Origin of the sequence: Cupriavidus gilardii, from assembly GCF_013347325.1 — a bacterium.
Classification (GTDB): domain Bacteria; phylum Pseudomonadota; class Gammaproteobacteria; order Burkholderiales; family Burkholderiaceae; genus Cupriavidus; species Cupriavidus gilardii.
This window is the reverse complement of the sequence record NZ_CP054626.1, coordinates 2,695,408-2,750,642: the sequence shown is the minus strand read 5'-3', so window position 1 is coordinate 2,750,642 and position 55,235 is coordinate 2,695,408. Positions and strand designations below refer to the sequence as shown.

Annotated in this window: 55 protein-coding genes and 2 pseudogenes (1 of these 57 running past the window's edge); 41 read left to right on the top strand and 16 right to left on the bottom strand. The window is 66.9% G+C overall.

From position 1 onward, the window contains the following. The 4 genes from FOB47_RS22560 to FOB47_RS22545 form a co-directional block, all read right to left on the bottom strand. On the bottom strand, nt 1-1,792 hold the 5' portion of the coding sequence (locus tag FOB47_RS22560) for an efflux RND transporter permease subunit (RefSeq protein ID WP_008786735.1). The gene continues 1,385 nt to the left of window position 1, outside the view; only the first 1,792 of its 3,177 coding nucleotides appear in the window; its start codon is at nt 1,790-1,792; its stop codon lies off the left edge, out of view. Next, entirely contained in the window at nt 1,789-3,027 is a 1,239-nt protein-coding gene (locus FOB47_RS22555; RefSeq protein ID WP_008786736.1) for an efflux RND transporter periplasmic adaptor subunit, read from the bottom strand. Before FOB47_RS22555 ends, FOB47_RS22560 begins: the two co-directional genes overlap by 4 nt. A 424-nt stretch (nt 3,028-3,451) precedes the next feature. Then, complete coding sequence (locus tag FOB47_RS22550; RefSeq protein WP_008786737.1) at nt 3,452-3,829, bottom strand: ArsR/SmtB family transcription factor; 378 nt, start codon at nt 3,827-3,829, stop codon at nt 3,452-3,454. Nucleotides 3,830-3,872: 43 nt separating this feature from the next. After that, nucleotides 3,873-4,970, bottom strand: a complete 1,098-nt coding sequence (locus FOB47_RS22545) for a cation diffusion facilitator family transporter (protein ID WP_174782160.1) — start codon at nt 4,968-4,970, stop codon at nt 3,873-3,875. Nucleotides 4,971-5,194: 224 nt separating this feature from the next. Between FOB47_RS22545 and FOB47_RS22540 the strand changes: the two genes are divergently transcribed. Beyond that, complete coding sequence (locus FOB47_RS22540; RefSeq protein ID WP_019396551.1) at nt 5,195-5,452, top strand: metal-sensing transcriptional repressor; 258 nt, start codon at nt 5,195-5,197, stop codon at nt 5,450-5,452. A gap of 9 nt (nt 5,453-5,461) precedes the next feature. Then, entirely contained in the window at nt 5,462-6,772 is a 1,311-nt protein-coding gene (locus tag FOB47_RS22535) for an MFS transporter (RefSeq protein WP_021162751.1), read from the top strand. Nucleotides 6,773-6,810: 38 nt separating this feature from the next. Here the strand turns inward: FOB47_RS22535 and FOB47_RS22530 are convergent, their stop codons facing one another. Further along, nucleotides 6,811-7,167, bottom strand: coding sequence for an ArsR/SmtB family transcription factor (locus tag FOB47_RS22530; RefSeq protein WP_008786741.1), 357 nt, complete (start codon nt 7,165-7,167; stop codon nt 6,811-6,813). A gap of 244 nt (nt 7,168-7,411) precedes the next feature. On the opposite strand from FOB47_RS22530, the gene FOB47_RS22525 reads away from it, so the two are divergent. From FOB47_RS22525 to FOB47_RS22510, 4 genes are all read left to right on the top strand, one after another. Continuing rightward, the gene (locus FOB47_RS22525; RefSeq protein WP_426331919.1) at nt 7,412-9,901 is read left to right on the top strand and encodes a heavy metal translocating P-type ATPase; all 2,490 of its coding nucleotides are present in this window, start codon (nt 7,412-7,414) and stop codon (nt 9,899-9,901) included. Between the two features lie 15 nt (nt 9,902-9,916). Next, a complete protein-coding gene (gene cueR / locus FOB47_RS22520; RefSeq protein ID WP_033946779.1) occupies nt 9,917-10,396 on the top strand; it encodes a Cu(I)-responsive transcriptional regulator in 480 nt (159 codons plus the stop codon). 16 nt (nt 10,397-10,412) lie between these two features. Continuing rightward, nucleotides 10,413-10,751 carry an ISC system 2Fe-2S type ferredoxin gene (gene fdx / locus FOB47_RS22515; protein ID WP_008786744.1) on the top strand — a complete coding sequence of 113 codons (339 nt, stop codon included), beginning with the start codon at nt 10,413-10,415 and terminating at the stop codon, nt 10,749-10,751. 217 nt (nt 10,752-10,968) lie between these two features. Continuing rightward, nucleotides 10,969-11,727, top strand: a complete 759-nt coding sequence (locus FOB47_RS22510) for a MauE/DoxX family redox-associated membrane protein (protein ID WP_008786745.1) — start codon at nt 10,969-10,971, stop codon at nt 11,725-11,727. Between the two features lie 74 nt (nt 11,728-11,801). Here the strand turns inward: FOB47_RS22510 and FOB47_RS22505 are convergent, their stop codons facing one another. Both FOB47_RS22505 and FOB47_RS22500 read right to left on the bottom strand, forming a co-directional pair. Beyond that, nucleotides 11,802-11,996, bottom strand: coding sequence for a heavy-metal-associated domain-containing protein (locus FOB47_RS22505; RefSeq protein ID WP_003821167.1), 195 nt, complete (start codon nt 11,994-11,996; stop codon nt 11,802-11,804). Nucleotides 11,997-12,053: 57 nt separating this feature from the next. Continuing rightward, nucleotides 12,054-12,392 (bottom strand): annotated as a pseudogene (locus FOB47_RS22500) (Lrp/AsnC family transcriptional regulator); the annotation flags it as partial. Here FOB47_RS22500 and FOB47_RS22495 point away from each other — a divergent pair. The 3 genes and pseudogenes from FOB47_RS22495 to FOB47_RS22485 form a co-directional block, all read left to right on the top strand. Next, nucleotides 12,385-12,543, top strand: a pseudogene (locus FOB47_RS22495) (4-hydroxyphenylpyruvate dioxygenase); the annotation flags it as partial. The pseudogenes FOB47_RS22500 and FOB47_RS22495 sit on opposite strands and share 8 nt — an antisense overlap. Before the next feature lie 286 nt (nt 12,544-12,829). Next, nucleotides 12,830-13,774, top strand: a complete 945-nt coding sequence (locus FOB47_RS22490; RefSeq protein ID WP_008786747.1) for a LysR family transcriptional regulator — start codon at nt 12,830-12,832, stop codon at nt 13,772-13,774. Continuing rightward, nucleotides 13,771-14,049 (top strand): EexN family lipoprotein, encoded by a 279-nt coding sequence (locus FOB47_RS22485; protein ID WP_008786748.1) that lies wholly within the window; start codon nt 13,771-13,773, stop codon nt 14,047-14,049. Before FOB47_RS22490 ends, FOB47_RS22485 begins: the two co-directional genes overlap by 4 nt. Here the strand turns inward: FOB47_RS22485 and FOB47_RS22480 are convergent. Beyond that, complete coding sequence (locus FOB47_RS22480) at nt 14,039-14,290, bottom strand: hypothetical protein (protein WP_124014400.1); 252 nt, start codon at nt 14,288-14,290, stop codon at nt 14,039-14,041. The two genes, FOB47_RS22485 and FOB47_RS22480, sit on opposite strands and share 11 nt — an antisense overlap. Between FOB47_RS22480 and FOB47_RS22475 the strand changes: the two genes are divergently transcribed. From FOB47_RS22475 to FOB47_RS22415, 13 genes are read left to right on the top strand one after another with little or no spacing between them, the layout of a single operon-like run. After that, the gene (locus FOB47_RS22475; protein WP_019396555.1) at nt 14,285-16,288 is read left to right on the top strand and encodes a conjugal transfer protein TraG; all 2,004 of its coding nucleotides are present in this window, start codon (nt 14,285-14,287) and stop codon (nt 16,286-16,288) included. The genes FOB47_RS22480 and FOB47_RS22475 overlap by 6 nt on opposite strands. Beyond that, a complete protein-coding gene (locus tag FOB47_RS22470; protein WP_008786751.1) occupies nt 16,285-16,749 on the top strand; it encodes a CopG family transcriptional regulator in 465 nt (154 codons plus the stop codon). The genes FOB47_RS22475 and FOB47_RS22470 overlap by 4 nt, the downstream gene beginning before the upstream one ends. Beyond that, nucleotides 16,746-17,798, top strand: a complete 1,053-nt coding sequence (gene trbB / locus FOB47_RS22465; RefSeq protein ID WP_019396556.1) for a P-type conjugative transfer ATPase TrbB — start codon at nt 16,746-16,748, stop codon at nt 17,796-17,798. The genes FOB47_RS22470 and trbB overlap by 4 nt, the downstream gene beginning before the upstream one ends. Next, nucleotides 17,795-18,178, top strand: a complete 384-nt coding sequence (locus FOB47_RS22460; RefSeq protein ID WP_008786753.1) for a TrbC/VirB2 family type IV secretion system protein — start codon at nt 17,795-17,797, stop codon at nt 18,176-18,178. The genes trbB and FOB47_RS22460 overlap by 4 nt, the downstream gene beginning before the upstream one ends. Further along, a complete protein-coding gene (locus FOB47_RS22455; protein WP_008786754.1) occupies nt 18,175-18,447 on the top strand; it encodes a VirB3 family type IV secretion system protein in 273 nt (90 codons plus the stop codon). The genes FOB47_RS22460 and FOB47_RS22455 overlap by 4 nt, the downstream gene beginning before the upstream one ends. A gap of 12 nt (nt 18,448-18,459) precedes the next feature. Then, a complete protein-coding gene (trbE, locus tag FOB47_RS22450) occupies nt 18,460-20,913 on the top strand; it encodes a conjugal transfer protein TrbE (RefSeq protein ID WP_033946784.1) in 2,454 nt (817 codons plus the stop codon). After that, nucleotides 20,910-21,635 carry a P-type conjugative transfer protein TrbJ gene (gene trbJ / locus FOB47_RS22445; protein ID WP_008786756.1) on the top strand — a complete coding sequence of 242 codons (726 nt, stop codon included), beginning with the start codon at nt 20,910-20,912 and terminating at the stop codon, nt 21,633-21,635. Before trbE ends, trbJ begins: the two co-directional genes overlap by 4 nt. Nucleotides 21,636-21,647: 12 nt before the next feature. Beyond that, nucleotides 21,648-21,932, top strand: a complete 285-nt coding sequence (locus FOB47_RS22440) for a hypothetical protein (RefSeq protein WP_008786757.1) — start codon at nt 21,648-21,650, stop codon at nt 21,930-21,932. Then, complete coding sequence (trbL, locus tag FOB47_RS22435; RefSeq protein WP_021221531.1) at nt 21,929-23,299, top strand: P-type conjugative transfer protein TrbL; 1,371 nt, start codon at nt 21,929-21,931, stop codon at nt 23,297-23,299. Before FOB47_RS22440 ends, trbL begins: the two co-directional genes overlap by 4 nt. 24 nt (nt 23,300-23,323) lie before the next feature. Next, a complete protein-coding gene (gene trbF / locus FOB47_RS22430) occupies nt 23,324-24,028 on the top strand; it encodes a conjugal transfer protein TrbF (RefSeq protein WP_008786883.1) in 705 nt (234 codons plus the stop codon). Beyond that, complete coding sequence (gene trbG, locus FOB47_RS22425) at nt 24,025-25,023, top strand: P-type conjugative transfer protein TrbG (protein ID WP_008786882.1); 999 nt, start codon at nt 24,025-24,027, stop codon at nt 25,021-25,023. Before trbF ends, trbG begins: the two co-directional genes overlap by 4 nt. Nucleotides 25,024-25,025: 2 nt before the next feature. After that, nucleotides 25,026-26,300: a TraB/TrbI/VirB10 family type IV secretion system protein gene (locus tag FOB47_RS22420; RefSeq protein ID WP_008786881.1), complete on the top strand. Its 1,275-nt coding sequence runs from the start codon at nt 25,026-25,028 to the stop codon at nt 26,298-26,300. After that, nucleotides 26,297-26,539, top strand: a complete 243-nt coding sequence (locus FOB47_RS22415; RefSeq protein ID WP_008786880.1) for a DUF2274 domain-containing protein — start codon at nt 26,297-26,299, stop codon at nt 26,537-26,539. Before FOB47_RS22420 ends, FOB47_RS22415 begins: the two co-directional genes overlap by 4 nt. A gap of 337 nt (nt 26,540-26,876) precedes the next feature. Here the strand turns inward: FOB47_RS22415 and fur are convergent, their stop codons facing one another. Next, a complete protein-coding gene (gene fur, locus FOB47_RS22410; RefSeq protein WP_023263964.1) occupies nt 26,877-27,308 on the bottom strand; it encodes a ferric iron uptake transcriptional regulator in 432 nt (143 codons plus the stop codon). Between the two features lie 197 nt (nt 27,309-27,505). On the opposite strand from fur, the gene FOB47_RS22405 reads away from it, so the two are divergent. The 9 genes from FOB47_RS22405 to FOB47_RS22365 all read left to right on the top strand — a co-directional run bounded on the left by FOB47_RS22405 (nt 27,506) and on the right by FOB47_RS22365 (nt 37,600). Further along, the gene (locus FOB47_RS22405) at nt 27,506-28,174 is read left to right on the top strand and encodes an outer membrane protein assembly factor BamE (protein WP_053822508.1); all 669 of its coding nucleotides are present in this window, start codon (nt 27,506-27,508) and stop codon (nt 28,172-28,174) included. 171 nt (nt 28,175-28,345) lie between these two features. Next, nucleotides 28,346-29,143, top strand: coding sequence for a 4-hydroxy-tetrahydrodipicolinate reductase (dapB, locus tag FOB47_RS22400; RefSeq protein WP_174782159.1), 798 nt, complete (start codon nt 28,346-28,348; stop codon nt 29,141-29,143). A 236-nt stretch (nt 29,144-29,379) separates the two neighbouring features. Then, on the top strand, nt 29,380-32,004 hold the full coding sequence (leuS, locus tag FOB47_RS22395) for a leucine--tRNA ligase (RefSeq protein ID WP_174782158.1): 2,625 nt from the start codon (nt 29,380-29,382) through the stop codon (nt 32,002-32,004). Nucleotides 32,005-32,066: 62 nt separating this feature from the next. Beyond that, the gene (locus FOB47_RS22390) at nt 32,067-32,573 is read left to right on the top strand and encodes an LPS-assembly lipoprotein LptE (protein WP_006579735.1); all 507 of its coding nucleotides are present in this window, start codon (nt 32,067-32,069) and stop codon (nt 32,571-32,573) included. Between the two features lie 70 nt (nt 32,574-32,643). Continuing rightward, on the top strand, nt 32,644-33,699 hold the full coding sequence (holA, locus tag FOB47_RS22385) for a DNA polymerase III subunit delta (RefSeq protein ID WP_053822505.1): 1,056 nt from the start codon (nt 32,644-32,646) through the stop codon (nt 33,697-33,699). A 118-nt stretch (nt 33,700-33,817) separates the two neighbouring features. Continuing rightward, on the top strand, nt 33,818-35,098 hold the full coding sequence (locus FOB47_RS22380; RefSeq protein ID WP_174782157.1) for a glutamate-5-semialdehyde dehydrogenase: 1,281 nt from the start codon (nt 33,818-33,820) through the stop codon (nt 35,096-35,098). Nucleotides 35,099-35,122: 24 nt separating this feature from the next. After that, nucleotides 35,123-35,545, top strand: coding sequence for a CopD family protein (locus FOB47_RS22375; RefSeq protein WP_023263385.1), 423 nt, complete (start codon nt 35,123-35,125; stop codon nt 35,543-35,545). Nucleotides 35,546-35,584: 39 nt separating this feature from the next. Continuing rightward, complete coding sequence (locus FOB47_RS22370; RefSeq protein WP_053822502.1) at nt 35,585-36,190, top strand: 2-hydroxychromene-2-carboxylate isomerase; 606 nt, start codon at nt 35,585-35,587, stop codon at nt 36,188-36,190. Between the two features lie 144 nt (nt 36,191-36,334). Further along, entirely contained in the window at nt 36,335-37,600 is a 1,266-nt protein-coding gene (locus FOB47_RS22365) for a THUMP domain-containing class I SAM-dependent RNA methyltransferase (protein ID WP_174782156.1), read from the top strand. 27 nt (nt 37,601-37,627) lie between these two features. On the opposite strand, the gene FOB47_RS22360 is transcribed toward FOB47_RS22365, so the two are convergent. From FOB47_RS22360 to FOB47_RS22335, 6 genes are all read right to left on the bottom strand, one after another. Continuing rightward, nucleotides 37,628-38,665: a response regulator gene (locus tag FOB47_RS22360; protein ID WP_174782155.1), complete on the bottom strand. Its 1,038-nt coding sequence runs from the start codon at nt 38,663-38,665 to the stop codon at nt 37,628-37,630. Nucleotides 38,666-38,855: 190 nt separating this feature from the next. Further along, the gene (locus FOB47_RS22355; RefSeq protein ID WP_174782154.1) at nt 38,856-40,319 is read right to left on the bottom strand and encodes an NAD(P)(+) transhydrogenase (Re/Si-specific) subunit beta; all 1,464 of its coding nucleotides are present in this window, start codon (nt 40,317-40,319) and stop codon (nt 38,856-38,858) included. Beyond that, entirely contained in the window at nt 40,316-40,648 is a 333-nt protein-coding gene (locus FOB47_RS22350; protein WP_053822498.1) for an NAD(P) transhydrogenase subunit alpha part 2, read from the bottom strand. Before FOB47_RS22350 ends, FOB47_RS22355 begins: the two co-directional genes overlap by 4 nt. A gap of 68 nt (nt 40,649-40,716) precedes the next feature. Next, the gene (locus FOB47_RS22345; protein ID WP_244959365.1) at nt 40,717-41,772 is read right to left on the bottom strand and encodes a haloacid dehalogenase-like hydrolase; all 1,056 of its coding nucleotides are present in this window, start codon (nt 41,770-41,772) and stop codon (nt 40,717-40,719) included. A gap of 121 nt (nt 41,773-41,893) precedes the next feature. Further along, entirely contained in the window at nt 41,894-42,256 is a 363-nt protein-coding gene (panD, locus tag FOB47_RS22340; RefSeq protein WP_006577190.1) for an aspartate 1-decarboxylase, read from the bottom strand. Nucleotides 42,257-42,416: 160 nt separating this feature from the next. Further along, a complete protein-coding gene (locus FOB47_RS22335; RefSeq protein ID WP_053822496.1) occupies nt 42,417-43,538 on the bottom strand; it encodes a Re/Si-specific NAD(P)(+) transhydrogenase subunit alpha in 1,122 nt (373 codons plus the stop codon). Nucleotides 43,539-43,805: 267 nt separating this feature from the next. On the opposite strand from FOB47_RS22335, the gene FOB47_RS22330 reads away from it, so the two are divergent. From FOB47_RS22330 to FOB47_RS22320, 3 genes are all read left to right on the top strand, one after another. Next, on the top strand, nt 43,806-44,309 hold the full coding sequence (locus tag FOB47_RS22330) for an NUDIX hydrolase (RefSeq protein WP_170265882.1): 504 nt from the start codon (nt 43,806-43,808) through the stop codon (nt 44,307-44,309). A gap of 92 nt (nt 44,310-44,401) precedes the next feature. After that, nucleotides 44,402-45,454: a tRNA 2-thiouridine(34) synthase MnmA gene (mnmA, locus tag FOB47_RS22325; protein WP_053823200.1), complete on the top strand. Its 1,053-nt coding sequence runs from the start codon at nt 44,402-44,404 to the stop codon at nt 45,452-45,454. A 234-nt stretch (nt 45,455-45,688) separates the two neighbouring features. Next, nucleotides 45,689-47,656: a hypothetical protein gene (locus FOB47_RS22320; protein WP_144425833.1), complete on the top strand. Its 1,968-nt coding sequence runs from the start codon at nt 45,689-45,691 to the stop codon at nt 47,654-47,656. Between the two features lie 19 nt (nt 47,657-47,675). Here the strand turns inward: FOB47_RS22320 and FOB47_RS22315 are convergent, their stop codons facing one another. Next, a complete protein-coding gene (locus FOB47_RS22315) occupies nt 47,676-48,290 on the bottom strand; it encodes a glutathione S-transferase family protein (protein ID WP_053822493.1) in 615 nt (204 codons plus the stop codon). A gap of 417 nt (nt 48,291-48,707) precedes the next feature. On the opposite strand from FOB47_RS22315, the gene purB reads away from it, so the two are divergent. The 7 genes from purB (at nt 48,708) to tnpC (ending at nt 55,203) form a co-directional block, all read left to right on the top strand. Next, nucleotides 48,708-50,099, top strand: coding sequence for an adenylosuccinate lyase (purB, locus tag FOB47_RS22310; RefSeq protein WP_053822492.1), 1,392 nt, complete (start codon nt 48,708-48,710; stop codon nt 50,097-50,099). A 593-nt stretch (nt 50,100-50,692) separates the two neighbouring features. After that, entirely contained in the window at nt 50,693-51,241 is a 549-nt protein-coding gene (locus tag FOB47_RS22305; protein WP_174782152.1) for a cytochrome b, read from the top strand. A 65-nt stretch (nt 51,242-51,306) separates the two neighbouring features. Further along, entirely contained in the window at nt 51,307-51,879 is a 573-nt protein-coding gene (locus FOB47_RS22300) for a YceI family protein (protein WP_053822490.1), read from the top strand. Nucleotides 51,880-51,977: 98 nt separating this feature from the next. After that, nucleotides 51,978-52,568 carry a YceI family protein gene (locus tag FOB47_RS22295; protein ID WP_174782151.1) on the top strand — a complete coding sequence of 197 codons (591 nt, stop codon included), beginning with the start codon at nt 51,978-51,980 and terminating at the stop codon, nt 52,566-52,568. Nucleotides 52,569-52,767: 199 nt separating this feature from the next. Then, nucleotides 52,768-53,232: an IS66-like element accessory protein TnpA gene (tnpA, locus tag FOB47_RS22290; RefSeq protein ID WP_017514071.1), complete on the top strand. Its 465-nt coding sequence runs from the start codon at nt 52,768-52,770 to the stop codon at nt 53,230-53,232. Continuing rightward, entirely contained in the window at nt 53,232-53,582 is a 351-nt protein-coding gene (tnpB, locus tag FOB47_RS22285; RefSeq protein WP_017514072.1) for an IS66 family insertion sequence element accessory protein TnpB, read from the top strand. Before tnpA ends, tnpB begins: the two co-directional genes overlap by 1 nt. A gap of 31 nt (nt 53,583-53,613) precedes the next feature. Next, the gene (tnpC, locus tag FOB47_RS22280; RefSeq protein WP_034021473.1) at nt 53,614-55,203 is read left to right on the top strand and encodes an IS66 family transposase; all 1,590 of its coding nucleotides are present in this window, start codon (nt 53,614-53,616) and stop codon (nt 55,201-55,203) included. Nucleotides 55,204-55,235 lie beyond the last annotated feature (32 nt).

Below are 55,235 nucleotides of genomic sequence, written 5' to 3'. Positions count from 1 at the left end.
CCTCGGTGCGATCCAGCGAGGCGCCGGTCGGAAGCTGGGCGATGCCCACGAGGTAGTACTTGTCCTGGGCGGGCACGAAGCCCGCAGGCACCTTGTGGAAGCCCAGCCAGGTCAGGCCCAGGAAGCCGACGTAGAGCAGCAGCACGATGGCGCTGCCGCGCACCGCGCGGCGCACGCCCCCGACGTAGGAATTCGAGGCGCGGTCGAAGAAGCGGTTGAAGCGGCGGAAGAAGCCGCCGAACACGCCGTCGATGATGCGCGTGACGCGATCGGGCTTGGCCGCGCCGTGGTGCGGCTTGAGCAGGATGGCGGCCAGCGCTGGCGACAGCGTAAGCGAGTTGATCGCCGACAGGATGGTCGAGAACGCGATGGTTAGCGCGAACTGGCGATAGAACTCGCCCTGCAGCCCCGACAGGAACGCCGAGGGGATGAAGACCGCTGCCAGCACCGAGGTGATGGCCAGGATCGGGCCAGTCACTTCATCCATCGCCTTGCGCGCCGCGTCCTTGGGTGATTCGCCCAGCGCTATGTGGCGCTCCACGTTCTCCACCACCACGATGGCGTCATCCACCACGATGCCGATGGACAGCACCAGTCCGAACAGCGACAGTGTGTTCAGCGAGAAACCGAACATGTGCATCACCGCGAACGTGCCGACCAGCGAGACCGGCACGGCGATCAGCGGGATGATCGACGCGCGCCAGGATTGCAGGAACAGCACCACCACGATCACCACCAGGAAGATGGCCTCCAGCAGCGTGACGGCGACGGACTGGAGCGAGGCGCGCACGAAGACCGTGGGGTCGTAGGCGATCCTATACTCAATGCCGTCGGGGAACTTAGCTTGAAGTCGGTCCATTGCCGCGCGCACCGCGCTAGACACATCCAGCGCGTTCGCGCCCGGGCTCTGGATGATCTGTATCCCCACCGCCGGCTCGCCATTGAGCAGGCTGCGCAAAGAGTAGGAATCGGCCCCCATCGAGATGCGGGCGACATCCCGCAGGCGAGTTACCTGGCCGTCGGCGCCCGTCTTCACGACGATCTCGCCGAATTGCTCCTCGCTCGACAGTCGGCCCAGAGTGTTGACCGTGACCTGGAACGCCGCCGAGGCATCCGGCTGCTGACCAACCGAACCAGCGGCAACCTGTATGTTCTGCTCGCGGATGGCGGCAACCACGTCGCTCGCGATCAGCCCACGAGCAGCGACCTTGGCGGGTTCGAGCCAGACCCGCATCGAATACTCCCCGGCGCCCCAGACTAGGACATCGCCGACGCCTGGCGTACGAGCCAGCTCATCCTTCACATGAAGTGTGGCGTAGTTGGAGACGTACAGCGGATCATATCGACCTCCAGGCGAAAGCAAATGCACCACCATGAGAACGTCCGGCGACGTTTTCTCGGTGACAACACCGATGCGCTGAACTTCAGGCGGTAGGCGCGGCAACGCCCGCGAGACCCGGTTTTGCACCTGGATCTGCGCAATGTCGGCGTTGATATGCTGCTCGAAGGAGACGGTGAGCACCATTTTCCCGTCGGTGGACATCTGAGACTGCATGTACATCATGCCTTCTACGCCGTTGATCGCCTGCTCCAGCGGTGATGCCACGGTATCGGCGATCACTTGCGGGTTGGCACCGGGATAGCTAGCGGTGACCTGCACCGTGGGAGGCGTGACCTGCGGGTATTCGCTCAGCGGCAGCTGGAAGTAGCTGATCGCGCCCGCGATCAGCATCAGCACCGACAGGACGATGGCGAAGATGGGCCGGTTGATGAAGAAGCGGGGGAAATTCATTTGCGGGCCTCCGCCGAGCCGGCCGCGCCGTCAGCCTTGGCGGGGTCCGCGCCGGCGGCCGGTGCCGCGGGCGGCTGCATGGGCACCATGCGCGGCGTGACCGCCATGCCGGGGCGCACGAGGCCCTTGATGATGATCTTCTCACCGGCCTGCAGGCTGCCGTTGATGACGCGCAGCCCGTCCACCACCGGCCCCAGTTCGATGGGCCGGTACTGGGCCTGGTTGTTCTCGCCCACGACCAGCACGTAGTTGCGCCCTTGGTCGGTGCCCACGGCCTGATCGTCGATCAGGACGGCCTCGCGCGCCGCGCCGGTGGACAGCTTGGCCCGGGCGAACATGCCGGGTGCCATGCGCCCATCCGGGTTGGGCACAACGGCGCGCGCGCGGATCGTGCCGGTGCTTCGGTCAATGGTGTTGCCCACGAAGTCGAGCGCGCCCCTGTGCGGGAAACCCTTGTCCGTGGTCAGCCCGACCTGCACGGGCAGCGAGGCCTTGCCGCCGGCGCCCGCAGCGGGCCGCGAGCGGCTCACGACGTTGAGGTACGTGGCTTCGTCGATGTCGAAGTACACGTGCAGCGGGTCGATGGACACGATCGTGGTCAGCAGCGTGGCCGCGCCGGCGACACCGCCGCTGACCAGGTTGCCCTCGGTCACGAGCACGCGGTCAACGCGCCCGGCGATGGGCGCCGTGACGCGGGCGTAGGACAGATCCAGCCGCGCCGCAGCGACGGCGGCCTTGGCCGCTTGCACCTGGGCCTGGCGCGCACTGCGCGCGGAGACGGCATCGTCGTAGGTCTTGCGCGCGACAGCGCCGGTCGCCACCAGGCGCTCGGCGCGGTCGAAGTCGGCCTGGGCCTGACTGGCCAGCACCTCGGCCTGTTGCAGTTGCGCCGCAGCCGTGTCGAGCGTGACCTGGAACGGTCGGGGGTCGATCTGGAACAGCAGTTGTCCCTTGCGCACCAGGCTGCCCTCGGGGACGCTCACAGCATCGACGGCGCCGCCGACCCGCGAGCGCAGCTCGACGGTCTTGGGCGCGGCCAGGAAGCCGGTGTACTCGGCCGATGGCGCGACCGTGCGGGTGATGACCTCGGCCACGGGCACCTGCGGCGCCATCGGCGCGCCCGCCGGGGGCGCCGCGGCCTTGCCCTCGTCCTTGGCGTCGCGGGCGGCAATCGCTATGCCCCCGACGGCTGCGATGACGCCTGCCACCACAACGATTCTGATTTTTTTACGCATGGAAGTGCCCCTTTCTTGGATGCAGGACTCCGGCCCTTCCGAAGCGCTCTGCAGAAATTTGTGTGGAGGCTAGGCGTTACAACGAAGGCAAGGTCAAGCCCTTTGGGTTGCCCTAGCGGGCAGGCTGCATGGACAAGGTGGTGGGAAAACCCCGCGTCGTCGCTGTGGCCACTCCGACATCCAGCTCACGAGTGCCGTTGTGCGGTTGAACCGGTCGGTCTTGTGGGTGATTGCGAGCGCGGGAGGCTCAGGCGTCCAAGCTGCCGCCGCCCATTGCTGTGCCTGCGCGGCATCCCGGCGCCCAGGCAGGGCCCGCGATTCAGGGTGTTGCGCCCAGGCCGCATCGAGGACGTCCTTGAGGCTAACCGGCGGCGTGGGTACCGGCGCCTCGCAACCTGCCATTCGCCTGGGTGCTTGGGCCTGGTCAGTCGTCGGCTTTGTCCTCGGAAATGTGGACCGCCATGTCCTGCAGCACCTGGCTGACGTGCTGGTCCGCGATGCTGTAGAAGATGTGCTTGGCTTGGCGTTCGCCGCGCACGAGGCGCGCACCGCGCAGCAGCCGCAGGTGATGGCTGACCAGAGACTGCGACAGGTCGAGCGCTTCGGCGATGTCCCCCACGGCGACCGAGCCATGCATGCACTGCAGCAGGATCTTCAATCGCGATTGGTCGCCCAGCAGGCGGAAGGTCTCGGCCAGAACAGCGACGTCACTTTGCGACATTGCGAGGGCATCGGTCGCCGCGTCGTGGCTGGTGGTCGAGCATTGCGCGGTGTCGGCGCTGGTGGTTTTGCGGGACGTCATGGATGCAAATCCTCAAGTGGAGTGCGAGCCGGCTCGCGCGGCCTCAATGCCTGTGACCAGGAGCGGAATGGTCGTGGTCATGGCCGTGGCTGTGCCCGCCGCCATGCTTGTGATTGCCATGATCATGGCCGCTGTGGTCGTGCCCGCTGTGGTCATGACCGCTGTGATCGTGGCCGCTGTGGTCCTGACGCTCCGACGTGGGCTGCAAGCTGCAGACGTTCTCGTCGGTGCCCGAGTTCCAGTCGATCCCGACCGTGGCGTGTTCGATGCTGAATTGCTCTCGAAGCACCGCTTCGACGCGCTTGACCACGGCGCGTGCTTCCTCGTCCACGTTGGGGCGAACGTGCAGCGTGGCCATCGTGCGCCCGGAGGTGAGCTGCCACACGTGAACGTGGCTGACGGCCGCCAGGCCCGGCACGGCGCCCATCAGGCCTTGCTCCACCTTCTCCGGCGAAGCATCCTCCGGCGCGCCTTCCAGCAGGATGTGGATCGACTTGGCGAGCAGCTTCCATGCGCTGCGCAGGATCAGCGCCGCGACCAGGACCGACAGGATGGGATCGATCGGCGTCCAGCCCGTGAGGTAGATGACGATCGCAGCGACGATGGCGCCGACCGAGCCGAGCAGGTCGCCCATCACGTGCAGGATGGCCCCCTTCACGTTGACGTGATCGGTCTCTCCGCGGGTCATGATCCACAGCACGAGCACGTTCACCAGCAGGCCGAGCACGGCGACGATCATCATCGGGCCGGCCAGGATCACGGGCGACGCCTGCAGCCGCTCCCACGCCTCGTAGGCGATCCAAGCGACGATCGCGAACAGGGTCACGGCGTTCAGGAAACCGGCGATGACCTCGAAGCGCAGGTAGCCGAAGGTGCGCTTGCTGTCGGCCGCGCGGCGGCCGAACCGGAATGCTGCGTAGGCCAGTGCGAGCGCCGCGGCGTCGGTCAGCATGTGGCCCGCGTCGGCCAGCAAGGCCAGCGAGCCCGACAGCACGCCTCCGACGGCCTCCACGACCATGAAGCCGAAGATCAGGAAAAAGGACAGCAGGACCTTGCGCTCGTTGGCGCTGGTCACGGTCGGGGTGTGGTCATGATCATGGTCGTGATCGTGACCATGGTCATGTGCGTGGGATTGGGACATGGGGCCTCGGGAAACTGGGTCTTTGACTGTGGCTCAAAATATAACACATGAACATGTTTTCATGTGAATTGTTGTACACATTTGTGTTCGCGTCTCACCACGGCCGGGATGCCGCTCCGGGCAATTGCCTTAGCCTGGCTCGGCGACCATTCCCCCCGCCTGGCAAGCAGCCGTTGATCTAACATCCAGTGGCAGTATCCCCCCTGGGGGGATATGATTTCAGCATGGAAGACATGCATAAGCACACCACCCATCCCGACCTGGTGAAGCGGCTCAAGCGCGCCGAGGGGCATCTGCGGCACGTCATCGGGATGATCGAAGGGGGAGAAACCTGCCTCGACATCGCCCGCCAGCTCGCGGCGGTGGAAAGCGCGGTGACGGCGGCCAAGCGCGTCCTGATCCACGACCACATCGACCACTGCCTGTCCCATGACGAGGACTCCGTTCTGACCGAAATGAAGGCGCTGACCAAACTGCTCTGAGGCCGTCCGATGCTCTCCGTCCTGAATAACCGCACCTACCGCCACCTGTTCACCGCCCAGGTGATCGCGCTCGTCGGCACCGGCCTGATGACGGTGGCGCTCGGCCTGCTGGCCTACGAGCTGGCCGGCGCGGATGCAGGCGCGGTGCTCGGGACGGCGCTGGCCATCAAGATGCTGGCCTACGCGGGGGTCGCGCCGGTCGCGCAGGCCTTCGCCGACCGGCTCCCGCGGCGCTCGCTGCTCGTGGCGCTGGACCTCGTGCGAGCGGCCGTCGCGCTGTGCCTGCCCTTCGTCACCGAGGTCTGGCAGATCTACCTGCTGATCTTCGTTCTGCAGGCGGCATCCGCCGGCTTCACGCCGACCTTCCAGGCCACCATCCCGGACATCCTTCCCGACGAAGAGGACTACACGAAGGCGCTGTCGCTGTCCCGGCTGGCCTACGACCTGGAAAGCCTGATTTCCCCGATGCTGGCCGCCGCGCTGCTGACCGTCATCAGCTTTCACAACCTGTTCGCGGGAACGGTGCTCGGTTTCCTCGTTTCAGCCGCTCTCGTGGTCAGCGTGCGGTTGCCCACGTCCGTCCCCGGCCCGCGCCGCGGCATCTGGGAGCGAACGACGCGCGGCACGCGCATTTACCTCGCCACGCCTCGCCTGCGGGGCCTGCTGGCGATCAGCCTGGCCGTCTCGGCGGCCGGCGCGATGGTGATCGTGAACACGGTGGTGCTCGTGAAGGCGCGTTTCGGCCTGGGCGAAGTCGAGGTGGCGTGGGCACTGGCGGCGTTCGGAGGCGGCTCGATGGTGGCCGCCTTCGTCTTGCCGTCCCTACTGGAGAAAGTAGCCGACCGACCCGCGATGCTCACCGGCGCCGCTGTCCTCGTCGTGGGCACGGCGATCGGCGCACTGCTGCCGAGCTATGCGCTGTTGCTGCCGCTGTGGCTGGTGATCGGCTTTGGCTACAGCGTGGCGCAGACGCCATCCGGCCGTCTTCTGCGCCGCTCGGCCCACGCCGAGGACCGTCCAGCGATCTTCGCGGCCCACTTCGCGCTGTCGCACGCCTGCTGGCTCATCTGCTACCCGCTGGCCGGACGCTTCGGCGCGGCCATGGGGCTGCAATCGACGTTCGTCGTCATGTCCTTGATCGGCCTAGCTGGCGTGGCGCTGGCGCTTCGGCTGTGGCCGGCCAGCGACCCGCCGGACTTGGCCCATGACCATCCGAACCTGTCGGCGGATCACCCCCACTTGCGTCAGCACGCGAACCAAGGCGGGCACCATCACGTGCTGGTCGTGGATGACTTGCACCGGATCTGGCCGAAAGGATAGGCCTCACGGGACGCGGTAAGGGCTGTTTCGCACCAAGGCTAGTCGTCGCTGTTGTCCTCAACGATGTGGATGGCCATGTCCAGCAGCACCTGGCTCACGTGCTTGTCCGCTACCTCATAGAAGATCTGCTTGGACTGGCGCGCGCCCTTGACCAGACGGGCTCCACGCAACAGTCGAAGGTGATGGCTGACCAACGACTGCGAGAGTTCGACGGCTTCCGCGATGTCGCTTACCGACGTGGACCCCTTCATGCAGCACAGCATGACCTTGAGCCGCGACGGATCGCCCAGGAGCCGGAAAGTCTCGGCCAGGATGGTCACGTCATTCTGTGACAGGGAGGCCAGATCGGTGCTTGGGCCCTTCGGTGGGGCACTGGCTGGTTTGCGTGGAGTCATCTCTCAAAAATTCCTACCCTCGAACGGCTGTTCGTGCCCTTCAGGATCAACGAGGCTGCGACCGCTTGAGCGCGCGCACAGCCCGGGACCAGGGCGAGCCTGGCGACCAAGGCCCCTCGTTTCCCCCGTGCGCCGGGCCATTTCTGAAACCTGACAGTACCCGAAAAAAGCGCTTGACCTTCCCACGATGGTAAACCCTAAGCTCCCCCATGTCGAATATCAACTATGGGAAACAACCATGAGCATGCCAATAACGAGTGATGCTCGTGCCACCGCAGCAGCGATCAGCCTACCCATCGAGGGCATGACCTGCGCGAGCTGCGTCGGCCGAGTCGAGGCCGCCCTGGCCAAGGTGCCGGGCGTGGACAGCGTGTCCGTCAATCTCGCCACCGAGCGGGCGGACATCCGCCTGGCCAGTCCTGTCGATCGCATCGCGTTGATCCAGGCGGTCGAGAAGGTCGGCTACGACGTGCCGGCTGGCACCGTCGAACTGGCGGTCGAGGGCATGACCTGCGCCTCCTGCGTGGGCCGCGTCGAGAAGGCACTCAAGGCCGTGCCCGGCGTCACCGAGGCCACGGTCAACCTCGCGACCGAGCGTGCCACCGTGCGCGGCGTGGCCGCCGTGGCGGACCTGATCGCGGCCATCGAGAAGGTCGGCTACGAGGCCAACCCGGTGGATACCGGCGCGCAGGCCGACGAGGAAGCCGCCGAGAAGAAGGACGCCGAGCGCGCCGAACTCAAGCGCGACCTGACCCTGGCCGCCGTGCTGGCGCTGCCTGTGTTCGTGCTCGAAATGGGCTCGCACATGATTCCCGGCATGCATGAGTGGGTGGCTTCCACCATCGGCATCCAGCAGAGTTGGTATCTGCAGTTCGTGCTGACCCTGCTGGTGCTCGCCATTCCGGGCTGGCGCTTCTACGAGAAGGGCTTCCCGGCGCTGTTCCGCCTGGGTCCCGACATGAACTCGCTGGTCGCGGTCGGCACGGCCGCAGCCTTCGGCTATTCGATGGTCGCCACATTCGCGCCCAGTCTGCTGCCGGCCGGCACGGTGAACGTGTACTACGAGGCGGCCGCCGTCATCGTGGCGCTGATCCTGCTGGGCCGCTTTCTTGAGGCACGGGCCAAGGGCCGCACCTCCGAGGCCATCAAGCGCCTGGTCGGCCTGCAGGCCAAGGAGGCGCACGTGCTGCGCGACGGCCGCATCGTGGACATCCCGATCAACGACGTGGCGCAGGGCGACATCGTGGAAGTGCGCCCCGGCGAGCGCGTGCCGGTCGATGGTGAAGTGACCGAGGGCCGCAGCTTCGTGGACGAGTCGATGATCACCGGCGAGCCGATTCCCGTCGAAAAGGCGGAAGGCAGCACCGTGGTCGGCGGCACCGTCAACCAGAAGGGTGCGCTGACGCTGCGTGCCACCGCCGTGGGCGGTCAGACCATGCTGGCGCAGATCATCCGCATGGTCGAGCAGGCGCAAGGTTCCAAGCTGCCGATCCAGGCCGTGGTGGACAAGGTGACACTGTGGTTCGTGCCCGCCGTCATGCTGGCCGCCGTGCTGACCTTCCTGGTCTGGCTGGTGTTCGGCCCGTCGCCCGCGCTGTCCTTCGCGCTGGTCAATGCCGTGGCGGTGCTGATCATTGCCTGCCCGTGCGCCATGGGTCTGGCGACGCCGACCTCCATCATGGTCGGCACGGGCCGGGGCGCCGAGATGGGCGTACTGTTCCGCAAGGGTGAAGCCCTGCAACTGCTCAAGGACGCCAAGGTGGTGGCCGTGGACAAGACCGGCACGCTGACCGAGGGCCGCCCGGTCCTGACCGACCTGGAGATTGCCGACGGCTTTGACCGCAACCAGGTGCTGGCGAAGGTCGCCTCTGTCGAATCGCGCTCGGAGCATCCGATCGCACGCGCCATCGTCGAGTCGGCCGTGGAAGGTGGCATCGCGCTGCCGACGATGACAGACTTCGATTCGGTCACGGGCATGGGCGTGCGCGCCACCGTGGACGGCGCGCGTGTCGAGGTCGGTGCCGATCGCTTCATGCGTGAGCTGGGGTTGGACGTGAGCGGCTTCGCTCGCACGGCCGAGCGCCTGGGCAATGAGGGCAAGTCGCCGCTGTACGCCGCGATCGACGGCCGACTGGCCGCCATCATCGCGGTGGCCGATCCGATCAAGTCCAGCACGCCCGCGGCCATTGCCGCGCTGCACCAGCTCGGCCTGAAGGTGGCGATGATCACTGGCGACAACGCGCGTACCGCGCAGGCCATCGCCAAGCAACTGGGCATCGACGAGGTGGTGGCCGAAGTGCTGCCCGAGGGCAAGGTCGAAGCCGTGCGCCGCTTAAAGGCCACCCACGGCCAGATCGCCTACGTGGGTGACGGCATCAACGATGCGCCGGCGCTGGCCGAGGCCGACGTGGGCCTGGCGATCGGCACCGGCACCGACGTGGCGGTGGAGTCGGCCGACGTGGTGCTGATGTCCGGCAACCTGCAGGGTGTGCCCAACGCCATCGCGCTGTCCAAGGCCACCATCGGCAACATCCGCCAGAACCTGTTCTGGGCGTTTGGCTACAACACGGCCCTGATCCCGGTGGCCGCTGGCGTCCTATACCCCGCATACGGTGTGCTGCTGTCGCCGATCTTCGCGGCCGGAGCGATGGCGCTGTCCAGCGTGTTCGTGCTCGGCAACGCGCTGCGCCTGCGCCGCTTCCAGCCGCCGCTGGCGGCGGATACCGCTCATTGAGAAAGGAGGAACACCATGAACATCGGTGAAGCATCCAAGGCCTCGAAGGTCTCGGCCAAGATGATCCGCTACTACGAGCAGATCGGCTTGATTCCCCCGGCCGACCGGAACGATTCGGGCTACCGCGCCTATAGCCAGGACGACGTACACCGGCTGCACTTCATCCGGAGTGCGCGCGACCTCGGCTTCTCGGTGGCCGAGATCACGGACCTGCTGGGACTGTGGAACGACAAGTCGCGCCGGAGTGCCGACGTCAAGCGCCTGGCGCAGCAGCACATCTCCGAGCTGGACCGGCGCATCGCGAGCATGTTGGAGATGGCCGAGACGCTCAAGGCGCTGATCCGGTGCTGCGCCGGCGACGAACGGCCCGACTGCCCGATCCTGCACACGCTGGAGCAACTCGATACCAGCGACGACGAGCCCGAAGCGCGCACCGGCGCCGTGCCACGGCGTGCAAGTGGCAACGCAGCGGCAAAGAAGCCGCGTGCGCACTGAGCAGCCGGGAGAGACCATGCCCAAGATCACCGTCTTGCCCCATCCTGAACTGGCGCCCGAGGGCGCCGAGCTGAACGTGCCGGTCGGCACCTCGATCTGCGAGGCGCTGCTAGACAACGGCATCGAGATCGAACATGCCTGCGACATGAGCTGTGCCTGCACGACCTGCCACTGCATCGTGCGCAAGGGATTCGATTCCCTCAACGAGGTCGAGGAGTGCGAGGACGACCTGCTTGACCGGGCCTGGGGGCTAGAGGCGCAATCGCGCCTGAGCTGCCAGGCCATCGTGGCGAACGAGGACCTGACCGTCGAGATCCCGAAGTACACGATCAACCATGCCAAGGAGAACCACTAGGACCCAGCGTGCCGCCGCGGGCGCGCCGGCCTGCGGCGGGGTTGCTCTGGCAGACGGAGGACTGACGGCGTTGCAGCCTGACGACCGCCCCGGGAGCCAGATGCCTACACCCCCTTGCACCACCGCCGGTTAGGCTGGAAATGTCGTCAAAGTCCTTCAATCCGTGATAGTCGGCGCTGCGGCCGGCCCATGAAAAGTCCCACAGGAGAAGTCCAGCATGTCTGCGCCCAAACAAGCCACGCTCTACCGGATGGTCATGCCCGGCCATACCTGCCCCTACGGGCTGAAGTCGCTCGATCTGCTCAACCGCAAGGGCTACGAGGTCGAGGACAAACACTTGGCGAGCCGCGAGCAGACGGATGCGTTCAAGAAGGAGCATGGCGTCGAGACCACGCCCCAGGTCTTCATAAACGGGCGGCGCGTGGGCGGCTACGACGACCTGCGCAAATTCTTCGGCATGTCCGTGAAGGACAAGAACGCCGTGACCTACACCCCTGTGATCGCGCTGTTCGCCATGGCGGCCGCGATGGCGCTGGCGGCGAGCTGGGCGGCCTTCGGCCAGCTCTGGAGCATTCAGGCGGCAGAGTGGTTCGTGGCCTTTGCCATGTGTCTCCTGGCGCTGCAGAAGCTCAAGGACGTGGACGGCTTCGCGACGATGTTCCTCAACTACGACCTGCTGGCCAAGCGCTGGGTTCGGTATGCCTATTTCTACCCGTTCGCGGAGGCCATCGCAGGCGTCCTGATGGTCGCGGGCGTGGGGATGTGGGTGTCGATTCCGTTGGCGCTGTTCATCGGGACCGTCGGGGCCGTGTCGGTTTTCAAGGCGGTCTATGTCGATCGCCGGGAACTCAAGTGCGCCTGTGTGGGCGGGGACAGCAACGTGCCGCTGGGCTTCGTGTCCCTGACCGAGAACCTGATGATGGTGGCGATGGCCCTGTGGATGTGGGCCAAGGTCGCCTACCTTGGGATGCACTGAGCGCCGCGCCAGGTACGGCGCAGCGCACGTGCTCGCATCGGCCGTCCTGTGTGCAGGCCGGCCACGACGCGGTGTTACTGCGCGCGCGGCGGGAAGCCAGCTTCGCTCAGGGCCGCGGCGATCTGCTCTTGCGAGGCCGAGGTCTGGACCTCGACACGGCGGGTCGGCGGGTCCGTGACGATCTTGGCGTTGGGGTCGATCGTTTGGATCGTTTTCGTAACGGTGCGGGCGCAGCCGCCGCAGGTCATGTCTTCGAGATGGAATTGCATGGAAAACTCCTTTCGGGTTGGGGTGTTTGAAGTCTGGTCCTTGCCACGGTTGGAAGGTCAAGCGCTATTTGCATCCCCGCTACACCAATCGGCCGAATGCTCATAGGGCAAGGCCGTGGTGCTCTTTACCCGATCCAGCACGAAGCTTGTCTTGCAGTCCTGCACGCTGGGGTGCTTGAGCAGCGTGTCGAGCACGAAGCGAGAGTAGTGAGCCATGTTCCTGACGACCACCCGCAGCAGATAGTCCATGTCGCCGGTCAGCGCATGGCATTCCACGACCTCCGGCCATTTCTGGACCGACGCGCGGAACACGTCCATGGGATTGCGCTTGTGCGAGTCGGAGTGCTTTTCGAGACGCACGTTCAGGTAGGCCGTGAGCGTGAGGCCGATCTTCTCCGAGCCGCTGCTCGGCCCGGTGTTCTTCGAGTTCATCGAGCGCAAGGGCAACTACCGCGAGGGCTTCGGCGAAGGTAACTTCGGTGCCTTGTTCGAGTCGATGGAGCGCGACCAGATCAACCGCGGCGCGCTGGAAATCAACCCAGCCTGATTCGGGCTTTCCCCCTGAAGGCATAGCACCTTCCGCATCTCGCGAGCCCCGGTGGGGCTCGCACTATTTTGGCAAGCGGCCTCCACGATGCCCATTGGCCCTCGTGCAGCTTGCACCATTCATCTCCTCACAATCGAACATCACCACGGCACGGTGCAGGCTTCTTTGACTAATATATGAACACATGTATAATTGTTTATTCAATATTTGGCCTCAGCTCGACTGGTGCTACAGCAGGCGTGCATCTCGTCCCCCGAATCAACATGGATCATGGAAGGACAAGACTATGGAACTTCGTCACTTGCGCTGCTTCATTGCGGTTGCTGAGGAACTCCATTTCGCCCGCGCTGCCGAGCGGCTGCACATCGAGCAGTCTCCACTGTCACGGGCCATCAAGGAACTGGAAGAAGAACTGGGCGTGATGCTGTTTGCCCGCACCACGCGCAGCACTCGGCTGACCCGTGCGGGCGAGCTGTTTCTGGAGCACGTGCGCCGCGTGCTCTCCGCCTTGGAGCAGGCACGCGATAGCGTGAAAGCGGCAGCAAACGGTTTTCATGGCCAGTTGCGCGTGGCATTGTCCGACGGCATCACGCCGTCGCGCCTTTCTGCGTTGCTCGTACTTTGCCGCCAGGAAGAACCCGAGGTCGAAATCCGGTTCTTCGAGGTGCCCCTATCGCAACAGATCAAGGGGCTGCATAGCGATCTGTATGACGTAGGGTTTGCTCAATCCGACGAAGTGGGCGACGGTATCGTCGCCACGCCCGCATGGAGCGATGCGCTGATGGTGGCCGTGCCAGCTCGGCATCCGCTTCTGGCCCACAAGCGCATCCCCTTGGATGAGTTGCTTCGCTATCCACTGGTTCTGTGCGATCCACAGGCATGTGAGGGCCATGCCAAGCAAGTTGAACGGGTGTTGCGCCGTGCGGATGTGGAGCCACTGATTGCAGAGAGGGTTTCGTCCACCGACCTGATGATGGCCCTAGTCTCGGCCGGTTTTGCGCTCGGCCTAGCAGGCAGTGCACACATTGCCGCCAGCCGTGAGCCGGGTGTAGTGGCCCGGCCGCTAGCTTCGCGCGTGTCGCCCCTCACGACCTATCTGTTGCGGCTGGACGGAGATCCGTCCGACGAGTTGGCGCGGTTTATTGAGCGCGCACAGGCCATCGAACAGCCGGAAACCCCCAGGCCCATACGAGGCCGTAATCCCGATCACCCGGAGGAACTGACGCCATGAAGAAGATCATCCCATTCTTGCTGGTTGCCGTGTTGACTGCCTGCGGCCAGTCCGATGGGCCACAGAAGTCCGCCGGTTCCGCAGCCAACATCCCGACAGTGGAAGAGCTGGCGGCCAACCCCGAACGGCTCAAGGAACTGCGCCAGCAGTGCAAGACCGACCGCCCCAAGCTGGGCGACGTGTTGTGCAACCGGGTGGCCGAGGCCACGCGCAAGCGGTTCTATGGCGACGGGGAAACGCCCTACACACCGCCGAAGGAGCCGCCTAAGTTTTGATCGTGGCCGCTTCGCCACGAATATTGGATTTCCTGACCGACACGCCGCAACGCGCCTGCGCTTGCGACGTTTTTCGTTGGCTCGCCACCGCGCTAATTCTTTCTTTTTGCTCGATCTTTCTGCTTAAAACGGTCTTTGACCGGCACTGACGCGGCACCGATCCTGACGCCTCCGGCACGTCCTTGTGCCGCTTTTTCCATGAGGAATCGGCGCAGGAGAAATCGGAGGCCAGGTCATGCAAGGGACGAACGTGCTGTTCGGTCAGATCGCCGTGGTATTCGGCATCGTGATCGCCGGAGTGTGGGGTGCCACACAATGGACAGCAGCAGCCCTTGGCTATCAAGTACGCCTTGGCTCGCCCTGGTTCGATCTTCTTGGCACGCCGATCTATCACCCGTGGAAGCTGTTTGAGTGGTGGTTTTCTTACGGCGCCTATACCCCGGAAATCTTCGACACCGGCGGAGCCATCGCTGGCAGCAGTGGCATGGTCGCCGTGGCCGTCGCCATTGCCATGTCGGTCTGGCGCTCGCGGCAGGCACGCCTTGTCACGACCTACGGATCGGCCCGCTGGGCGAACGCGCATGACATTCGCAAGGCGGGCCTCACGCAGCCAGAGGGCGTGTTCCTCGGCCAGCACGACCGCCAGTACCTGCGCCATGAGGGGCCAGAGCATGTCCTGACGTTCGCACCCACGCGCTCGGGCAAGGGCGTCGGCCTGGTGGTGCCGACGCTGCTTTCTTGGCCCGCGTCCGCCGTCATCCACGACATCAAGGGCGAGAACTGGCAGATCACCGCAGGCTGGCGCTCGCGCTTCTCGCATTGCCTGCTGTTCAACCCCACGGATGCGAAGTCGGCGGCCTACAACCCGCTGCTGGAGGTGCGGCGCGGCGCGCATGAAGTGCGCGACGTGCAGAACATCGCGGACATTCTGGTCGATCCCGAAGGCGCGCTGGAGAAGCGCAACCATTGGGAAAAGACCAGCCACGCGCTGCTGGTCGGCGCGATCCTGCATGTGCTCTACGCGGGCGAAGACAAGACGCTGCGCGGCGTCGCCAACTTCCTCAGCGACCCGGCCAGCCCGTTCGAGCTGACCTTGCATCGAATGATGACCACGCCCCACTTGGGCGAGGGGCCGCATCCGGTAGTCGCGTCGGCGGCGCGTGAAGTGCTCAACAAGTCGGACAACGAGCGTTCCGGCGTGTTAAGCACCGCCATGTCGTTCCTCGGCCTGTACCGCGATCCCACGGTGGCCGAAGTCACCTCGCGCTGTGACTGGCGCATCGCCGACCTGATCGCGGCCGAGCATCCGGTGTCGCTGTACCTGGTGGTGCCGCCTTCGGACATATCGCGCACCAAACCGCTCATCCGCCTGATCCTCAACCAGATCGGGCGACGCCTCACCGAATCGCTGGACGGCAGCGACGGCATCGAACGCCGCCACAAGCTGCTGCTGATGCTCGACGAGTTCCCGGCCCTGGGGCGGCTCGACTTCTTCGAGACAGCCTTGGCCTTCATGGCGGGCTACGGCATCCGCAGCTTCCTCATCGCGCAGTCACTCAACCAGATCGACAAGGCGTATGGACAGAACCATTCCATTCTCGACAACTGCCACGTCAGGGTGACGTTCGCCACCAACGACGAACGCACCGCCAAGCGCATTTCCGAGACGCTGGGCACTGCGACCGAGCTGCGCGCGCAACGCAACTACGCGGGCCACCGGCTCGCGCCGTGGCTGGGCCACCTCATGGTGTCGCGCCAGGAGACGGCCCGCCCGCTGCTGACGCCGGGCGAGGTGATGCAGCTTCCGCCGGACGATGCCGTAGTGATGGTGTCCAGCATGGCGCCGATCAAGGCCCGGAAGCTGCGCTACTACGCCGACGCCAATTTCAAGCAGCGCGTGCTGCCGCCGCCCGAGCTGGCGGACGGCCGGTACGCCGACGCGCCGCCACTGCGCCCCGACGACTGGAGTGGCCTGGCGATTCCTGCCGTGCCTGCCGCGCCTGCGGCCGATGCCGCCGAAGGCTTCCGGGCGTCGGCCGACGACGGCGGCCCGCGCCGTCAGCCCGAGCTAACTGAGGCCGTCGCCTACGACCCCGAGCTGGCCGCGCCCGCGGCCGACCTCGGCCTGCTCGATGACGACGACGACCTGCCGCTTCCCCTTCCTCGCCAGCTTGATCCGGCCATGCAGCGCACGGCCCGGCTGGCGTCCCTCGACCCCAACGACGGAATCGAGCTATGAGCCACTATCGCCTGAACCTCTTTATCCAGCCCGAGCACGCCCAGCGGCTCGATGAACTGGCCGCCAAGAAAGGCGTGTCCAAGTCCAGCATCGTCGCCGCTGCCTTGGCGTCCTGGCTGTCGCCGGACGCGGCCGACCAGCGCGAGGCGGCCATCGCCAAGCGCCTTGATCGCCTCTCGCGCCAGGCCGAGCGAATGGAGCGCGACCAGAGCATCGCCATCGAGACGCTGGCGCTGTTCATCCGCTACTACCTGACCGTCAGCACGCCGGTTCCCGAGGCGCACCAAGAGGCGGCCCGCGCCTTGGGCAAGGCGCGTTTCGAGCAGTTCACCGAGCAGCTTGGCCGCCACCTGATGCGTGGGCGCAGCCTGGTGCGCGACGTGGTGGAGGAATTGCATCCCGATTCGGTGCGGATGGAGGACGCGGCGGCAGCCGCCGATGCGCAGGAGCGTGCGTCATGAGCGCCGTTTCCCAATCCATGAGTGCCACGTCGCTCGACCGGCGCATCCAGATGCTGCGCACGGCAATGGGGCCGCTGATCGCCACCGCGCTCGAAGACCCCGACGTGGTGGAAATCATGCTCAACCCTGACCGCACCCTTTGGGTGGATCGCCTGTCGTCGGGCCGCGCGCCTATGGGCGTGGAGCTGCCCGAAGCCGATGGCGAGCGAATCATCCGCCTGGTCGCGGCCCACGTCGGCGCGGAGGTGCATCGCGGCCAGCCGCTGCTGTCCGCCGAACTGCCCGAAACCGGTGAACGCTTCGAGGGCATCCTGCCGCCAGCCGCGCCGGGGCCGGCCTTCGCGCTGCGCAAGCGCGCCATCGGCGTGATCCCGCTGGAGCGGTACGTCGTGGACGGAATGATGACCGCCGCCCAGGCGGGCTTTTTGGTGCGCGCCGTGCGCGAGCGCCAGAACGTCCTGATCGCGGGGGCCACCAGCAGCGGCAAGACGACCTTGGCGAACGCGCTGCTGGCCGAGATAGCTGCCACGGGCGACCGCGTGCTGGTGCTCGAAGACACGGTGGAGCTGCAATGCGCGGCCCGCGACCACGTTCCGCTGCGCACGCGCTCCGGCGTGGTGTCCATGACCGAGCTGGTGCGCTCGTCCATGCGCCTGCGACCTGATCGCGTCGTCGTCGGCGAGGTACGCGGTGCCGAGGCGCTGGATCTCATCAAGGTGTGGGGCACCGGCCACCCCGGCGGCGTCGCCACGATCCACGCCGGCTCCGCGCTGGGCGCGTTGCTGCGCCTGGAGCAACTGATTCTCGAAGTGGCGGTGAATCCGCCGCGTGCGCTGATCGCCGAGGCGGTCAACGTGGTGATCCAGATCGCCGGGCGCGGACGCAAGCGCCGCATCGAGAACATCGCCCGCATCGTCGGCTTCGACGGCGTGGGCTACCAACTGGTGGACGCGCTGGAAACGCCGTTTCCCGAGCTGCCGCCGATCCCTGATGCCGCACCCGCTGCGGCGACTTCCTCGTCCCCTGACCAACCTGGAGAACTGCTATGACGCAGATGACCATTCCTGCTTTCCGTGTTTCCGTAAATCCGGCTTTGCGCCTTGCACGGCTGCGCTGCCTGGCCCGCCCTGCGGGGCGAGGGCTGCTGCTGGCCGCGCTGCTGCTGTTCCTGGCCGGCACCGCGCAGGCCGCTGGTTCCTCGATGCCCTGGGAAGGCCCGTTGCAGTCGATCTTGGAGTCGATTCAGGGGCCGGTGGCGCGCATCGTCGCGGTCATCATCATCATTGCCACGGGCCTCGCGCTCGCCTTCGGCGACACGTCGGGCGGCTTTCGCAAGCTGATCCAGATCGTGTTCGGCCTGTCCATCGCGTTCGCGGCTTCGAGCTTCTTCCTGTCGTTCTTTTCGTTCTCGGGCGGGGCTGTCGTATGAGCGGCCCGGATAGCTTCGCGGCCGGGTTCGAGGTGCCTTTGCATCGCTCGCTCACCGAGCCGATCTTGCTGGGCGGCGCACCGCGCACCGTGGCGATTGCCAACGGCACGCTGGCCGCCGCCGTCGGGCTGGGCCTGCAACTGTGGATTCCTGGCGTGGTGCTCTGGATCGTCGGCCATTCGCTGGCGGTATGGGGTGCGCGCGTCGATCCGCAGTTCATGGCCGTGTTCGCCCGGCACATCAAGCACCGCCCGCTGCTGGACGTGTGAGGGGACGCCGCCATGCTGAACCTCGCCGAATACCGCCAGCGCCCGGCCTTGCTCGCCGATTGGCTGCCGTGGGCCGGGCTCGTCGCGCCGGGTGTCGTCTTGAACAAGGACGGCAGTTTCCAGCGCACGGCCCGGTTTCGCGGGCCTGACCTCGACAGTGCCACGCAAGGCGAGCTGATCGCCACGTCGGCGCGCTTGAACAATGCGCTGCGCCGGCTGGGATCGGGCTGGGCGCTGTTCATCGAAGCCGAGCGCCGGCTTGCCGCCGACTATCCGCACTCGGAGTTCCCAGAAGCCTTGTCATGGCTGGTGGACGAGGAACGCCGCGCCACCTTTGAGGACTCGGGCAACCACTTCGAGAGCGGCTATCACCTGACGCTGGTGTACCTACCGCCCGAGGAGTCGCGCGCCCGAGCGGCGGGGATGCTGTACGAGAACCGGCCCACCGAAGGCGTGGATTGGCGCGGCCGGCTCGATGCCTTCGTGGCGGAGACCGATCGCGTCTTCGACCTGCTCGATGGCGTGATGCCGGAAATCGCCTGGCTCGATGACAGCCAGACGCTGACCTACCTGCACGCCACCATCTCGACGCGGCGCTATTCGCTGGCGGTGCCCGAAGTGCCGTTCCATATCGACGCGCTGCTGACCGACTGCGCGCTGGTCGGTGGACTGGCACCCATGCTGGGCGATCAGCACCTGCGCGTGGTGTCGGTGCGGGGCTTCCCGACTTCCACTTGGCCGGGGATTCTGGACGACCTCAACCGCCTCGGATTTGCGTATCGCTGGAGTACGCGCTTCCTCTGCATGGACAAATCCGAGGCGGAAAAAGACCTCGCCCGCCTGCGCCGCCAGTGGTTCGCCAAGCGCAAGAACGTCATCGCGCTGCTGCGCGAAACGATCTTCCAACAGGAGTCGCCGCTGGTGGACACGGATGCCTCGAACAAGGCGACCGATGCCGATGCCGCGTTGCAGGAGCTGGGCAGTGATCAAGTCGCCTTCGGCTACCTCACCGCCACGGTGACGGTGCTCGATGCCGACCCGGCCGCAGCCGACGAGAAGCTGCGCATGGTGGAGCGCGTCATCCAGGGCCGGGGCTTCGTGACCATCTCCGAAACGCTCAATGCCGTGGATGCGTGGCTGTCCTCGCTCCCCGGCAACGCCTATGCCAACGTGCGCCAGCCGATCGTCTCGACGCTGAACCTGGCGCACATGATGCCGGTGTCGGCCGTGTGGGCCGGCCCCGAGCGCAACGCGCATCTGGACGGCCCGCCTCTCATCGTGACGCGCACCGATGGCGCCACACCGTTTCGCTTGGTCACGCACGATGGCGACGTGGGCCACATGCTGGTGGCCGGCCCGACGGGCATGGGCAAGTCAGTGCTGCTCGCCACGCTGGCGATGCAGTTCCGCCGCTACCTCGGCTCGCGCATCTTCGCGTTCGATATGGGGCGTTCGATGCGCGCCACGATCCTCGGGCTTGGCGGCGAGCACTACGACTTGGGCACGGACGGCGAAATCGCCTTCCAGCCGCTCGCCCGCATTGACCGCGAAGGCTACCGCACCTGGGCCGCCGAATGGATCGAAGGCCGTTTGCTGCATGAAGGCGTAGCAGTCGGCCCGGACGAGAAAGCCGCCATCTGGTCGGCGCTGGGCAGCTTGGCCGGTGCGCCCGTCGAGCAGCGCACGATGACCGGCCTGTCGGTGCTGCTGCAATCGAACGCGCTGCGCCAGGCGCTCGCGCCCTATGTGCTGGGCGGCGCGCACGGCAAGCTGCTGGATGCCGACCACGACCGGCTGGGCATGGCGGACGTGCAGGGTTTCGAGATGGAGGAGCTGATGCACAGCAAGGCCGCCGTCATGGCCGTGCTGCATTACCTCTTTGCGCGCTTTGACGAACGCTTTGATGGCGCTCCCACGCTGCTGATCCTCGATGAAGCGTGGCTGTTCCTGGATGACCCAGTGTTTGCCGCGCGCATCCGCCAGTGGCTCAAGACGCTGCGCAAGAAGAACGTGTCGGTGATCTTCGCCACGCAGTCGCTCGCGGACATTAAGGATTCGAGCATCGCGCCCGCAATCATCGAGAGCTGCGCAAGCCGCATCTTCCTGCCGAACCCGCAGGCGACCGAGCCGCAGATTCGCACGATCTACGAGGGCTTCGGGTTGAACTCGCGCCAGATCGAGATCGTCGCCACCGCGCAACCCAAGCGCGACTACTACTACCAATCCCGCCTCGGCAACCGCCTGTTCGACCTCGACCTGGGGGCGGCGACGCTGGCCTTCGCGGGCGCTTCCACGCCGCAAGACCAGCGCGACATAGACCGCGTGCTGCTGGACGCCGGCACGCCCGGCTTCGCGGGTGCCTGGCTGCGCCATCGCGGCCTCGATTGGGCGGCTGACCTGCTGCCCTCGTTCCCCGGCCTCGCGCCGGATTCCCTCGCTGACCAACCACAGGAGATCCTGCCATGAAGAAGCGCCTTGTCGCCGCTGCCATCGCGGCCATGCTTTGCACCGCCACTGCCCATGCGCAATGGGTCGTGATCGACCCCACCAACCTCGTGCAGAACACGATGACCGCGATCCGCACGCTGGAGCAGATCAACAACCAGATTCGCCAGCTCCAGAACGAAGCGCAAATGCTGATGAACCAGGCGCGCAACCTCGCCAGCCTTCCATCCAGCGTGGTCGGCCAGTTGCGCGCCAACCTGGCGACGACCGAGCGGCTGATCGCCCAGGCCCGAGGCTTGGCCTACGACGTGACGAATCTGGATCGGGAGTTTGCCCGCCTGTACCCGGAGCAGTACGCCGCCACCGTCAGCGGCGACCAGATGTACCGCGACGCCCAGGAGCGGTGGAAGAACACGCTGGGCGGCTTGCAGACCACCATGCAGATGCAGGCGCAGGTGTCGCAGAACCTGGGCGAAGACGAAAGCGTGCTGGCCGATCTGGTCGGCAAGAGCCAGTCGGCGCAAGGCGCGTTGCAGGCGATGCAGGCCATGAACCAGTTGCTCGCCTTGCAGGCCAAGCAGTCGATCCAGTCGCAGCGGCTCCAGATCACGCAAGACCGGGCCGCCTCGCTGGAACTGGCGCGGCAGGCGGCGGCCACCGAGCGCGCCCGCGAAGTGCGGCGGCGCTTCCTCGGGGAAGGCACGCCGTACACGCCGCAGTCCGTCAACTTCTACCGCGACTGACAGGAGGCCGCCATGCGATGCGTCCTCGTCCTTGGTGCCGTGCTGCTGGCCGCTTGCGGCGAGCAGCCGGCCGACAACCTCGCCGATGCCCTGGCCGCCGATCGCGTGCGGCTCAAGGCATTGCGCGCGCAATGCGCGGCCGACCGGCAGGCCACGGGCGAGGACGCTTGCCGCGCCGCCGCCGAAGCCTTCCGGCGGCGCTTCTTTTCCGGCGAGGCCGGGCCGGATGAATACCAGACGCTGGCCGACCTGCCGCCGATCCCGCCCAGCTTCGAGGAACCGGAGGGCACGCCATGAATGACGTGACCATCATCGACCAGTTCCTCAACACCTTCGCCACCTACATCGACTCGGGTTTCGGGCTGCTGCGCGGCGAAGTGGCGTTCCTCACGGCCACGCTGATCGTCATCGACATGACGATCGCCGGGCTGTATTGGGCCATGAGCCACGCCACCGGCCAAGGCGATGACGTGATCGCCAAGCTGCTGCGCAAGGTGCTCTACGTCGGTGCCTTCGCCTACATCCTCAACAACTTCAACTGGCTGGCCAGCATCGTGTTCCGCTCGTTCGCGGGGCTGGGCATCACCGCCACCGGCTCGGCCATCACGATGGAGAACTTCTTGCAGCCGGGCCGGCTCGCCAAGACCGGCATCGACGCCGGGGCGCCGATTCTGGAGCAGATCGGCGAGATGGCGGGCTTCCCCGAGGTGTTCGCCAATCTCGATCCCATCGTGGTGATGTTCCTCGCGTGGCTGGTCGTGGTGCTGTGCTTCTTCGTGCTGGCGATCCAGCTTTTCATCACGCTGATCGAGTTCAAGCTGACCACGCTCGCCGGGTTCGTGCTGGTGCCGTTCGCGCTGTGGAACAAGACCAGCTTTCTCGCCGAGAAGGTGCTGGGCAACGTCGTGGCCGCTGGCATCAAAGTGCTGGTGCTGGCTGTGATCGTCGGCATCGGCTCGGGCCTGTTCGCGCAGTTCCAAGTCCACCCCGCCGAGCCGAACATCGACCACGCGCTGGTCATCATGCTGGCCTCGCTCACCTTGCTCGCGCTCGGGATCTTCGGCCCCGGCATCGCCACGGGCCTTGTGTCCGGCGCGCCCCAGCTCGGCGCGGGCGCGATGGCCGGTGCCGCCGTCGGCGCGGCCGGAACGGCAGTGGCTGTCGGTGCTGCCGCGACGGGCGTGGGCGGCGCGGTGGCCGCTGGCGCGCGCATGGCCCCGGCTGCCGCCAAGCTGGCCGGCAGCGGCGCGCGTGCCGCCACGTCGGCGGCTGGCAGCGCGAAGTCGGCGTTCCAGGCGGGTTCCGCTGCCGCCGGCGGCGGTGCCAAAGGCGCGATGGCGGGCTTGGGCAACGTCGCCAAGACCGGCGCGCAGTCTGCCGGACGCGCTGCCGCATCCCGCGCTTCCGCTGCCGGGCAGCGCATGGCCGCACCGTTCCGCGCGGGCTGGAACGGCGACGCTGGCGCGTCAGCCGGCCAGGCCGCCACCAGCGAAGCGCCGGCAGGCGCTGCCGCTGCACAGGCGCCCGAGCAGCCCGCTTGGGCCAAGCGGCTGCATCGCCGCCAGCAGCTCACCCACGCCGCGACCACCGCTGCCCACGCGCTGCGCGGTGGCGACGGCGGCGGCTCCGGGCAAGGCCCGAGCCTGCGCGGCTCCGACGACTGACGCGATTCACAAGGAGAACTGACCATGCGATTCAAGAAACCGCAGGTGCGCTACGCCGACACGCCGCAGCCTGCCACGCCGTACCAAACCGCCGGCCAGGTGTGGGACGACCGTATCGGCTCGGCCCGCGTCCAGGCCAAGAACTGGCGATTCATGGCCTTCGGCTGCCTCACGCTCGCGCTGCTGATGGCCGGCGGACTGGTGTGGCGCTCGGCGCAATCCATCGTCACGCCCTACGTCGTGGAGGTGGACAACGCGGGCCAGGTGCGCGCCGTGGGCGAAGCCGCCACGCCGTACCGGCCCAACGATGCGCAGACGGCGCACCACATCGCGCGCTTCGTGACGCTGGTGCGCTCGCTGTCCATCGACCCCATCGTCGTCCGCCAGAACTGGCTGGACGCCTACGACTACACGACCGACAAAGGCGCGGCCGTGCTCAACGACTACGCGCGGGTCAACGACCCGTTCGCGCGCATCGGAAAGGAGTCGGTGACGGTGCAGATCACCAGCGTCGTGCGTGCCAGCGACACGTCTTTCAACGTGCGCTGGACGGAACGCCGCTACGTCAACGGCGCTGCGGCGGGCCTGGAACGGTGGACGGCCGTGGTGTCCATCGTGCTCCAGCCGCCGCGCACCGAAGAACGCCTGCGCAAGAACCCGCTGGGCATCTACGTCAACGGCCTTTCCTGGAGCCGCGAGCTGGATTCTTCCGAAGGAGCAAAACCATGAACCTGTCTTTCCGCTTTTACGCTTTGCCGTTGATGCTTGTTGCCCTGGCGGGCTGCGCCACGCAAGGCAAGCCGCCGCCGACCATCTCGCTCGATGAGCCGGTGCCGGTGCAGGCCCAGCCGATGCCGGAGCCGCCCGCGCCCGTGGAGGTTGTGGCCGTGCCCGAGGTGCTGCCGATGCCGGCGCAGTTGATGCCGGCACCCGAGGCCGAGGACGCCAAGCCCACGCCCGAGCCGGCCGACGAGAAGGTGCGCGTTTCACGCGCCAATGCCGAGGCGCGTGTCGCGCCCACGCGCGAGGGCTACGTCAACGCGATTCAGGTGTGGCCCTTCACCGATGGCGCGCTGTATCAGGTCTATGCGGCCGTGGGCCGGGTGACGATGGTTGCCTTGCAGCCGGGCGAGGAGCTGGTGACGGTGGCCGCCGGCGATACCGTGCGCTGGATCGTGGGCGACACGTCCAGCGGCAGCGGTGCCGACTTGCGCGTCAACGTGCTGGTCAAGCCGATCCGCTCGGGCCTCAAGACCAATCTGGTCATCATCACCAGCCGGAGGACGTACCTGCTGGAACTGACTTCCACGGAAAAGACGTGGATGGCGTCGGTGTCCTGGGAGTACCCGCGCGACCGGATGCTGGCCTTGCAGCGCCAGGCGCAAGCGGCCAGCGCCGCCGCGCCGGTGGATAGCGGCCTGTCGCTGGAGAACCTGCGCTTTCGCTACGCGATCGGCGGCAGCAATCCGTCGTGGAAGCCGCTGCGCGCTTTCGACGACGGGCAGAAGGTCTATATCCAGTTCCCCGCCGGCATCGCGCAAGGCGAACTGCCGCCGCTGTTCGTGATCGGGCCGGAAGGCGACGGGCAACTGGTGAACTACCGCTTCCGTTCGCCGTACTACATCGTGGATCGCCTGTTTGGCGCGGCAGAGTTGCGCCTGGGCGGTGACAAGGGCGACGTGGTGCGGATCGAGCGCACGGATGGCGTGGCACGGAGGAACTGACCATGAGCCAGGACGATACCCCCGACCTCGCCACGCGGCAGGCAGGCAAGGTCGCGCCCGAGGCGGTGGCGCTTCGCGCCCAGCCGCGTGCCGTGACCCGGTTGAACCGGCGCACGCTGGCCGTCCTCGTCGGCGGCCTGTCGGTCGCCGTGCTCGGGGCCACGATCTGGTCATTGCAACCGCACCGGCGCGGCGCGGGCGAGCAGACCGAGCTTTACAACGTCGATCGCGTCTCGAAGTCCGAAGGGCTGGACGGCCTGCCGTCCGACTACTCGAAGCTGCCGCCGAAGGTGCCCGAGCTGGGGCCGCCACTGCCGGGCGATCTTGGCCCGGCCATCGTGAACTCGCAGCAGTCCGCCGTGGCCGCTTACGCGGCCCCCGGCCACGATCCCAACGACGCCTTGCGCAAGGAGGCGGAAGCCGCAGCGGCTTCGTCGGTGTTTTTCCGCTCGGGCGGCCAGGGCCAGGCCGCCGCCACGGCCACGGTGGCGCCGCCGGGTGTGCCTGGTGCTGCCAACACGCTCGCGGCCTTCGACCCGCTCGCGGCTGGGCCGGCCTCGGCGGCGCCCCAGCCTGCCGATCCGACAGCTGTGCAAAACCGGCAAGACCAGAAAGAGGCGTTCCTGAAAGGCGGCTCTATGGAAACCCGCAATTCCGGAAACCTGAAAATGCCGGCCTCGCCGTATCAGGTCATGGCCGGAACGGTGATTGCGGGCGCGCTGGTGACGGGCATCAAGTCGGACTTGCCAGGCGACGTGATCGCCACGGTGACGGAGCCGGTCTATGACTCGGCCACGGGCAAGTTCCTGTTGATCCCGCAGGGGTCGCGCATCCTGGGTAAATACAACAGCCAGGTCAGCTACGGGCAGAGCCGCGTGCAGGTGGTGTGGAACCGGGTCATCCTGCCCGATACGTCCTCGCTGACGCTCGACAACCTTGTCGGCACCGATCCAGCCGGCTACGCCGGCCTGGAAGACGACGTGGACTGGCATTGGAATCGCATCGTCGCGGGCGCCGTGCTGACGACGCTGCTGGGCGTAGGCGCCGAGTTGGCCGCGCCAGAGAACCGCCAGGACGGCAACCGCATCGTCATCGCGGGGCGCGACAGCGCCCAGGACAGCATCAATCAGGTGGGTCAGGAGATCACCCGGCGCAACATGGACATCCAGCCGACGCTGACCATTAGGCCGGGCCTGCCGGTTCGCGTCATCGTGAACCGGGATCTGGTGCTGCGGCCGTGCCAGCCGCTGTTCTTCAACCGGGGAGCTTCCCAATGAACACGAAGAAACTGCGGCTAGGGCCGCTGCCCAAGACCGAGAGCGTCAAGCTGACCTTTGCCTGCCCGGCCAGCTTGAAAGCCGACCTCGACCGCTACGCCGCGCTGCACGCGCAGGCGTATGGCGAGGCCGTCGATGCCGAGAAGTTGATCCCGCACATGCTGGAGGCGTTCATGGCGGGGGATCGGGGATTCAGGAAGGGCACCACGACGCGGAGCGTGCCGTCCAAGCCGACGTGATGGCCCTCGAAGCCTGCCCAGCAACATCCATCGAACGCGCAGCCCAAGGCTGCGCGTTCTTCATTCTGGATGCCGCCAAGAGCCGCCTGGGCTATGATGACAAGACAAGCCCGCCGTCCCTCGGCAATCCAGCACGACACAGTGCGATGTGGCTTTCTCTCCCAACGCTCCTATGTGGCTCCTAGCCCACGAAGCCACACCGCGCCAAAGTGGCCGAGAAAAGAGCTAACCTACTGTCCCATATACGGTTTCAAGTCCTGCGTGATTTGCACAAAGGACTTGACACCAGAACTTTTTTGTTGCCCGCCGCGTGCCTCTTTGCACGCGGTGCCCTGCATCAGCGCTTGGGCCGATGCGGGCAGGCGGTCTTGGTGCAATTGCCGTACAGCGACAGCGCATGCTCCTGCAGCGCGAAGCCGCGCTCGCGCGCGATGCTTTGCTGGCGCTGCTCGATTTCGCCGTCGAAGAATTCCTCGACGCGGCCGCAGTCGAGGCAGACCAGGTGATCGTGGTGCTTGCCTTCGTTCAGTTCGAAGATGGCCTTGCCCGATTCGAAGTTGTTGCGCGACAGCAGGCCGGCTTGTTCGAACTGGGTCAGCACGCGATACACGGTTGCCAGTCCGATATCCATATGTTCGTTGAGCAGGATGCGATAGACGTCTTCCGCGCTCAGATGGCGCTGCTCGCTGGTCTGGAAGATTTCGAGGATCTTCAGCCGCGGCACGGTTGCTTTCAGGCCGATATTTTTGAGTTCCGCCGGACTCGGCATGGGCGTGACTCCCTAGAGTACAATGTCTGGATTGTTGAATCATAAGGGTTTTGCCGGCAAAAGTCGCCCGGCGCGGCCGGTGCCGGCAATGCGCCGAGCCCTTCACGCGGCGGCGAACGCGTGTTTCACGCGGACGCGTCGACCATGCCCACCGACCGGCACTTTCCCTTCCTTCGGTAGCGAGAACTGCGAGTTACATGGATTCCATTCGAACATCCGCCCTGCGCCCGGCGCTGCTGACCACGCTTCTGGCAGCCATCACGCTGGCCTCCGCCGCCTGCTCGACCTACGACAGCACTTCCCGCAAGATCGCCAACGCGATCACGCCGTACCGGATCAATATCGTCCAGGGCAACTTCGTCTCGCGCGAGGCCGCCGCGCAACTGCGCGAGGGCATGACCCGCGACCAGGTGCAGTTCCTGCTCGGCACGCCGCTGCTGACCGACGTGTTCCACGCCAATCGCTGGGACTATGTGTTCTCGTTCAAGCGCGGCAATACGCAGGTGGTGCAGCAGCGCCGCTTCACGGTGTTCTTCGACAACGATCGTCTGGTCCGCTTCGGCGGCGACGAACTGCCGTCGGAATACGAGCTGATCGCCGAAATCGACGGCATGAAGCGCACGCCTGAGGCGAACAAGGGTGCCAAGTCGGCGCCGCAACAGGCCGCCGCGCCGGCCGAGCCGCAGGCGCAGCAGGGCGACCAGCAGGCGCCGGCCGACGCCGCACAGCCGCAGGCGCAGGCGCAGCCGTCCGCCTCGGCGCCCGAAGCCGCGGCCGCGCCAGCCGGTGCGGCGCCGTCGCAGCCCGCCGGCGAGCCGGCCAGCGAGCGCGCCGCCAGCGCCGGTCCCGCCTACACCCTCAAATAAGATAAGCAGCAGGGGCGCGGACCTTCGCCCAGTCGCCCATGCCGTGGCATCGGCGCCGCGGCGCGCGTGGCCCAATCACGCTGCGCCCGGCGCCGTTCCAGTCTTGTTGTCCTGTCATTCGCTGTCATCCGCTGTTATTCGCCTGATTTCTTTCCGGGGAACCGACTCGCCATGAAACTCGCTATTGCCGGCGCCTCCGGCCGCATGGGCCGCATGTTGATCGAATATGTGCTGGACGCCGAGGGCGTGACGCTGGCCGGCGCGCTCGACGTGCCAGGCGCGGCCGCGCTGGGGCAGGACGCGGGCCTGTTCCTCGGCCGCCAAACCGGTGTCAGGATCACCTCGGACATCGAGGCCGCCCTGTCCGGTGCCGACTGCCTGATCGACTTCACCCGTCCCGAAGGCACGCTGGCCCACGTGCAGGTGGCGCGTCGGCTCGGCGTCAAGATGGTGATCGGCACCACCGGCTTCGACGAGGCCGGCAAGGCCGCGCTGGCAGAGGCCGCGCAGTCGATCGGCGTGGTCTTCGCCGCCAATATGAGTGTCGGCGTCAACGCGACCTTCAAGCTGCTGGAGGTCGCGGCGAAGATGCTGTCCTCCGGCTACGACATCGAGATCATCGAGGCGCACCATCGGCACAAGGTGGACGCGCCCTCGGGCACCGCGCTGAAGATGGGCGAGGTCATCGCCGAGGCGCTCGGCCGCGACCTGAAGACCTGCGGCGTGTTCGCGCGCGAGGGACATACCGGCGCGCGCGATCCGAACTCGATCGGCTTTGCCACGGTGCGTGGCGGCGATATCGTCGGCGACCACACGGTGCTGTTCGCCGGCATCGGCGAGCGCATCGAGATCACCCACAAATCCTCGAGCCGCCAGTCGTATGCCGATGGCGCGGTGCGGGCCGCCCGCTTCCTGGCGGACAAGCCCAACGGGATGTTCGACATGCAGGACGTGCTGGGCCTGAAGTAAGCCCCTCGGGGCGGCATTGCCGTCGTCCCCGCGAAAGCGGGACCAGCCGCCGGATTGTCCCGGCAGGATTGCAAACGTCGCTGGGTCCCGCCTGGGCGGGACGACAAGTGCGCCGTTTCCGCAGGCCACCGCCGGTTATAATCGGCGTTTCCCGCACGCCGCAACGGCCGGCGTGCCTTCAACCGCTGCCAGATTCCACATCGCCGATGCGCCGCGCGCGCACCGCTGTCCCAACCATGCAAGACAAATACCTCCCCGCCGAAGTCGAAGAATCCGCCCGCCAGCACTGGCAAGCCATCGATGCCTATCGCGTCGACGAGCACGCGGTGGGCCCCGACGGCAAGGAGAAGCCCAAGTTCTATGCCTGTTCGATGCTGCCGTATCCGTCGGGCAAGCTCCATATGGGCCACGTGCGCAACTACACGATCAACGACGTGATGGCGCGCTACCTGCGCATGAACGGCCATAACGTGCTGATGCCGATGGGCTGGGACGCCTTCGGCATGCCGGCCGAGAACGCCGCGATCAACAACCGCGTGGCGCCGGCGGCCTGGACCTACGACAACATCGCGTACATGAAGAAGCAGATGGCGTCGATGGGTCTGGCAATCGACTGGTCGCGCGAGGTCGCCACCTGCGATCCGAACTACTACCGCTGGAACCAGTGGCTGTTCCTGAAGATGCTCGAGAAGGGCATCGCCTATCGCAAGACCGGCACCGTCAACTGGGATCCGGTCGACCAGACCGTGCTGGCCAACGAGCAGGTGATCGACGGCCGCGGCTGGCGCTCCGGCGCGGTGGTCGAGAAGCGCGAGATCCCGATGTACTACCTCGGCATCACGCAATACGCAGAGGAACTGCTGGGCGAGCTTGAAGGCCTGGGCTGGCCCGAGCGCGTCAAGGTGATGCAGCAGAACTGGATCGGCAAGAGCGAGGGCGTGCGCTTCGCCTTCCCGCACGCGATCGTCGGCGACGACGGCGAGCTGATCGGCGGCGGCAAGCTGTACGTGTTCACCACGCGCGCCGACACCATCATGGGCGTGACCTTCTGCGCGGTCGCCGCCGAGCACCCGCTGGCCACGCACGCCGCCTCGACCAATCCGGAACTGGCCGCCTTCATCGACGAGTGCAAGCGCGGCTCGGTGATGGAAGCCGACATGGCGACCATGGAAAAGAAGGGCATGCCGACCGGACTGAAGGTCGTGCACCCGCTGACCGGCGAGCCGGTCGACGTCTGGGTCGGCAACTACGTGCTGATGAGCTACGGCGACGGCGCGGTGATGGGCGTGCCCGCGCACGACGAGCGCGACTTCGCCTTTGCGCGCAAGTACGGCCTGCCGATCAGGCAGGTCATCGACGTCGACGGCCAGCCGTTCTCGACCGAGGCCTGGCAGGACTGGTACGCCGACAAGGAACATGGCCGCTGCATCCATAGCGGCCGCTACGACGGCCTGCACCATCGCGCCGCGGTCGATGCGATCGCCGCCGACCTGGCCGCCAAGGGCCTGGGCGAGAAGAAGGTGACCTGGCGCCTGCGCGACTGGGGCATTTCGCGCCAGCGCTACTGGGGCACGCCGATCCCGCTGATCCATTGCGACAGCTGCGGCGTGGTGCCGGTGCCCGAGCAGGACCTCCCGGTGGTGCTGCCCGAGGACCTGGTGCCGGACGGCAGCGGCAATCCGCTCGCGAAGGACCCGCGCTTCCTCGAATGCACCTGCCCGTCCTGCGGCAAGCCGGCCCGGCGCGAGACCGACACGATGGATACGTTCATCGACTCGTGCTGGTACTACATGCGCTATACGTGCCCGGACGCGGCCACGATGGTCGACGCGCGCAACGATTACTGGATGCCGATGGACCAGTACATCGGCGGCATCGAACACGCGATCCTGCACCTGCTGTATGCGCGCTTCTGGACCAAGGTGATGCGCGACCTGGGCCTGGTCAAGTTCGGCGAGCCGTTTACCAACCTGCTGACGCAGGGCATGGTGCTGAACGAGACCTACTATCGCGAGGACGCCAGCGGCAAGAAGCACTGGTTCAATCCGGCCGACGTCGACGTGAAGACCGACGAGCGCGGCCGACCGGTCGGCGCCACGCTGAAGGCCGACGGCCAGCCGGTCGAGATCGGCGGCGTCGAAAAGATGTCGAAGTCCAAGAACAACGGCATCGACCCGCAGGCACTGATCGACCAGTACGGCGCCGATACCGCGCGCCTGTTCACGATGTTCGCCGCGCCGCCCGAGCAGCAGCTCGAGTGGAGCAGCTCGGGCGTCGAGGGCGCGTCGCGCTTCCTGCGCCGCGTCTGGGCCTATGGCCAGGCCAACGCCGAGGCGATCCGGGCGGCGGCTGCCGGCGGTGAAGCGGTCGACGCGGACCGCGCGCTGCGCCGCGAGGTGCATGGCGTGCTGCGCCAGGCCAACTACGACTACCAGCGTATCCAGTACAACACCGTGGTGTCCGCCGCGATGAAGATGCTGAACGCACTGGAAGACGCCAAGTCGGCTTCGCCGGCGGCGCGCCGCGAGGGCTTCGGCATCCTGCTGCGCGTGCTGTACCCGGTGGTGCCGCACATTACCCACGTGCTGTGGCAGGAGCTGGGCTACGCCACCGCGTATGGCGATCTGCTCGATGCGCCGTGGCCGCAGGTCGACGAGGCGGCGCTGGTGCAGAGCGAGATCGAGCTGGTGCTGCAGGTCAACGGCAAGGTGCGCGGCAGCCTGACGGTGCCGGCCGACGCCGACCGCGCCGCGATCGAAGCGATGGCCGCCGCCAGCGAGACCGTCGCCAAGTTCGCTGCCGGTGCCGCGCCGAAGAAGATCGTGGTGGTGCCCGGCCGCCTGGTCAACGTGGTGATCTGAGGCGGGCCGTCCCGCAAGGCATCCCGCCGCCGCGCCATCGTCCCAATCAAAGGAATCGCGCCATGACTAGACCGAACCCGAATCGCCGCGCCGTGCTGGCTGCGCTGCTGGCCGCCGGTGCGCTGGCCGGCTGCGGCTTCCATTTGCGCGGCAGCTCGGACTTCGCCTTCAAGCGGCTGTATGTCGGCATCCCGAAGAACTCGCTGATGGGTGCGGAACTGACCCGCGCGATCCAGGGCGGCTCCGACACCATCGTCGTCACCGACCCGAAGCAGGCCGACGCGCTGCTCGACGTGCTGGAGGACACCCGCACGCGGACCGTGCTGTCGATCACGACGGCCGGCGTGGTGCGCGAATACCGGCTGACGCAGCGCTTCACGTTCCGGCTGCGCGATGCCGCCGGCCGCGAGATGATCGCGCCGTCGCAGATGGTGCTGTTCCGCGACCTGACCTACAACGAGGCCAACGCGCTGGCCAAGGGCTACGAGGAAGAGCAGCTGTATCGCGACATGCAGCGCGACATCGTGCAGCAGCTGATGCGCCGGCTCGCCGCCGCCAAGCCGGCCTGAGGCCGCGCATGGCGCGATCGCAAGCACGACCGGCACGATAGGCAAGACAGACAAGGACACGGCCCAGCGGATGCAGCTCAAGCTCGACGCTCTCGACGGTCACCTGCGCCAGGCACAGACGCGTGGCCTGGCGCCGCTGTACGTGGTGCACGGCGACGAGCATCTGCTGGTGCTCGAGGCGGTCGACCGTCTGCGCCAGGCCGCGCGCGAGGCAGGCTACAGCGAGCGCGACGTGCTGGTGTCCGAGCGCGGCTTCCAGTGGAGCCAGTTGCTGGAGGCGCAGCAATCGATGTCGCTGTTCGGCGACCGCAAGATCGTCGAGCTGCGCATTCCGTCGGGCAAGCCCGGCAAGGAAGGCGGCGAGGTGCTGCGCGCGGTGGCGGCGCAGCTGGCGGGCGCCCAGTCCGCGTCCGATCTGGTGATGCTGATCACGCTGCCGCGGCTGGACTTCGCCGCGTCGAAATCGGCGTGGTTCCAGGCGCTCGAAGGCGCCGGCGTCTCGATCAAGGTCGACAACGTCGATCGCACGCGGCTGCCGGCCTGGGTCGGCGAGCGGCTGGCGTTGCAGAACCAGCGTGTGGAACCGGGCGAACCGGGCCGCCGCGCGCTGCAGTTCATCGCGGACAAGGTCGAAGGCAACCTGCTGGCCGCGCATCAGGAAATCCAGAAGCTCGGCCTGCTGTACCCGGCCGGCGTGCTGACCTTCGACCAGGTCCACGACGCGGTGCTCAATGTCGCGCGCTACGACGTCTTCAAGCTGTCCGAGGCGATGCTGGGCGGCGACGTGCCGCGGCTGGTGCGGATGCTCGAAGGACTGCGCGGCGAGGGCGAGGCCACGGTGCTGGTGCTGTGGGCGCTGACCGAGGAAATTCGCGTATTATCCAAGGTCCGGCAGGGGCTGGCCGGCGGCAAGCCGATGGGCGTGCTGACCCGCGAGCTGCGCATCTGGGGACCGCGCGAGAAGCTGGTGCCGCAGGCCGCGCAGCGGCTGTCCACCGAGCGCCTCGAAGCCGCGCTGGCGATGGCCGCGAAGCTGGACCGGCAGACCAAGGGACTGCGCGTCGACGGCATGCCGGCCGAGCCGTGGGACGGTCTGCTGCAGCTGGCGCTGATGATCGCGCGCTGATCGGCCGCCGATCCAACCCTGGGCTGCGGCCGAGCGCCGCCGGAACCCGCGACGCCGCGCCGCCCGCAGCGCGGCCGCCAAATACAAGATTGCCAGGCCGCACCGACCGGCCCCCGATATGAACGAGCTCGACCTCTACCAGTACATGGACCGCGTCGGCCGCCAGGCCCGCGCCGCATCGCGCGCGATGGCGCGCGCATCGACCGCCGACAAGAACCGCGCGCTGCTGACCATCGCCGCCGCGATCCGCCGCGATGCCGAGCAGTTGAAGGCCGTCAATGCGCGCGATGTCGAGCGTGCCCGCGCCAACGGTCAGGACGCCGCCTTCGTCGACCGGCTGACCCTGTCGGACAAGGCCATCGCGACGATGGCCGCGGGCCTGGAGCAGATCGCCGCGCTGCCCGATCCGATCGGCGAGATCGGCAACATGAAATACCGGCCGACCGGCATCCAGGTCGGCCAGATGCGCGTGCCGCTCGGCGTGATCGGCATCATCTACGAGTCGCGTCCCAATGTGACGATCGACGCCGCGGCGCTGTGCCTGAAGTCCGGCAACGCGACCATCCTGCGCGGCGGTTCGGAAGCGATCGAATCGAACACCGCGCTGGCCCGGCTGGTCGCCGAGGGCCTGGCCGAAGCCGGTCTGCCGGCCGAGGCGGTGCAGGTCATCGAGACCACCGACCGCGCCGCGGTCGGCCGCCTGATCACGATGACCGAGTATGTCGACGTGATCGTGCCGCGCGGCGGCAAGAGCCTGATCGCGCGGCTGATGGAAGAGGCGCGCGTGCCGATGATCAAGCATCTGGACGGCATCTGCCACGTCTACGTCGACGCCGACGCCGACCTCGACAAGGCGGTGCGCATCTGCGACAACGCCAAGACGCAGCGCTACGCGCCGTGCAACACGATGGAAACGCTGCTGGTCGCCGAATCGATCGCCGCGCGCGTGCTGCCGCCGCTGTGCAAGATCTACCAGCAGAAGGGCGTCGAGCTGCGGGTCTGCCCGGCCACGCGCGCCACGCTGGAAGCGGCCGGCATCAAGGGGCTCGTCGATGCCACCGAGGAGGACTGGCGCCTCGAATACCTGGCGCCGGTGCTGGCAATCCGCACGGTGTCCGGCCTCGACGAGGCGATCGCCCATATCAATACCTACGGCTCGGCCCATACCGATTCGATCGTCACCGAGAACTATTCGGCCGGCATGCGTTTCCTGCGCGAGGTCGATTCGGCCAGCGTGATGATCAACGCGTCGACGCGTTTTGCGGACGGCTTCGAATACGGCCTTGGCGCGGAGATCGGCATCTCGAACGACAAGCTGCACGCACGCGGCCCGGTCGGCCTCGAAGGGCTGACCTCGCTGAAGTACGTGGTGTTCGGCCACGGCGAGATTCGCACGTAAATCGCCGCGTCATACGGATCACCGATGCTCTGGGTCAAATCGCTGCATATCGTCTTCGTGGTCTCCTGGTTCGCCGGGCTGTTCTATCTGCCGCGCATCTTCGTCAATCTGGCGATGGAGACCGATCCCGCCGCGGTGACGCGGCTGCTGGCGATGGCGCGCAAGCTGCTGCGCTTCATGACGATGCTGGCGATCCCCGCGCTGGCGTTCGGCCTGTGGCTCTATCTGGGCTATGGCATCGGGCGCGGCCCGGGGCAGGGCTGGATGCATGCCAAGCTGGCGCTGGTGCTGGTGCTGCTCGGCTATCACCATGGCTGCGCGGTGCTGCTGCGCAAGTTCGAGGCCGGCCGCAATACCCGTTCGCATCGGTTCTACCGCTGGTTCAACGAACTGCCGGTGCTGGTGCTGCTGGCGATCGTGGTGCTGGTGGTGGTCAAGCCATTCTGATGCCGTATTTCCCCGCCTGAACCTGTCCCCGAGGATCCGATGAGCAAGCAGATCGACTACTACTTCTCGCCGCAGTCGCCGTACGTCTATCTCGGCCATGCGCGCTTTACCGAGATCGCGGCCCGTCATGGCGCCCAGGTCAATCTGAAGCCATGCGATCTGGGCAAGGTGTTCGCGACCTCGGGCGGTCTGCCGCTGGCCCAGCGGCCGCCGCAGCGCCAGGCCTACCGGCTGATCGAACTGGCGCGCTGGCGCGACTACCTCGGCGTGCCGCTCAATCTGGAGCCGAAGTACTTTCCGGTCTCGGGCGACGCCGCCAGCCGGCTGATCATCGCGGCGCGGCTGGCCCATGGCACCGCGCGCGCGATGGCCTTGCTGGGCGCGATCGGACACGCGCTGTGGGCGCAGGAGCGTAATATCGCCGATGCCGCCACGCTGGCCGAGCTGGCCGACCGCCTGGACTTCGATGGCGCGGCGCTGCTCAAGGCCAGCGAAGGGCAGGGCGTGCAGGAGGAATACGCGCGCCATACGCAGGACGCGATTTCGGCCGGCGTGTTCGGCGCGCCATGGTATGTCTACGACGGCCAGCCGTACTGGGGCCAGGACCGGCTGGACTTCCTCGACCGCGCGCTGGCGGCCGCCTGAGGCGATCCCTGCCGGCCCGGGCCGGCGCCGGCGCCCCCGTCCGCCACGGCGGACGTTTTTGTTTGAAGCGGCTTGTGCCGCCGTTTCGCCTGCTGTTTGTTTGACCTGTCGCGACCCCATTCGACCTTTTGCCGGACCGCTGTAATGACCCAAGCCTTCTTCGCTCCCTGCCCGCGCGGCCTCGAGAGCGCGCTCGCCGATGAGCTGCGCGAGATCGCCGTGCGGCCCGATGTCGACGCCCTGGCGCCGTTCGACGTCCATCGCGAGGTGCCGGGCGGCGTCAGCTTTTCCGGCGACATGGCGGCCGCGTACGCGGTCAACCTGCATTCGCGCATCGCCAGCCGCGTGCTGCTGCGGGTCGCCGCTCGCGGGTACCGGCACGAGGACGACATCTACGAGCTGGCACGCGCGCAGCGCTGGGACCAGTGGTTCGGTCCGGACGAGACCATCAAGATCGAACTGACCGCGCACCGCTCGCCGCTGCGCAGCCTGAACTTCACCGCGCTGCGGGTCAAGGACGGCGTCTGCGACGCGATGCGCGAGCGTCTGGGCGCGCGGCCCAGCGTCGACACCGCCAGCCCCGACGTACGGATCTACGCGCACCTGACCGAGCACGACTGCACGCTGTACCTGGACACCACCGGCGAGCCGCTGTTCAAGCGCGGCTGGCGCATGGAGAAGGGCGAGGCGCCGCTGAAGGAGAATCTGGCCGCGGGCATCCTGCGGCTGGCCGGCTGGACGCCGGGCAAGACCGCGCGGCCCTTCTACGACCCGATGTGCGGCAGCGGCACGTTCCTGGTCGAGGCCGCGCAGGTCGCGCTGGGCCTCGCCCCCGGCGCGGCACGCAGCTTTGCCTTCGAATGGCTCAAGGGAATCAACCTGAAGCCGTGGAAGGCGCTCAAGAGCGAGGCCCAGGCCGCGAGCCAGCGTGCTGCCGCGGCTGCAACGTCCGCGGCCGCGGACCTGGCCATTGCCGGGAGCGATATCTCGACCGACATGCTGGCGATGGCGAGCGCCAACTGGCGGCGTGCCGGCTTGCCGGGCGAGCTGCGCGCCAAGCAGGTCGATGCGCGGCACGTGCAGCCGCCGTTCGCGCAACCCGGCCTGTTGCTGCTGAACCCGCCCTATGGCGAGCGGATCGCGGTGCGCGGCCAGCGCCGGCCTGCATTCGACGAGGCGCCGGTGGACAGCGCCGAGGAAGACGCCGCCAACCAGTTCGCCAGCGCATTCGCGACGACGCTGAAGCAGCATTTTGCCGGCTGGGAAGCCTGGATCTTCACCGGCGACCTGTCGCTGCCGCGCCGGCTGCGGCTGAAGGAATCGCGGCGGGTGCCGCTCTACAACGGCAATATCGAATGCCGCCTGTTCCGCTTCGAGATGGTCAGGGGCGGCAATCGGGCGCAGCCGTAACAACGGGAGAGGGGAGCAACCGGGCGGTCAGCGCCCCGTCAGACTGCCTTCGTTGCGCTCGAATTCGGTCAGGAAGGTCTTGAAGCTGACTACCGGCTCGTCCAGCAGGTGGCGCGGCAGGTCGAACAGCGCGTACAGGAATTCCTCGCGGCCCTCGACGCGCTCGGCCGGCAGGCAGTATTGCTCCCAGTCGACGCAGGCCGGCGTGTACATGCCGTTGCCGGGCCAGAAGAACGGCACGATGCGGCCTTCGCGCAGGCCCTCGGTCAGCGCCGCCGGGGCGTCGTAGGCCTCGGCCGACTCGACCTGGCTCGCCAGGCTGGTGCGGGTCTCGATCACCATCAGCGTGGCCTGGCCCTGCGCCGTCAGCAGCAGGATGCCGGCCGGATTCGGGTACAGGTAGTACTCGACGAAACCGTAGCGCGCCGCCAGCTGGCGCACGCGCTCGGCCATCGCGGGATCGGACAGGAACGAGAACGAGTGCCGCGTCAGCAGGTCGCGCAGCGTGTGCGACAGCGTGGTGAAGTATTGCTGCTGCAGCGCGTCGATCTCCTGGTCCAGCCGCTCGACCATATTGCTGTCGTGCTTCTTGACGTAGCGGTCGATCAGCCCGTGGTTGAAGCCCTGCACCGCGACGCCCTCGTCGGCGGTGCCGGTCAGCAGGACGGTCTTGCACGGCAGGTCCTGCAGCGCGCGGCAGAACTCGAGCCCGTCCATCTGCGGCATCGAATAGTCGACCACGATCACGCCCGGCTGCACGAAGCGGTGAATGTCGTGGATCTGCCGGTGGATGCGGTCGATATCGAGCTGCACGGTGCGGCGCTCGGTCAGGAACGTCAGATCGTCGTGCGTGACGCGCACCGGCAGGAAGCCGGTGAAGCGCGTGGTGTAGGCCTCCCGGATCCACTGCAGCGCCTCGCGCGGGTCGGTGAAGGCGACCACCGGGCGGGTCCGGTCCATCTGGAAGGCGAGGCTGTCCATGAACGAACGGCTGTCGTCGACCAGCACGGTCAGGATCGGATGTTGGAAGACCGGCAGATGCCTGTCCTGCGGATTGAATGTCATGTCGCGTGCGACCCCGGGAGGCGAGAAGCGGGTCCGGCTGCAGCGGGGAGCGCGGGGCCGGCGCCAGGGCCGCCATGGCCGGCGCAAGCCGGCCCCCGCGGCCGAGGGCCAGTATAGCGCGCCGGAGCGGGGGCGCAACCGGCCCTGCAGCAGGGCCGGCGGGACGGATCGGCGGGCCGGACCGCCCCGGTCAGGCGACCGCCTTGACCATGTCCTCGACCACCTTCTTGGCGTCGCCGAACACCATCATCGTCTTGTCCATGTAGAACAGCTCGTTGTCGAGCCCGGCGTAGCCGGCCGCCATCGAGCGCTTGTTGACGATGATGGTCTTGGCCTTGTAGGCCTCGAGGATCGGCATGCCGGCGATCGGCGAGTTCGGGTCGGTCTTGGCCGCCGGGTTGACCACGTCGTTCGCGCCGAGCACCAGCACCACGTCGGCCTGACCGAACTCGCTGTTGATGTCTTCCATTTCGAAGACCTGGTCGTAAGGCACCTCGGCCTCGGCCAGCAGCACGTTCATATGGCCGGGCATGCGGCCCGCGACCGGGTGGATCGCGTACTTCACCGTGACGCCTTTCTCCGACAGCATTTCGGTCAGCTCCTTCAGCGCATGCTGGGCGCGCGCCACCGCCAGGCCGTAGCCGGGCACGATGATCACGGTCTCCGCATTGCCCATCAGGAAGGCCGCGTCGTCCGGCGAGCCGGACTTGACGTTGCGCTGCGCCTGCGCGCCAGCGGCGGCCGCGCTGCCGGCCTCGCCGCCGAAGCCGCCCAGGATCACGTTGAAGAACGAGCGGTTCATCGCCCGGCACATGATGTACGACAGGATCGCGCCGGAGGAGCCGACCAGCGAGCCGGCGATGATCAGCATCGGGTTGTTCAGCGAGAAGCCGATGCCGGCCGCCGCCCAGCCCGAATACGAGTTCAGCATCGACACCACCACCGGCATGTCGGCGCCGCCGATCGGAATGATGATCAGCACGCCGAGCACGAAGGCGATCGCCAGCATGACCAGGAAGGGCATCCACTGCTGCGTCATGAAGAAGGCGATGCCGAAGCCGACCATCGCGACCGCCAGCGCCAGGTTCAGCCAGTGCTGGCCGGCGAATACCACCGGCGCGCCCTGGAACAGCCGGAACTTGTAGCGCCCGGCCAGCTTGCCGAAGGCGATCACCGAGCCCGAGAACGTGATGGCACCGACGAAGCAGCCGATGAACAGCTCGATGCGGTTGCCCAGCGGAATCTCGTGCGAGCCGGCCGCGGTGATGCCGAAGGCGGCCGGTTCCGCCACCGCCGCGATGGCGATGAAGACGGCCGCCAGGCCGATCAGCGAGTGCATCGCCGCGACCAGTTCCGGCATCTTGGTCATCTCGACCTTCTTCGCGACGTAGGCGCCGATGCCGCCGCCGACGACCAGCCCGGCCAGGATCAGGCCGAGTCCGGTGCCGATCGACGACTGGCCGATGCCGGCCGCCAGGAACTCGTTCTTCAGCTTGACGATCAGCGCGACCGTGGTCAGCGCCGCGATCGCCATGCCGATCATGCCGAAGGCGTTGCCGCGGCGCGCGGTGGCCGGATGCGAGAGCCCCTTCAAGGCCTGGATGAAGCAGACCGAGGCCACCAGGTAGAGCAGCGTGACGACGTTCATGCTCATTGCGCGCCCTCCTTGCTACCGGCCGGTGCCGACTTCTTCGGCTCCTTCTTCTTGAACATTTCCAGCATGCGCTGGGTCACCAGAAACCCGCCGAACACGTTGACCGCGGCCAGGGCCACGGCGAGCGTGCCCATCGCACGGCCGACGCCGCCCTCGGTCAGCCCGGCGGCCAGCATCGCGCCGACGATGATGATCGCCGAGATCGCGTTGGTGACCGCCATCAGCGGGGTATGCAGCGCCGGCGTGACCGTCCAGACCACGTGGTAGCCCACGTAGATCGCCAGCACGAAGATGATCAGGTTGATCACCGTGTGGTTCACCATCTCCATCGACTTCTCCTCCCGTTGCTTGAATTCGGTTATCCGCTTGCCTGCGCGGTTGCCCGCGCAGTTTCCAGCTATGGCGCGGCCGGCTTCGCCATTGGCTCGCCGGCCAGTGCCGGGGATGGCCGCCGTGCCGACGGCGCCACGAACACCCGCTCCCAGTCGCGCCGCATGCTGACCACGGTCCAGCGGTGCGCGGCGGCGGCCTTCAGCGACGCGCCATCCGGCTCCGTATAGGCCGACTCGCGCTGCGCGTCATCGTGCTCGATCAGCAGCTGGAACGACGGCCCACGCCGTCCCTGGCTGTAGGCCAGCATCGCGATATCGCCGGCGCCGCCGACGTTGCCGGCCGCGAACACCGGCCGCTTGCCGATCTGCAGCGCGATATTGGCGGGTTTGTTCTCCTTGTCGTTGAAGCTGTCGACGTGCGGCTCGCGCCAGACCGCGTTGCCCTGCGCGGTCTGGCGAAAGCGCAGCGCCAGCCGGGAGCCGATCACCTGCTGTGGCGCGATGCCGTAGTAGTCCGCGGCGAACGCGCGCATGAAGTCGGCGGTCGAGCCCGCGCACAGCCAGGTCTGGTAGCCCTGCGCGCGCAGATGGCCGAGCAGCTCCATCATCGGCTGGTAGATGCCGTCGCGCAGCGGCGCGCTGTTGCGGGGATGGCGGGCGACGGCGAGAAAGCGCCGCGCCTCGTCCTGGAACGATTCGACCGCGGTGTTGCCGTACACGGCGTGCAGCAGCTGCAGCGCCGCGGTGTCGCCGCGCTGCAGATAGCCGCGCGGATCGGCGAGGAATTCGCGGTAGGGGCTTTGCGCGCCGAGCGCGGGATCGGCGTCGGTGCGCGCCCGCGCCAGATGGGCGACGAACAGCAGCTCGGCACGCGGGTCCTCGCGCCACAGCGTGCCGTCGTTGTCGAAGATGGCGATGCGGTCGGCCGGAGCGACGAAGTCGGGACCGCCGACGGTGGTGGTGTCGCGCACGAAGCGCAGGATCGCCTGCTTGGCGGGACCGTCGCGCCAGGAGGGCAGCGGGTCCGCCGCGGCGGTGGCCGGCGGGGCACCGCCGTCATGGGCGGCGGAGTCGGGGGCGGAAACGGGCGCCGAGGTGGGGGCGGAGGTGGGGGCCGACAAGCCCGCGCAGGCCGCGCAGCCCGCCGTCACGACAACGATCAGCCAGCGGCGCCATGCGCCAGGGCCACCGTTGGCATGCCGGGATTGCGGGCGAGACTGCCTGCGCGCGGCGATCATGGGATTACACCTTCTTGATTTCCTTGATGCGGTTGTTGTCGTCGACCAGCACGATCTTCGGCTTGTAGTCGGCCAGTTCCGCATCGCTCATCGGCGCGTAGGTGCAGATGATCAGGTGGTCGCCGAGATGGGCGCGGCGCGCGGCGGCGCCGTTCAGCGAGATCTCGCCGGTGCCGCGCTTGCCCTTGATGATGTAGGTCGAGAAACGTTCGCCATTGTTGACGTTGTAGAGCTCGATCTTCTCGTACTCCTTCATGTCCGCCGCGTCGAGCAGATCCTCGTCGATGCCGCACGACCCCTCGTAGTGCAGGTCGGCCTGCGTCACGGTGACGCGATGCAGCTTGGCGCGCAGAATGATGCGTTGCATGGTGTTGCTTTCCTTCGTTGATGCTGGCGCCGCGACGGCGCGAACGTGCGGCCGCGGCACCGTGAAAACGCGCCCGGGATGGGCGCGGGGTTGAAATCGATGGTGGAGGGTCGGCGCTGCCGGCGCGCCGGTCGCACCGGCAGCGCGGGCCGGCAGCCGTTCAGGCGGCCTGGCGGGCCAGCGCGCCGTCCCTGCTGATCAGGCAGGCCGCGACGATATCGTCTTCCGCGTTGATTGTCAGCTTGCCGTCCTTGTCGACGATCAGCTTGAGGAAGTCGAGCACGTTGCGCGCGTACAGCGCGGAGGCGTCGGCCGCGACCATGCTGGCCAGATTGGTGTAGCCGACCAGCGTCACGCCGTGGCGCTCGACCACCTCGTCGGCCACGGTCAGCGGGCAGTTGCCGCCTTGCGCGGCCGCCAGGTCGACCACCACCGAGCCCGGCTTCATCGCCTGCACGGTCTCTTCCTTCAGCAGCACCGGCGCACGGCGTCCAGGGATCAGCGCGGTCGTGATGACGATATCGGCCTGCTTCGCGCGCTCGTGCACCAGCGCGGCCTGGCGCTGCATCCAGCTTGCCGGCATCGGCCGCGCATAGCCGCCGACGCCCTGCGCGATCTCGCGCTCTTCGTCGGTCTCGAACGGCACGTCGAGAAACTTCGCGCCCAGCGATTCGATCTGTTCCTTGACCGCGGGCCGCACGTCGGAGGCCTCGATCACCGCGCCCAGCCGCTTGGCGGTCGCGATCGCCTGCAGGCCGGCCACGCCGGCGCCGAGAATCAGCACGCGCGCCGCCTTGACCGTACCGGCGGCGGTCATCAGCATCGGCATGAAGCGTTGGTAGTGGTTGGCCGCGACCAGCACGGCCTTGTAGCCGGCGATATTGGCCTGCGAGGACAGTACGTCCATGCTTTGCGCGCGCGTCGTGCGCGGCGCGGCTTCGAGCGCGAACGCGACGATGCCGGCGGCCGCCATGCGCGCGTTGTTGTCGGCGTCGAACGGGTCGAGCATGCCGACCAGCGCGGCGCCGGGGCGAATCTGCGTCAGTTCCTGCGGATCGGGCGCGCGTACCTTCAACACGAGTTCGGCGCCGAACGCGCGGGCGGCATCGACGATGCTGGCGCCGGCGGCCTCGTAGGCGGCGTCGGGACAGCTGGCGCGTACACCGGCACCGCTCTGCACGAGCACCTGATGGCCTTGGGCGACGTACTTCTTGACGGTCTCGGGGGTGGCGGCGACACGCGCTTCGCCGGCCCGTGTCTCCAGCGGGATACCGATCTGCATCGTCAGCTTCTCCTGTTGCGGTGCCGCTCCGCGCTACGGCCGGGCAGGCATCCGGGCTCGTTTATCGGCGCCGCCGTCCAGCGCGGCGCACAATTTTTCCGCAGCTTACAGGAATCCGACGGCAATTGGGGCGATTGGGAGCTTGGGGGCGAGCCGGGCGATGGGGGCGATCGAGGTGCGGTCCCGCGCCGGCCCCCGCGCGGTCCGCCGCGCTGCAGCGCCGCGCGCCTGCCGGTAAAATGCCGGATTGCCTAAAACTTGTGCATCATGTCCCAAGACTGGAAAACCAGCGTCACGGTGGCCGCCGTGATCGAGCGCGGCGGCCGCTTCCTGCTGGTCGAAGAAGAAACCCGCGACGGCCTGAAGCTGAATCAGCCGGCCGGCCATCTGGACCCGGGCGAGAGCCTGGTGCGCGCCGTGATCCGCGAAACGCTGGAGGAAACCGCGCACAGCTTCGAGCCGCGCGCGCTGCTCGGCTGCTATCTGGCAGGCTCGGTGACCTCGCCGACCGGCCAGCATCCCGAGGGCGACATCACCTATGTGCGCTTCGCGTTTACCGGCGATCTGGGTCCGCTCGACAGCGGCCGTCCGCTCGATACCGGCATCGTGCGCACCGTCTGGCTCAGCGCCGACGAGATCCGCGCCTGCCCGGAACGTCATCGCTCGCCGCTGGTGCTGGCCTGTGTCGAGGACTATCTGGCCGGAAAGCGCTTCGCGCTCGACGCGCTGTACACGCATCCGTCGGCGTTGATGCAGGGAGCGCTGCCATGAGCGCCGTCACGAGTGCCGTCGCGAGCGCCGTCACTTCGGCCCGCCCCGAACTGAATCCCGGCATCGGCCGCGGCGAACGCGTCGTGGTCGGCATGTCGGGCGGGGTGGACTCGTCGGTCACCGCCTGGCTGCTGAAGCAGCAGGGCTACGAGGTCGTCGGCCTGTTCATGAAGAACTGGGAGGACGACGACGACAGCGAATACTGCTCGACGCGCCAGGACTGGCTCGACGTGGTGTCGGTGGCCGACCTGATCGGCGTCGACGTCGAGGCGGTCAACTTCGCCGCCGAGTACAAGGACCGCGTGTTCGCCGATTTCCTGCGGGAATATTCGGCCGGGCGCACGCCCAATCCCGACGTGCTGTGCAACGCCGAGATCAAGTTCAAGGCCTTCCTGGACCATGCGATGTCGCTGGGGGCCGAGCGCATCGCCACCGGCCACTATGCGCGCGTGCGCCAGGGCGAGCATGGCCGCTTCGAACTGCTGAAGGCGCTGGACCACACCAAGGACCAGAGCTACTTCCTGCATCGGCTCAATCAGGCGCAGCTGTCGCGCACGCTGTTTCCGCTGGGCGAGATCCCGAAGACGCAGGTGCGCGAGATCGCCGCCGAAATCGGCCTGCCGAACGCGAAGAAAAAGGATTCCACCGGCATCTGCTTTATTGGCGAACGTCCATTCCGGGATTTTCTGAATCGCTATCTGCCGACCAGGCCCGGGCCGATGAAGACCGCCGACGGCAAGGTCGTCGGCGAGCATATCGGCCTGGCCTTCTACACGCTGGGCCAGCGCAAGGGTATCGGGCTGGGCGGCAGCCGCGACGGCAGCGGCGACGCGTGGTACGTCGCGCGCAAGGACATGGCGTCCAACACGCTGTACGTGGTGCAGGGGCACGATCACCCGTGGCTGCTGTCGCCGACGCTGCGTGCCGCCGACCTGTCGTGGGTCGCCGGTGAAGCGCCGCGCGCGGGTAGCGCGCTGAGCGCCAAGACGCGCTATCGGCAGAGCGACGCGCCGTGCGTGGTCGATGCGGTCGATGGAGACGATCTGCGGCTGCGCTTCGACGAGGCGCAATGGGCCGTCACGCCGGGCCAATCGGCGGTGCTGTACGACGGCGAGGTGTGTCTCGGCGGGGGCATCATCCAGTAAGGGGCGCGTGGTCAGCGGCACGATGAACAAAAGCAGGCGGTAGAAGCGAAAGCGGGCGGAATTACGGCAAAGCGGGGGGCAGGGAGTTGGCGCACCATCCGCCTTCGTGCGGCGCCTGCGATGGTGCCCCGATGGCCCGTACGATGGCGCACGATAGTGCCCTGCGTCCGGGTTCCCGACTTCCCGAGCTCCGCGCGGCAAGGCGCCAAGCGACCTTGCCCATGTTTCCCTGCCATGCCCCTGAATCCGCCTGTTACTGGCCGTGCGCCTCCCGCGCCGTCCTTCCTGCCTGTCGCCGACCCGACCGCCTTTCCTGCCTCCCATCCCGCCAGCACCGGTGCGCTTGCCATCGCGCTGCCACCGGGACAGCCGGCGTCGTCTGCCAGCAAGGCCACCATCGACCTCGTTCCCTGCCATGTCTGGCAACAGGTGGCCGGCATGCTGCCACCGCGAACCCGCGCCAACCTGGCCCGCGTGTCGAAATCGATGCTGCAATCGCTACGCAGCACGGTGCATGCCGACAGACTGTTGCACCACGCGCGGCGAGCGTCGACGCCGTCCACGATCGCGCCGGTCCTGCGGGCGTGCAGTCCCGGGACGCACGCCTTGCCCGACCGGCATCGCGACAAACGGCAATGCCTGGCCCTGGCGCAGCCGCCCATTTCGATGTCGAGCCGGGCCGAGATCCTGACGACGCTGGCGCGAAGCGTGTTCCGGCTGCCCTATACCACGACCCGGGGCCAGCACGATACCGCCCAGGCGGTGCTGGGCCTGCCGGCATCCGTTCGCGCCAGGCCGCTTCGGCAACTGCTGGCCGCGGCGGGCCACCGGACCCGGTCCGAAGCCGATTCCGTGCGCGCCGTGTGGGACGAGTATGGCGTCTCGCCCGATGACCTGATGGTCTCGGTCATGGAGTTGCCGGCGAGCCAGCGCGGGCCGTCCCTGTGCGCCTATCTGCGGCTCTGCGCCGTTCCGATGTCCGAAGCGGCGCTGGCGCTGTGGATCGATGCTGGCCGGGCCCTGCCGCTCGAGCCGCGCGTGGATCTGCTGCTGACATTGCTGGAGCGCGTGCGTTGGCGTAGCGGCATGCCGGCGATTGCCGATCGCCATCTGCAACTGCTGCAAGCCAATGGCGAACTGGTCGATGCCAGGCAACGTCCGCTGTCGGCGCAAACGGCGCTGTTGCTCGAGCTGGTCAAGACCCTGGAGTGCGACCGTACCAACACCACCTTGGGACCTGGATTCCAGAGCGCGACATGGCCGACGGTGTGGAACGCCGTGCTGGATTCCACGCAGGCGCTGTCCGTCGAGGACCGGGCCGTTGTGATCAAGGCCATGGCCTGGGTAGCGAACGAATGGGCGCCGCCTGGGACGGCGGACCGCCTCCGTGCCGCCGCCGATGGGCTCTTGCCGACGGACCGGGAAGCGGTGGCGGCAGTGCTTCGGTATGTCGAGGGGGGTGGCCCTTCCCCGGCCGGGCCACCGGCGGCGATTTCCGAGTTCATGGCGTTCGTCAAGGCCATCCTGAACACCACCCGGGATGACGCCGTCATCCTGGAGCGCTACGCCGGTCTGCCGGAGGACGTCCAGCTGGCCGCCCAGGACAGCGCGAGGGTGACGGCATATCGGTGCGACCGCAACGTCGTGGTCTGGGGACCGCTGGCGGGCGCCATGCTGGCGCACACGACCAACGCGCGGCGTCATGCCGGGTCGCTCGATGCCGGGCTCGCCAAGGCATGGCGTTCGATGATGGTCGAAATGCGCGAACCGCCTCCGGAGTGGAGTCGCATCTGGCGGGACATCATCGCCGCGGCGCTGTCCCGAGTCGAGCCAACGCCGCGCGCCGAGGTCCTGGATGCGCTGGCGCTCAAGTTCAGGAAGATCGATGAACGCGCGTGGCTGCTGCAGCAGACCCGGACGCTGCCATCGACGCTGCAGGCGCAGGTCCTGTGCCGGCTGGCAATGTTCGATCTGCGCAAATGGAGCGGCGATCGAAAGGGTGTGCAACTTGCCGCCAAACCGCTATTGGAACAACTGATCGCCGCCACCGCGGCATTGCCCGGCCAGTATCAGGGTTTGCCGCTGCTCGCCCTGTGCGAGTTGCGCGCGCAGCCGACGCGGCATGCGGCGCTGCGAGACGTCTGGAAGCGCTTCGATGCGCTACGCTGGGCAGCGCCGCCCGAGGACAGGCGTTTCGACTGACCCTCGCGCGGGCGCCGGCTCAACCGCGTGGCGGCTCCGTATCGATGAACGACTGGCGCTTGCTGATCTTGTCGTGGAAGGCGACCAGGTTGGGATGGCGCTCGCGCCAGGCGATGTCCGGGAAGCGGAAGTCCAGATAGGACAGCGCGCAGCCGACCGCGACGTCGGCCAGCGAATAATGGTTGCCGGCGCACCAGGTGCGGTCGGCCAGGCCATTGGCCATCGCCACCAGCGCGCCGTCGATCTTGCCGAGCTGGCGGCGCACCCAGCGCTCGCTGCGCTCGCCCGGCTCGCGTTGGGTGTGTTCCAGCCGCGCCAGCAGCGCCGCGTCGAGCAGGCCGTCGGCCAGCGCCTCCCAGCAGCGCACTTCGAGACGCTCGCGGCTGCCCTGCGGGATCATGCGGCTGACGGGCGTCAGCGTATCGACGTACTCGACGATCACGCGCGAATCGAACACCGCGCCGCCGTCCTCCATCACCAGGCAGGGCACCTTGCCGAGGGGATTGAATTGACCGATCGCCGTGTCCGGCGACCACACGTCGACTTCCACCATCTGATAGTCGATCTTCTTCTCGGCCATCACCACGCGCACCTTGCGCGCGTAAGGGCTGGTCTGCGATGCGTACAGCTTCATGTTCTCCCCTTGAGCTCGTTATGAAGTGCATCGGGCGCTCCGCGTTGGAGCGGCTGGCCTCGCGCGCCGGCGGTGGCGCGCGGGTCCGGTCTGCCTTGATGCACTTCGTAACAGGCCGCTGGCTCGGCGTGGCGAGTATAACCGCCCGGGAGGCCGATCCGGCACGGCGCCGGCGCCGAACCGGCACCTCGCGGGGCTGCCCGCAACACTGGCGACGATCGCGCGGCGCGGCGGGGAGGGCGGTGGTAAAATCGCGGCTTTCCAGCGCCGGCTGCCAGGCCGGCGCGCCGGTTCGCGCCGGATTGCGCAGGATCGTTCCCGGCTTTGTATGTGTTCGAGTACATAGGGGGTGCCAGCGCAGCGCGCCCGCCGACCGTTCCAGGTTTTCCTCTTCATTCCCTCCCGCCGTCTGCCAGCATGTCCGCTACCGCCTCCCCCGCCGCGCTCTCGCCGCTCACCGCCCTGTCCCCGATCGATGGCCGCTATGCCGCCAAGGCCGACCCGCTGCGCGAATGGCTGTCCGAGGCCGCCTTCATGCGCCACCGCGTCAAGGTCGAAGTCCATTGGCTGATTGCGCTGGCCCGCACCGGCCTGCCCGACATGCCGAAGTTCTCGGCGCAGTCGGAAGCCGCGCTGCTGGCGCTGGTCGAGCACTTCAGCGAAGCCGACGCGGCGCGGATCAAGGAGATCGAGGCGGTCACCAATCACGACGTCAAGGCGGTCGAGTACTGGATGAAGGAGCGCGTGCAGGACAACGCCGAGCTGGTGGCCGCCAGCGAATTCATCCACTTCGCCTGCACCTCCGAAGACATCAACAACACCTCGCACGGCATGATGCTCAAGGGCGCGCGCGACAGCGTGCTGGTGCCGACGCTGCGGCGCGTGCATGCGCGGCTGGTCGAACTGGCGCACGCCAACGCGCGCGAGCCGATGCTGTCGCGCACGCACGGCCAGCCGGCCAGCCCGACCACGCTGGGCAAGGAAATGGCCAACGTCGCCGCGCGCCTGGCCCGCGCGATCGAACGGATCGAGCGGGTCGAACTGCTCGGCAAGATGAACGGCGCGGTCGGCAACTACAACGCGCACCTGTCCGCCTATCCCGAGTTCGACTGGGAAGCGTTCTCGCGCGACGTCATCGAGAACCGGCTGGGCCTGGCCTTCAACCCGTACACGATCCAGATCGAGCCGCACGACTACATGGCCGAGCTGTTCGACGCGGTGGCCCGCGCCAACACCATCCTGCTGGACCTGGACCGCGACGTCTGGGGCTACATCTCGCTGGGCTACTTCAAGCAGAAGACCAAGGCCGGCGAGATCGGCTCGTCGACGATGCCGCACAAGGTCAACCCGATCGACTTCGAGAATTCCGAGGGCAATCTGGGCCTGGCCAACGCGCTGCTGCGCCACCTGTCGGAGAAGCTGCCCGTTTCGCGCTGGCAGCGCGACCTGACCGACTCGACGGTGCTGCGCAATATCGGCGTCGCCTTCGGCTACAGCCTGCTGGCCTACGAGGCCTGCCTGCGCGGCCTGGGCAAGCTCGAAACCAATCCGGAGCGGCTGGCCGAGGACCTGGACAATTGCTGGGAAGTGCTGGCCGAGCCGGTGCAGACCGTGATGCGCCGCCACGGCATCGCCAATCCCTATGAACAACTGAAGGAACTGACCCGCGGCAAGGGCATCTCGCGCGAGGCGCTGCGCACCTTCATCGAGGGCCTGGCAATTCCCGACGAGGCCAAGGCCCGGCTGCTCGAGATGACGCCGGGCAGCTATATCGGCCGGGCGGTCGAACTGGCGCAGCGGTTGAAGTAAGTCTTCGCGGCGCCGTCACGGTCTTGTGCCGGCGGGCGGGCGCCCAATGCCTCGAAGCCGTCCAACTGTGGGCGGCTTTTTCTTTGGAGCGCAGGCTGGCATCCTTCAAAACCGCTTCCCCGATTTACGAGGTTGAAACAGTATGCCCACCATGTTCTCCATCGAAACGTTGCATGTCCCCTTGCTTCGTCGTCGAGGGCGGCAAATCCTGTGTATCCCACCCCAGTTCCAACTTCCCGGTAACGAAGTAGTGGTGCGGCGAGCAGGCAACAAGCTGCTTGTCGAGCCCGTCTCAACTGCGTCGCTGTCTCAGCTTCTCGAGGAGTGGCAACCGCTCGAGGAATACTGGTCCGATGTCGACGACCTCCCGGCTGACCCTGTCAGTCTCTGAGCCCCGGTCAGAGTTTGAGTTTGTGATTTTTCCGGCTCAAGCGATTGCGTAAGTTCCCTGCGCCAGCGGCCAACCCCAGAGTATTCAAACGCTTTGAACGACTTGATGAAGTTCCGCCTTTCCGACGTCACTTTTCGGACGCAATAATGCGAGAATCAATAGCGTTTGCCGAAATAATAAAGACTGAAGCCGGATTTCCTCAATGCGTTCCAATACTCCCGCGCGCTATGGCGCGACCGCGATCGGCCTGCACTGGATCGTCGCGCTGCTGATCTTCGCTGCCTTCGGGCTCGGCCTTTACATGACCGATATCCCGGGCTTCACGCCGACCAAGCTGAAGCTGTACTCGTGGCACAAGTGGCTGGGCGTGACGGTGTTCGCGCTGGCGGTGCTGCGGGTGCTGTGGCGGCTGACCCACGCCGCACCGGCGCCGGTGGCCGGCATGCCGGCCTGGCAGGCAGCCGCGGCCAAGGCCGCCCACGGGCTGCTCTATCTGCTGATCCTGGTGGTGCCGGTGACCGGTTACCTGTACAGCCTGGCCGCCGGCGTGCCGGTCGTCTACCTCGGGGTATGGCCGCTGCCGCAGCTGATCGAGCCGAATGATGCGCTGAAGGAGACGCTGAAGTTCGCCCACATCTGGCTGAACTACCTGATGGCCGCGATCGTCGTGCTGCATGCCGCCGCGGCGCTGAAGCACCATTGGCTGGACCGCGACGGCACGCTCGGCCGCATGCTGCCGTTCCTGCGCTGAGTCGGCCCGAGCCCGCCAGAATCGCCCCTGTTTAGCATTGACCGAATGAAACCGAGGAGCCCTCGATGAAACGTATTCCCCGTCCCGGTGCCTTGCTGCTGGCCGCGTCGCTGGCCTGCGCCGGCTTTGCCGCCAATCTCGCCGCCGCGCAGCTCGACGCCGGCAAGAGTTCGGTGACCGCGGTGGCGCGCCAGATCGGCGTGCCGATGGAAGGCAAGTTCAAGCGCTTTGCCGCCGCGGTGGACTTCGATCCGGCCAGGCTGGCCAGCTCCAGCGCCAAGGTCGAGATCGAGGTCGCCAGCTTCGAGATCGGCGACGCCACCACCACCAAGGAGGTCAAGGGCAAGGACTGGTTCGATGCCGCGCGCTTTCCGAAGGCGGTGTTCGAATCGACCGGCATCAAGCAGGCCGCGGCGGGCAAGTTCGATGTCGCCGGCAAGCTGACCATCAAGGGCAAGACCGTCGACGTGGTGGTGCCCGCCACCTATCGCCAGGAAGGCGCCAACCAGGTCTTCGAGGGCGTGCTGCCGATCAAGCGCAGCGTCTTCAATATCGGCGAGGGCGAATGGAAGGACACCTCGGTGGTCGCCGACGAAGTCCAGATCAAGTTCCGTCTGGTGACGGCCGCCAAGTCCTGAACCGAATCGCAACGTTCGAACCCAACCCACTCACCCACCCCGAACGATCGGATCGGACCGATCGAACGTATCCAACCCGACCGCTGACCGGAGAACCCATGAAACTGCGTACCGCCGCCGCCATCCTCGCCGCCGCCTCCGCCACCGCCTTCGCTGGCGTCGCCTCGGCTGCCGCCGTGACCTACAACCTCGATCCGACCCACACGTATCCGAGCTTCGAGGCCGATCACCTGGGCGGGCTGTCGAAGTGGCGCGGCAAGTTCGAAAAGTCCAGCGGCGTCGTCACGCTCGATCGGGCGGCCAGGACCGGCACGCTGGACATCAAGATCGACGCCGCATCGATCGACTTCGGCAACGGCAAGATGAACGAGCACGCCAAGAGCCCGGACATGTTCGACGTGCAGGCCTATCCCGAGGCCACCTACAAGGGCAAGTTCTCGAAGTTCGCCGGCGACGTGCCGACCGAGGTCGATGGCGTGCTGACGCTGCGCGGCGTGTCCAAGCCGGTCAAGCTCGAGATCCGCGAGTTCAAGTGCATCCAGCATCCGATGCTCAAGCGCGAGGCCTGCGGTGCCGACGCCTATGCCACCTTCAACCGAACCGACTTCGGCATCGACTACGGCGTCAAGATGGGCTTCAAGCCCGAGGTCAAGCTGGCGATCCAGGTCGAGGGCGTACGCGCCGACTGACGCCGCTGCCCCTGCCTGGGGCGCATCCGCATTGCCTGCGCATTGCCATTCGAGGGCCGGTTGATCCGGCCCTTTTTCATTGATGTGACCCGTCCTGAATACGGTTGACACTTTTCCGTAAGCGCTCAATTGACGACGTCTGGTATTGAAGGCTGAACGTTGGCAGGCTTGCGTCCGCAAAGACTTTGCGGACGCAAACATGATCCAAGACGAGATTGACCTATTTCCGCTGCAGGCGGTGCGAGTCCGCTCCAATGGGAAGCGCGACTACGAGCCAGCGGCCAAGCGGCGTCTGATTGAGTTCTGCCTTCAATCGGGAGCATCGGTTTCGGGCACGGCTCTCAAGGCTGGCATCAACGCTAATCAGTTGCGCAAATGGATTCGGGAGTACCGAGATTCAGCGCAGGCGCGAGGTGCATTGCCGGCATTCGTGCCGGTTGTCCAGGAGGTTCTGGATTCGCGGCCGATCGAGACACCTGCAAAGGTCGTGGTGCCTCGCCGCGAAGCGGCCTCAGCGACTGCCGATTCGCCACCGCAGCGAGCGCTACCGCTGGCACTCTTGAGCGCGAAGCTACCCAACGGGGTATCACTCGAGCTCGAATGCGACGAGCGACACGTGGCGCTCGTAAGGGCAATGATCGAAGCCCTGAATGGAGGCCATTGATGTTCCGCCTCGACGCTGGGCTGCGGGTGTACCTGCATCGCGACGCTGTGGACTTCCGTAAGAACATCAACGGCCTGGCACTGCTGGTCGAGCAGGCGCTCGGGCTGGATCCGTTTGCATCTGCTGTATTTGTGTTCCGCAACCAGCGGGCCGATCGCATCAAGATTCTCGGCTGGGATCGCAACGGCTTCTGGCTACTGTTGAAGCGATTGGAGGCGGACCGGTTTGCTTGGCCACGCGAGGCGTCGGTGGCCACGCTGACGGTCGAACAGTTGCACTGGCTGCTCGAGGGAATCGACATCGAGGCGATGCGCCGGCACCCGCACCGAGAATACCATCGCGCTGCGTGAACGCTGCTTGGCGGCAGCGGTCTAACCCGCCATGCCATCCACGCCCGTCACCGTTACCGCCGCCGAGCTGCAACTGTTGCGAGACGCCGAGCGCGAGCTCAAGGCAATACTCGCGGAACGCGAGGCAATCAAGGGCGAGCTGCGTGTGATGACGGTCCAGCGAGACCTGCTCTTGGAACAGCTCAAGGCGTTCCAGCGTAAGCTGTTCGCCGCCAAGAGCGAGGCGCGAGGCTCGGAGCAGAAGGACTTGTTCCTCAATGAGGCCGAAGCCATGGCGGCAGCGGCCGCGCAGCCGGCGCAGGAAGAAGAAGGTACGCCCGAGACCGAAGTGGCCGGGCACACACGCAAGAAGCGTGGCCGTAAGCCGCTCGACCCGGCGCTGCCCCGTGTCGAGGTTCGTCACGAACTACCCGAATCGGAACGCGTCTGCCCCCTCGATGGCCAGACTCTGGTCGAGATTGCCGTTGAGGTCAGCGAACAGCTCGACATCGTGCCGCAACAGGTCCGCGTGATCCAGCACCAGCGGGTCAAGTACGCCTGCCCATGCTGCGACGGCGGCATCAAGACGACGCCGGCACCGGCACGCATTATTCCCAAGGGACTCCTTACCGAATCGGCGCTGGCCTGGTGCATCACCTCGAAGTATCAGGATGGCCTGCCGCTGTACCGCCAGGCAGCGCTGCTGCATCGCTTCGGCGGGGACCTCTCTCGCGGCACCCTGGCCGCAAGCATAGTGCGAGTAGGCCAAGCGGTGCAGCCAATCATCAACCTGCTGCGTGACCATCTGCTGGAAGCAGACGTCGTGTACGGTGATGAGACAACGGTACAGGTGCTCAAGGAGTCCGGCAGGCCTGCCCAGAGAAAGAGCTTCCTATGGGCGCAGATGAATGGCACGGGCCCGCCGGTACGGTTGTTTGCCTATAGCCCCACACGCGAGACAAAGCAGGCTACGGCTCTCTATGCCGGCATCAAGCCTGGGTCGGTGTTGATGACCGACGGCTATGCACCATACGACGACGTCGCAAACACCTATCAGTTGGTGCACCTCGGATGCTGGGCGCACGCGCGGCGCTACCTGGTCGAGGCGGAGCAAGCCTTGCCCAAGGACAAGCGCGCCGACCACACGGTCACCGGATTCCTGCAGCGCATCGGCAAGCTGTTTGCCATCGAACGCCACACGCTCGAGATGAGGCCGGAACAACGGCAGCAAGTTCGCGCCGAACAAAGCCAGCCGCTGCTGGCCGAGATCGAAACGATGCTGCTGCAACACCTGCATACCGTACTGCCGCAAAGCCTGTTCGGCAAGGCGCTGCACTACCTGCATGGGCAGTGGCCAAAGCTCGTGCGCTACATCGAGAACGGAACTTGGCCGATCTCGAACAATCCCTGCGAGAACGCGATTAGGCCATTCGTGATCGGACGGAGAAACTTCCTCTTCTGCGACACCGTGGCCGGTGCCAACGCCAGCGCAAGTCTTTACTCACTGGTGGAAACCTGCAAGGCCAACGACGTCGATCCGTATCAGTATCTCGTTGCCTTGTTCAAGGCGTTGCCACACGCACAGACCGCCGACGACTACGAGGCTCTGCTGCCCTGGACGCTCAAGTCCTCAGACGCCTAGCGGATACCGCCGGCGGCCGCAAGGGACGCCCT

Bases quoted from the DNA above. Each gene is read 5' to 3' on its own strand.
- FOB47_RS22355 (WP_174782154.1), bottom strand. From the start codon at position 40,319: ATGAGCATGAACGTCGTCACGCTGCTCTACCTGGTGGCCTCGGTCTGC.
- FOB47_RS22460 (WP_008786753.1), top strand. From the start codon at position 17,795: ATGACGCAGATGACCATTCCTGCTTTCCGTGTTTCCGTAAATCCGGCT.
- FOB47_RS22485 (WP_008786748.1), top strand. From the start codon at position 13,771: ATGAAGAAGATCATCCCATTCTTGCTGGTTGCCGTGTTGACTGCCTGC.
- fur (WP_023263964.1), bottom strand. From the start codon at position 27,308: ATGCCGAGTCCGGCGGAACTCAAAAATATCGGCCTGAAAGCAACCGTG.
- FOB47_RS22510 (WP_008786745.1), top strand. From the start codon at position 10,969: ATGTCTGCGCCCAAACAAGCCACGCTCTACCGGATGGTCATGCCCGGC.
- FOB47_RS22525 (WP_426331919.1), top strand. From the start codon at position 7,412: ATGCCAATAACGAGTGATGCTCGTGCCACCGCAGCAGCGATCAGCCTA.
- dapB (WP_174782159.1), top strand. From the start codon at position 28,346: ATGAAACTCGCTATTGCCGGCGCCTCCGGCCGCATGGGCCGCATGTTG.
- FOB47_RS22420 (WP_008786881.1), top strand. From the start codon at position 25,026: ATGAGCCAGGACGATACCCCCGACCTCGCCACGCGGCAGGCAGGCAAG.
- FOB47_RS22375 (WP_023263385.1), top strand. From the start codon at position 35,123: ATGCTCTGGGTCAAATCGCTGCATATCGTCTTCGTGGTCTCCTGGTTC.
- FOB47_RS22405 (WP_053822508.1), top strand. From the start codon at position 27,506: ATGGATTCCATTCGAACATCCGCCCTGCGCCCGGCGCTGCTGACCACG.
- FOB47_RS22295 (WP_174782151.1), top strand. From the start codon at position 51,978: ATGAAACTGCGTACCGCCGCCGCCATCCTCGCCGCCGCCTCCGCCACC.
- tnpA (WP_017514071.1), top strand. From the start codon at position 52,768: ATGATCCAAGACGAGATTGACCTATTTCCGCTGCAGGCGGTGCGAGTC.
- leuS (WP_174782158.1), top strand. From the start codon at position 29,380: ATGCAAGACAAATACCTCCCCGCCGAAGTCGAAGAATCCGCCCGCCAG.
- FOB47_RS22335 (WP_053822496.1), bottom strand. From the start codon at position 43,538: ATGCAGATCGGTATCCCGCTGGAGACACGGGCCGGCGAAGCGCGTGTC.
- FOB47_RS22555 (WP_008786736.1), bottom strand. From the start codon at position 3,027: ATGCGTAAAAAAATCAGAATCGTTGTGGTGGCAGGCGTCATCGCAGCC.
- FOB47_RS22305 (WP_174782152.1), top strand. From the start codon at position 50,693: ATGCGTTCCAATACTCCCGCGCGCTATGGCGCGACCGCGATCGGCCTG.
- FOB47_RS22370 (WP_053822502.1), top strand. From the start codon at position 35,585: ATGAGCAAGCAGATCGACTACTACTTCTCGCCGCAGTCGCCGTACGTC.
- FOB47_RS22490 (WP_008786747.1), top strand. From the start codon at position 12,830: ATGGAACTTCGTCACTTGCGCTGCTTCATTGCGGTTGCTGAGGAACTC.
- FOB47_RS22505 (WP_003821167.1), bottom strand. From the start codon at position 11,996: ATGCAATTCCATCTCGAAGACATGACCTGCGGCGGCTGCGCCCGCACC.
- mnmA (WP_053823200.1), top strand. From the start codon at position 44,402: ATGTCGGGCGGGGTGGACTCGTCGGTCACCGCCTGGCTGCTGAAGCAG.
- FOB47_RS22455 (WP_008786754.1), top strand. From the start codon at position 18,175: ATGAGCGGCCCGGATAGCTTCGCGGCCGGGTTCGAGGTGCCTTTGCAT.
- FOB47_RS22300 (WP_053822490.1), top strand. From the start codon at position 51,307: ATGAAACGTATTCCCCGTCCCGGTGCCTTGCTGCTGGCCGCGTCGCTG.
- FOB47_RS22365 (WP_174782156.1), top strand. From the start codon at position 36,335: ATGACCCAAGCCTTCTTCGCTCCCTGCCCGCGCGGCCTCGAGAGCGCG.
- FOB47_RS22545 (WP_174782160.1), bottom strand. From the start codon at position 4,970: ATGTCCCAATCCCACGCACATGACCATGGTCACGATCACGACCATGAT.
- tnpC (WP_034021473.1), top strand. From the start codon at position 53,614: ATGCCATCCACGCCCGTCACCGTTACCGCCGCCGAGCTGCAACTGTTG.
- trbE (WP_033946784.1), top strand. From the start codon at position 18,460: ATGCTGAACCTCGCCGAATACCGCCAGCGCCCGGCCTTGCTCGCCGAT.
- holA (WP_053822505.1), top strand. From the start codon at position 32,644: ATGCAGCTCAAGCTCGACGCTCTCGACGGTCACCTGCGCCAGGCACAG.
- trbG (WP_008786882.1), top strand. From the start codon at position 24,025: ATGAACCTGTCTTTCCGCTTTTACGCTTTGCCGTTGATGCTTGTTGCC.
- FOB47_RS22320 (WP_144425833.1), top strand. From the start codon at position 45,689: ATGCCCCTGAATCCGCCTGTTACTGGCCGTGCGCCTCCCGCGCCGTCC.
- trbL (WP_021221531.1), top strand. From the start codon at position 21,929: ATGAATGACGTGACCATCATCGACCAGTTCCTCAACACCTTCGCCACC.
- FOB47_RS22535 (WP_021162751.1), top strand. From the start codon at position 5,462: ATGCTCTCCGTCCTGAATAACCGCACCTACCGCCACCTGTTCACCGCC.
- FOB47_RS22540 (WP_019396551.1), top strand. From the start codon at position 5,195: ATGGAAGACATGCATAAGCACACCACCCATCCCGACCTGGTGAAGCGG.
- panD (WP_006577190.1), bottom strand. From the start codon at position 42,256: ATGCAACGCATCATTCTGCGCGCCAAGCTGCATCGCGTCACCGTGACG.
- FOB47_RS22530 (WP_008786741.1), bottom strand. From the start codon at position 7,167: ATGACTCCACGCAAACCAGCCAGTGCCCCACCGAAGGGCCCAAGCACC.
- FOB47_RS22390 (WP_006579735.1), top strand. From the start codon at position 32,067: ATGACTAGACCGAACCCGAATCGCCGCGCCGTGCTGGCTGCGCTGCTG.
- FOB47_RS22315 (WP_053822493.1), bottom strand. From the start codon at position 48,290: ATGAAGCTGTACGCATCGCAGACCAGCCCTTACGCGCGCAAGGTGCGC.
- trbF (WP_008786883.1), top strand. From the start codon at position 23,324: ATGCGATTCAAGAAACCGCAGGTGCGCTACGCCGACACGCCGCAGCCT.
- FOB47_RS22550 (WP_008786737.1), bottom strand. From the start codon at position 3,829: ATGACGTCCCGCAAAACCACCAGCGCCGACACCGCGCAATGCTCGACC.
- FOB47_RS22475 (WP_019396555.1), top strand. From the start codon at position 14,285: ATGCAAGGGACGAACGTGCTGTTCGGTCAGATCGCCGTGGTATTCGGC.
- FOB47_RS22440 (WP_008786757.1), top strand. From the start codon at position 21,648: ATGCGATGCGTCCTCGTCCTTGGTGCCGTGCTGCTGGCCGCTTGCGGC.
- tnpB (WP_017514072.1), top strand. From the start codon at position 53,232: ATGTTCCGCCTCGACGCTGGGCTGCGGGTGTACCTGCATCGCGACGCT.
- FOB47_RS22415 (WP_008786880.1), top strand. From the start codon at position 26,297: ATGAACACGAAGAAACTGCGGCTAGGGCCGCTGCCCAAGACCGAGAGC.
- FOB47_RS22350 (WP_053822498.1), bottom strand. From the start codon at position 40,648: ATGGAGATGGTGAACCACACGGTGATCAACCTGATCATCTTCGTGCTG.
- FOB47_RS22380 (WP_174782157.1), top strand. From the start codon at position 33,818: ATGAACGAGCTCGACCTCTACCAGTACATGGACCGCGTCGGCCGCCAG.
- FOB47_RS22330 (WP_170265882.1), top strand. From the start codon at position 43,806: ATGTCCCAAGACTGGAAAACCAGCGTCACGGTGGCCGCCGTGATCGAG.
- fdx (WP_008786744.1), top strand. From the start codon at position 10,413: ATGCCCAAGATCACCGTCTTGCCCCATCCTGAACTGGCGCCCGAGGGC.
- trbB (WP_019396556.1), top strand. From the start codon at position 16,746: ATGAGCGCCGTTTCCCAATCCATGAGTGCCACGTCGCTCGACCGGCGC.
- FOB47_RS22470 (WP_008786751.1), top strand. From the start codon at position 16,285: ATGAGCCACTATCGCCTGAACCTCTTTATCCAGCCCGAGCACGCCCAG.
- trbJ (WP_008786756.1), top strand. From the start codon at position 20,910: ATGAAGAAGCGCCTTGTCGCCGCTGCCATCGCGGCCATGCTTTGCACC.
- FOB47_RS22360 (WP_174782155.1), bottom strand. From the start codon at position 38,665: ATGACATTCAATCCGCAGGACAGGCATCTGCCGGTCTTCCAACATCCG.
- purB (WP_053822492.1), top strand. From the start codon at position 48,708: ATGTCCGCTACCGCCTCCCCCGCCGCGCTCTCGCCGCTCACCGCCCTG.
- cueR (WP_033946779.1), top strand. From the start codon at position 9,917: ATGAACATCGGTGAAGCATCCAAGGCCTCGAAGGTCTCGGCCAAGATG.